This window comes from Arthrobacter sp. GmRoot5-12, from assembly GCF_059739365.1.
Genome location: NZ_AP046056.1, coordinates 1816199 through 1872661 on the forward strand (window position 1 = coordinate 1816199; position 56463 = coordinate 1872661).

53 protein-coding genes and 1 pseudogene (2 of these 54 only partly in view) are annotated in these 56463 nt (G+C 66.2%); 31 read left to right on the forward strand and 23 right to left on the reverse strand.

Annotation, left to right across the window (positions count from 1 at the left end; genetic code table 11):
- The 6 genes from AC6JAM_RS08265 to AC6JAM_RS08290 all read left to right on the forward strand — a co-directional run.
- Positions 1-277, forward strand: the final stretch of a protein-coding gene (locus AC6JAM_RS08265; protein ID WP_497934463.1) for an SDR family NAD(P)-dependent oxidoreductase. 464 nt of this gene lie to the left of the window's left edge; 277 of the gene's 741 nt are visible here — the last part of the coding sequence; its start codon lies off the left edge, out of view; the stop codon is at positions 275-277.
- A 1110-nt stretch (positions 278-1387) separates the two neighbouring features.
- Positions 1388-2440: a D-2-hydroxyacid dehydrogenase gene (locus tag AC6JAM_RS08270; protein ID WP_144601411.1), complete on the forward strand. Its 1053-nt coding sequence runs from the start codon at positions 1388-1390 to the stop codon at positions 2438-2440.
- 17 nt (positions 2441-2457) lie between these two features.
- Positions 2458-3195, forward strand: a complete 738-nt coding sequence (locus AC6JAM_RS08275) for a fumarylacetoacetate hydrolase family protein (protein WP_144601410.1) — start codon at positions 2458-2460, stop codon at positions 3193-3195.
- 99 nt (positions 3196-3294) lie between these two features.
- The gene (locus AC6JAM_RS08280; protein ID WP_018770351.1) at positions 3295-4092 is read left to right on the forward strand and encodes an IclR family transcriptional regulator; all 798 of its coding nucleotides are present in this window, start codon (positions 3295-3297) and stop codon (positions 4090-4092) included.
- Positions 4093-4248: 156 nt separating this feature from the next.
- Complete coding sequence (locus AC6JAM_RS08285) at positions 4249-5598, forward strand: MFS transporter (protein WP_497934464.1); 1350 nt, start codon at positions 4249-4251, stop codon at positions 5596-5598.
- A gap of 143 nt (positions 5599-5741) precedes the next feature.
- Entirely contained in the window at positions 5742-6377 is a 636-nt protein-coding gene (locus AC6JAM_RS08290) for a PAS and ANTAR domain-containing protein (protein ID WP_134164814.1), read from the forward strand.
- A gap of 33 nt (positions 6378-6410) precedes the next feature.
- Here the strand turns inward: AC6JAM_RS08290 and AC6JAM_RS08295 are convergent, their stop codons facing one another.
- Positions 6411-6815: a CBU_0592 family membrane protein gene (locus tag AC6JAM_RS08295; RefSeq protein ID WP_134164815.1), complete on the reverse strand. Its 405-nt coding sequence runs from the start codon at positions 6813-6815 to the stop codon at positions 6411-6413.
- A gap of 225 nt (positions 6816-7040) precedes the next feature.
- Here AC6JAM_RS08295 and AC6JAM_RS08300 point away from each other — a divergent pair, with 225 nt between their 5' ends.
- The 4 genes from AC6JAM_RS08300 (at position 7041) to AC6JAM_RS08315 (ending at position 10992) form a co-directional block, all read left to right on the forward strand.
- Positions 7041-7490, forward strand: a complete 450-nt coding sequence (locus AC6JAM_RS08300; protein ID WP_018770355.1) for a helix-turn-helix transcriptional regulator — start codon at positions 7041-7043, stop codon at positions 7488-7490.
- A complete protein-coding gene (locus AC6JAM_RS08305) occupies positions 7487-7906 on the forward strand; it encodes a VOC family protein (protein WP_018770356.1) in 420 nt (139 codons plus the stop codon). Before AC6JAM_RS08300 ends, AC6JAM_RS08305 begins: the two co-directional genes overlap by 4 nt.
- 92 nt (positions 7907-7998) lie before the next feature.
- Positions 7999-10398 carry an ATP-binding cassette domain-containing protein gene (locus AC6JAM_RS08310; RefSeq protein ID WP_497934467.1) on the forward strand — a complete coding sequence of 800 codons (2400 nt, stop codon included), beginning with the start codon at positions 7999-8001 and terminating at the stop codon, positions 10396-10398.
- Between the two features lie 21 nt (positions 10399-10419).
- Positions 10420-10992 carry an MOSC domain-containing protein gene (locus AC6JAM_RS08315; protein WP_478222605.1) on the forward strand — a complete coding sequence of 191 codons (573 nt, stop codon included), beginning with the start codon at positions 10420-10422 and terminating at the stop codon, positions 10990-10992.
- A 30-nt stretch (positions 10993-11022) separates the two neighbouring features.
- On the opposite strand, the gene AC6JAM_RS08320 is transcribed toward AC6JAM_RS08315, so the two are convergent.
- From AC6JAM_RS08320 to AC6JAM_RS08355, 8 genes are all read right to left on the reverse strand, one after another.
- Positions 11023-12006, reverse strand: a complete 984-nt coding sequence (locus AC6JAM_RS08320; protein WP_268002268.1) for a cyclase family protein — start codon at positions 12004-12006, stop codon at positions 11023-11025.
- On the reverse strand, positions 12003-12257 hold the full coding sequence (locus tag AC6JAM_RS08325) for a hypothetical protein (RefSeq protein ID WP_224084184.1): 255 nt from the start codon (positions 12255-12257) through the stop codon (positions 12003-12005). The genes AC6JAM_RS08320 and AC6JAM_RS08325 overlap by 4 nt, the downstream gene beginning before the upstream one ends.
- A gap of 10 nt (positions 12258-12267) precedes the next feature.
- Positions 12268-13605, reverse strand: a complete 1338-nt coding sequence (locus AC6JAM_RS08330) for a TRAP transporter large permease subunit (RefSeq protein WP_223993224.1) — start codon at positions 13603-13605, stop codon at positions 12268-12270.
- Positions 13606-13683: 78 nt separating this feature from the next.
- Entirely contained in the window at positions 13684-14463 is a 780-nt protein-coding gene (locus AC6JAM_RS08335) for an NAD(P)-dependent oxidoreductase (protein ID WP_268002267.1), read from the reverse strand.
- Between the two features lie 35 nt (positions 14464-14498).
- A complete protein-coding gene (locus AC6JAM_RS08340; RefSeq protein WP_497934468.1) occupies positions 14499-15128 on the reverse strand; it encodes an RraA family protein in 630 nt (209 codons plus the stop codon).
- A gap of 30 nt (positions 15129-15158) precedes the next feature.
- Positions 15159-16166 (reverse strand): tripartite tricarboxylate transporter substrate binding protein, encoded by a 1008-nt coding sequence (locus AC6JAM_RS08345; protein ID WP_018770364.1) that lies wholly within the window; start codon positions 16164-16166, stop codon positions 15159-15161.
- Between the two features lie 75 nt (positions 16167-16241).
- The gene (locus AC6JAM_RS08350; RefSeq protein WP_018770365.1) at positions 16242-17744 is read right to left on the reverse strand and encodes a tripartite tricarboxylate transporter permease; all 1503 of its coding nucleotides are present in this window, start codon (positions 17742-17744) and stop codon (positions 16242-16244) included.
- Between the two features lie 2 nt (positions 17745-17746).
- Positions 17747-18250, reverse strand: coding sequence for a tripartite tricarboxylate transporter TctB family protein (locus AC6JAM_RS08355; protein ID WP_018770366.1), 504 nt, complete (start codon positions 18248-18250; stop codon positions 17747-17749).
- A gap of 120 nt (positions 18251-18370) precedes the next feature.
- On the opposite strand from AC6JAM_RS08355, the gene AC6JAM_RS08360 reads away from it, so the two are divergent.
- Positions 18371-19168 carry an IclR family transcriptional regulator gene (locus tag AC6JAM_RS08360; protein WP_488316008.1) on the forward strand — a complete coding sequence of 266 codons (798 nt, stop codon included), beginning with the start codon at positions 18371-18373 and terminating at the stop codon, positions 19166-19168.
- 157 nt (positions 19169-19325) lie between these two features.
- On the opposite strand, the gene AC6JAM_RS08365 is transcribed toward AC6JAM_RS08360, so the two are convergent.
- The 4 genes from AC6JAM_RS08365 to AC6JAM_RS08380 form a co-directional block, all read right to left on the reverse strand.
- The gene (locus AC6JAM_RS08365) at positions 19326-20498 is read right to left on the reverse strand and encodes an MFS transporter (protein WP_497934469.1); all 1173 of its coding nucleotides are present in this window, start codon (positions 20496-20498) and stop codon (positions 19326-19328) included.
- A complete protein-coding gene (locus AC6JAM_RS08370; protein WP_056389564.1) occupies positions 20495-21160 on the reverse strand; it encodes a GntR family transcriptional regulator in 666 nt (221 codons plus the stop codon). Before AC6JAM_RS08370 ends, AC6JAM_RS08365 begins: the two co-directional genes overlap by 4 nt.
- A gap of 139 nt (positions 21161-21299) precedes the next feature.
- Positions 21300-22676 (reverse strand): MFS transporter, encoded by a 1377-nt coding sequence (locus AC6JAM_RS08375; protein WP_056389566.1) that lies wholly within the window; start codon positions 22674-22676, stop codon positions 21300-21302.
- Between the two features lie 207 nt (positions 22677-22883).
- The gene (locus AC6JAM_RS08380) at positions 22884-23756 is read right to left on the reverse strand and encodes an NAD(P)-dependent oxidoreductase (protein ID WP_497934470.1); all 873 of its coding nucleotides are present in this window, start codon (positions 23754-23756) and stop codon (positions 22884-22886) included.
- A gap of 204 nt (positions 23757-23960) precedes the next feature.
- On the opposite strand from AC6JAM_RS08380, the gene AC6JAM_RS08385 reads away from it, so the two are divergent.
- A complete protein-coding gene (locus AC6JAM_RS08385; protein ID WP_497934471.1) occupies positions 23961-25019 on the forward strand; it encodes a TerC family protein in 1059 nt (352 codons plus the stop codon).
- Between the two features lie 87 nt (positions 25020-25106).
- Here the strand turns inward: AC6JAM_RS08385 and AC6JAM_RS08390 are convergent, their stop codons facing one another.
- Positions 25107-25310, reverse strand: a complete 204-nt coding sequence (locus AC6JAM_RS08390) for a hypothetical protein (protein WP_018770374.1) — start codon at positions 25308-25310, stop codon at positions 25107-25109.
- A gap of 384 nt (positions 25311-25694) precedes the next feature.
- Between AC6JAM_RS08390 and AC6JAM_RS08395 the strand changes: the two genes are divergently transcribed.
- Complete coding sequence (locus tag AC6JAM_RS08395) at positions 25695-26963, forward strand: glycosyltransferase 87 family protein (protein ID WP_495635666.1); 1269 nt, start codon at positions 25695-25697, stop codon at positions 26961-26963.
- A gap of 28 nt (positions 26964-26991) precedes the next feature.
- Positions 26992-28248: a glycosyltransferase 87 family protein gene (locus tag AC6JAM_RS08400; RefSeq protein ID WP_497934473.1), complete on the forward strand. Its 1257-nt coding sequence runs from the start codon at positions 26992-26994 to the stop codon at positions 28246-28248.
- Here the strand turns inward: AC6JAM_RS08400 and mptB are convergent.
- Positions 28245-29864 carry a polyprenol phosphomannose-dependent alpha 1,6 mannosyltransferase MptB gene (gene mptB / locus AC6JAM_RS08405; protein WP_144601407.1) on the reverse strand — a complete coding sequence of 540 codons (1620 nt, stop codon included), beginning with the start codon at positions 29862-29864 and terminating at the stop codon, positions 28245-28247. The genes AC6JAM_RS08400 and mptB overlap by 4 nt on opposite strands.
- Positions 29865-30201: 337 nt before the next feature.
- Here mptB and AC6JAM_RS08410 point away from each other — a divergent pair, with 337 nt between their 5' ends.
- Positions 30202-31701 carry a SulP family inorganic anion transporter gene (locus AC6JAM_RS08410; RefSeq protein ID WP_056389664.1) on the forward strand — a complete coding sequence of 500 codons (1500 nt, stop codon included), beginning with the start codon at positions 30202-30204 and terminating at the stop codon, positions 31699-31701.
- An 84-nt stretch (positions 31702-31785) separates the two neighbouring features.
- On the opposite strand, the gene AC6JAM_RS08415 is transcribed toward AC6JAM_RS08410, so the two are convergent.
- The 5 genes from AC6JAM_RS08415 to AC6JAM_RS08435 form a co-directional block, all read right to left on the reverse strand.
- Positions 31786-32907, reverse strand: a complete 1122-nt coding sequence (locus AC6JAM_RS08415; RefSeq protein ID WP_018770379.1) for an NAD(P)/FAD-dependent oxidoreductase — start codon at positions 32905-32907, stop codon at positions 31786-31788.
- 80 nt (positions 32908-32987) lie between these two features.
- A complete protein-coding gene (locus AC6JAM_RS08420; protein WP_497934474.1) occupies positions 32988-34031 on the reverse strand; it encodes a Gfo/Idh/MocA family protein in 1044 nt (347 codons plus the stop codon).
- The gene (locus AC6JAM_RS08425; RefSeq protein WP_018770381.1) at positions 34031-34813 is read right to left on the reverse strand and encodes an amino acid ABC transporter ATP-binding protein; all 783 of its coding nucleotides are present in this window, start codon (positions 34811-34813) and stop codon (positions 34031-34033) included. The genes AC6JAM_RS08420 and AC6JAM_RS08425 overlap by 1 nt, the downstream gene beginning before the upstream one ends.
- Positions 34810-35598, reverse strand: coding sequence for an amino acid ABC transporter permease (locus AC6JAM_RS08430; protein WP_018770382.1), 789 nt, complete (start codon positions 35596-35598; stop codon positions 34810-34812). The genes AC6JAM_RS08425 and AC6JAM_RS08430 overlap by 4 nt, the downstream gene beginning before the upstream one ends.
- 109 nt (positions 35599-35707) lie before the next feature.
- A complete protein-coding gene (locus AC6JAM_RS08435; protein WP_018770383.1) occupies positions 35708-36565 on the reverse strand; it encodes an ABC transporter substrate-binding protein in 858 nt (285 codons plus the stop codon).
- A gap of 173 nt (positions 36566-36738) precedes the next feature.
- Here AC6JAM_RS08435 and AC6JAM_RS08440 point away from each other — a divergent pair, with 173 nt between their 5' ends.
- Entirely contained in the window at positions 36739-37845 is a 1107-nt protein-coding gene (locus AC6JAM_RS08440; protein ID WP_497934475.1) for a LacI family DNA-binding transcriptional regulator, read from the forward strand.
- 136 nt (positions 37846-37981) lie between these two features.
- A pseudogene (locus AC6JAM_RS08445) lies at positions 37982-38195 on the forward strand (phosphogluconate dehydrogenase C-terminal domain-containing protein); the annotation flags it as partial.
- Positions 38196-38271: 76 nt separating this feature from the next.
- Here AC6JAM_RS08445 and AC6JAM_RS08450 read toward each other — a convergent pair.
- Both AC6JAM_RS08450 and AC6JAM_RS08455 read right to left on the reverse strand, forming a co-directional pair.
- Positions 38272-39459 carry a mandelate racemase/muconate lactonizing enzyme family protein gene (locus tag AC6JAM_RS08450; RefSeq protein ID WP_497934476.1) on the reverse strand — a complete coding sequence of 396 codons (1188 nt, stop codon included), beginning with the start codon at positions 39457-39459 and terminating at the stop codon, positions 38272-38274.
- Between the two features lie 9 nt (positions 39460-39468).
- Positions 39469-40512: a LacI family DNA-binding transcriptional regulator gene (locus tag AC6JAM_RS08455; RefSeq protein WP_018770388.1), complete on the reverse strand. Its 1044-nt coding sequence runs from the start codon at positions 40510-40512 to the stop codon at positions 39469-39471.
- A 235-nt stretch (positions 40513-40747) separates the two neighbouring features.
- Here AC6JAM_RS08455 and AC6JAM_RS08460 point away from each other — a divergent pair, with 235 nt between their 5' ends.
- The 7 genes from AC6JAM_RS08460 to AC6JAM_RS08490 are packed head-to-tail and all read left to right on the forward strand — an operon-like array spanning position 40748 to position 48009.
- Complete coding sequence (locus AC6JAM_RS08460) at positions 40748-42076, forward strand: extracellular solute-binding protein (RefSeq protein WP_497934478.1); 1329 nt, start codon at positions 40748-40750, stop codon at positions 42074-42076.
- Entirely contained in the window at positions 42073-43008 is a 936-nt protein-coding gene (locus tag AC6JAM_RS08465) for a carbohydrate ABC transporter permease (RefSeq protein ID WP_018770390.1), read from the forward strand. Before AC6JAM_RS08460 ends, AC6JAM_RS08465 begins: the two co-directional genes overlap by 4 nt.
- 1 nt (position 43009) lies before the next feature.
- Entirely contained in the window at positions 43010-43915 is a 906-nt protein-coding gene (locus AC6JAM_RS08470; protein ID WP_018770391.1) for a carbohydrate ABC transporter permease, read from the forward strand.
- A 13-nt stretch (positions 43916-43928) separates the two neighbouring features.
- Complete coding sequence (locus AC6JAM_RS08475) at positions 43929-45119, forward strand: Gfo/Idh/MocA family protein (protein WP_497934479.1); 1191 nt, start codon at positions 43929-43931, stop codon at positions 45117-45119.
- Positions 45120-45154: 35 nt separating this feature from the next.
- Positions 45155-46159, forward strand: a complete 1005-nt coding sequence (locus AC6JAM_RS08480; protein ID WP_134164834.1) for a sugar phosphate isomerase/epimerase family protein — start codon at positions 45155-45157, stop codon at positions 46157-46159.
- Positions 46160-46210: 51 nt separating this feature from the next.
- Complete coding sequence (locus AC6JAM_RS08485) at positions 46211-46909, forward strand: ThuA domain-containing protein (protein WP_268002254.1); 699 nt, start codon at positions 46211-46213, stop codon at positions 46907-46909.
- Positions 46894-48009 carry a Gfo/Idh/MocA family protein gene (locus AC6JAM_RS08490; protein ID WP_497934481.1) on the forward strand — a complete coding sequence of 372 codons (1116 nt, stop codon included), beginning with the start codon at positions 46894-46896 and terminating at the stop codon, positions 48007-48009. Before AC6JAM_RS08485 ends, AC6JAM_RS08490 begins: the two co-directional genes overlap by 16 nt.
- Positions 48010-48046: 37 nt before the next feature.
- Here the strand turns inward: AC6JAM_RS08490 and AC6JAM_RS08495 are convergent, their stop codons facing one another.
- A complete protein-coding gene (locus AC6JAM_RS08495) occupies positions 48047-49198 on the reverse strand; it encodes a GGDEF domain-containing protein (RefSeq protein WP_478222612.1) in 1152 nt (383 codons plus the stop codon).
- 111 nt (positions 49199-49309) lie between these two features.
- Here AC6JAM_RS08495 and AC6JAM_RS08500 point away from each other — a divergent pair, with 111 nt between their 5' ends.
- From AC6JAM_RS08500 to AC6JAM_RS08530, 7 genes are all read left to right on the forward strand, one after another.
- The gene (locus AC6JAM_RS08500) at positions 49310-49582 is read left to right on the forward strand and encodes a zinc-ribbon domain-containing protein (protein WP_497934482.1); all 273 of its coding nucleotides are present in this window, start codon (positions 49310-49312) and stop codon (positions 49580-49582) included.
- 263 nt (positions 49583-49845) lie between these two features.
- Positions 49846-51027, forward strand: a complete 1182-nt coding sequence (rsgA, locus tag AC6JAM_RS08505) for a ribosome small subunit-dependent GTPase A (protein WP_056389614.1) — start codon at positions 49846-49848, stop codon at positions 51025-51027.
- A gap of 44 nt (positions 51028-51071) precedes the next feature.
- Entirely contained in the window at positions 51072-51782 is a 711-nt protein-coding gene (locus tag AC6JAM_RS08510; protein ID WP_134164838.1) for an alpha/beta fold hydrolase, read from the forward strand.
- 47 nt (positions 51783-51829) lie between these two features.
- On the forward strand, positions 51830-52933 hold the full coding sequence (locus tag AC6JAM_RS08515; protein WP_056389620.1) for an agmatine deiminase family protein: 1104 nt from the start codon (positions 51830-51832) through the stop codon (positions 52931-52933).
- Positions 52930-54726: an amidase gene (locus AC6JAM_RS08520; RefSeq protein WP_497934483.1), complete on the forward strand. Its 1797-nt coding sequence runs from the start codon at positions 52930-52932 to the stop codon at positions 54724-54726. Before AC6JAM_RS08515 ends, AC6JAM_RS08520 begins: the two co-directional genes overlap by 4 nt.
- Before the next feature lie 183 nt (positions 54727-54909).
- Positions 54910-55818, forward strand: a complete 909-nt coding sequence (locus AC6JAM_RS08525; protein WP_497934484.1) for a pentapeptide repeat-containing protein — start codon at positions 54910-54912, stop codon at positions 55816-55818.
- A gap of 59 nt (positions 55819-55877) precedes the next feature.
- Positions 55878-56463, forward strand: partial view of a D-arabinono-1,4-lactone oxidase gene (locus AC6JAM_RS08530; protein ID WP_026265944.1) — the start only. 665 nt of this gene lie beyond the right edge of the window; 586 of the gene's 1251 nt are visible here — the first part of the coding sequence; its start codon is at positions 55878-55880; the stop codon falls past the right edge of the window.

Sequence of the window (56463 nt, forward strand, 5' to 3'; positions counted from 1 at the left end):
GAAAGGTGCCGACGTGATGCTCACCCGCACAGCCGCACTGGAGTACGCCCAGAAGGGAATCCGCGTTAACGCGGTCGGACCGGGTACCATCGCCACTCCGATCCTTGCGAATTCACCTAAATCGTTTGTCGACATGCTGGAGTCGCAGATACCGCAGGGCAGGCTCGGCCGAGCGGAAGAAGTCGCCAACGTGGTTGCATTCCTCGCCGATGACGACCAGGCCTCGCACGTTACCGGACAAGTCTGGCTCGTCGACGGCGGCCGTTCAGCGGGTTAGCACAGCACACGGGCAATCGCCCCGAGGCCGGAAGACTGTAAGAGGTACCAGAAGCTCTTGGGGCGGCCCGCTGCATCCTAGGCGTTGTTGGCCTCCGCGCTACCCTGCCATAAGTTCGCCTGCCCTCACCTCCTGTCCATGGGTGGCGATCGTGCCTCGAGCCGAAGAGGCGGGTTCGTCTACACCCAGGCTTTCGCCCTCGATCGCACCCTGAAGTCCTTGCAGTCTAAGACTGAGGACTCAACCTCATATGTATTCGGGTGAAGACCTCCGTTCTACCAGCCGAGGGGACGATAGGCAGATCGTGTTCCCCGCACAAACGTCCGGTAACCCTGACGGCACCTCCCGTCGACCCAATCAAGGAGGACTTGTGTCCTACAAGTTGCAAGAACCGGAAGTCAGTGATGCCTTCTCACTGACGGGCGCCGGCATGGCTCCAAGCCCTCGGCTTCCACTTTCTCTTGAAGTCATCACTTTGGACGGGCCCCAAAGCAGAGACGACAAACTTAATCGTGCCATCAGCAGACTCATTCCCGCCGCTCTTGAACGCCCGGCAGGGTATTTTGGTCATACAACGCGATTTCGGGAAGTACACCGTTCGCGTCGACCCCGAAGTGCCATGCGGCACAACCAGGGAGTTTCGCGAATTGATCGTGGTGACTACAAGCCGCCACAGCTTGGTTACGCCGTCCATATAGGCTCTATTGGCAGGCCTCAATCGACGAAAGTATTCCGCTTCTATCCGCAGCTCTACAACCGCCTCGGATTCTCACTCCGCGAACGCCCTTTCGGCCGCGACTAACTCCTGCTCAAACGCGCCACTAATCTGTCCGGCGCGAGTCCCAAGACAGCCACTTCGCCTATTTACACCACACCCCAACCTGACGTCAGCCAGGCGTATGAGCTACGTCAGGTTGAAGTCGGAAACCCGTTTTCCTGACGTGCTAATCCAACCTCTATAGATCCCAACCTGACACGCAGCCAAGGTTTGTCCCAGCCGGGAACCAGTTAGTTCGGTGCCCAACTACCAGGGCGCCTGTCAGGGCTCGCAAGCTTCACAGAAGTCCTACGAAGTCCAACCTACCGAACGTTATCCATTATAGTGAACATATGACTTCCCGTACGACCGTAGCCATCGCCGTCCCGCTCGAAGCAGAGCTTGTGGACCAGATTCGCGCCATTGATCCTTCGATTACCGTCCTTTACGAGCCCGACCTCCTGCCCCCGGAACGCTATCCAGCCGACCACGCCGGCGATCCCGCCTTCAAACGCACCGACGAGCAGGAGGAGCGCTACTGGGCAATGCTCAACCGCGCCGAAGTGCTCTACGGCTTCCCCAACGAAAGCCCAGCTGGGCTCGCCCGCATCGCCCGCGACAATCCCGGACTGCAATGGATCCATGCCATGGCGGCGGGAGCGGGCGGAGCGGTGAAGGCGTCCGGCCTCAGCCAGGACGTCCTGCAGAAATTCAGGATCACCACCTCCGCCGGAGTGCACGCCCTGCCCCTCGCGGAATTCGCTGCGATGGGAATCCTGAACGGCTTCAAGCGGAGTTCCGGACTTGCCCAGGACCAGGCGGCGAAGGCCTGGCCCACCCTTCGCGTCCCCACCCGGCTCGTCAACGGCTCCAACCTCGTGGTCAGCGGCCTGGGGGAAATCGGATTGGAAACGGCCCGGATCGCCCGGGCGCTGGGCATGAAGGTCAGCGGTACCAAACGGTCCGTAGAGCCCATCGACGGGATCGATCAGGTTGTGGACAACGCCGGCCTTCCTGCCCTCCTGGCCACGGCAGACGCCGTCGTCAACACCCTGCCCGGCACTGCCTACACGGAGAAGCTGTTCAACCGCCAACTGTTCGCCGCCATGAAGCCCGGCACGACGTTCGTTAACGTAGGCCGCGGCACCGTGGTGGACGAGGACGCCCTGCTGGAGGCACTGGACAACGGCCAGGTGGGCTACGCCTGCCTGGATGTTTTCGCCGTGGAGCCGCTGCCGCAGGACAGCCCGCTATGGAACCATCCCCGGGTCATGGTTTCGCCCCACACCTCGGCCCTCAGCGCAGCCGAGAACCGACTCATCACCGAGCGCTTCTGCAGCAACCTGCGCACCTTCCTCGACGGCGGGGATCTCCCCCACCTCGTGGACACGGTCCACTTCTACTAGGACGGGGCGGAGAACCGGTGCGCATCGCAAGACTAAATACAGCAGCTGGTCCGCAGTACGCCGTTGAGAGCGACAGCGGCTGGGACCACATCGTCGACCCGTTTGAGGAAAGCCTCCGCTACACCGGCGGTGCCACCACCCACAACGAGGCAATATTCCTCGCCCCGGTGAGGCCCGCCGTCGTCCTGGGCATTGGCCATAACCGCACTTTGAATGACCATCCCCTGCCCATCCAGGCGTGGCACAAGTCCGTCCACACCATCGCCGGGCCGGGCGATGCCATCACCGCGGTCCGTGGACAAGGCACGGTCAATGCCGAGGGTGAACTCGCCGTCGTGATGGGCAGGACCGCCGCCAACCTGACCGCGGAAAACGCCCTGGAGCACGTCTTCGGCTACACCTGCGTCAACGACGTCACCAACGTGGATCAGAACGCGGTGGACGAGCGGAACTTCCAGGGCAAGGCCGGCGTCAACTACACACCCCTGGGCCCTTGGATAGAAACCGGACTCCCGGATCCCGAAAGGGTGGCCATCGACGTCTACGTCAATGGGGCCGCAAAGGCCACTTCCGGGACCTTCAACCTCCCCTCCTCGGTGGTGGACTGCCTCATCTATGTCACTTCATGGCTGACCTTGGAACCCGGCGACGTGGTGATGACCGGAGCGCCCGCCACAGTGGTTCCCGTCGAGCCCGGGGACCGTGTGGACATCACGGTGGAGGGCATTGGAACCCTGAGCAACCGCGTGGCCTGAGCCGGGCCGGCGTCAGCGGGCGTCGCAGGACGTTAAGATGGATAACGTTCAGAGGACTGAACAACAGCGAAGCCCGCCCCGGCAAACCCAAGGAGAATCATGGCCGATTCCCCCATTCCTGCGTCATCCGAAAAATCGGGAACCGCCTCTCCGGCGCCCGCAGTCACCCGCGCCGCGGCCGTCCTGGATGCCCTGGCCGCCTCGGCAACCGGGCGGCTGACGCTCAGCGATCTCTCGCGCGAAGTGGGAATTCCCAAGTCATCCACCTCCAATCTCCTGCTGGCCCTGGAGGAGGCGCGCCTGATCAGCAGGCAGGGCTCGGAGTTCACCCTTGGCCGCAAGCTGGTGGAACTGGGTGCCGCCTACCTGGGCCGCATGGACGAAGTCCAGGAGTTTTACCGTTACTGCGAACAGGCCTCCGTCCTTTCCCGCGAGACGGTCCGGATCGCCATGTTGGACGGAACAAACGTCATTTACCTTGCCCGGTACGAGGGCCACCCGGCCGTGCGGCTCACCTCCAATATCGGCGACAAGATGCCCGTATCCCTCTGCGCAGTGGGGAAGGCGCTGATCGCCCGGCTGAATGTGCACGACATCGAGGAGATGTTCCCCGATGACGCAGAACTGCCCGTCCTCACGCCAAAGTCCTTACGGACAGGGGCGGAGCTGAAGGCGCAGCTGCGGGAAATCCGCGAGCAGGGCTTTGCCTTCGAGGACGAAGAATCCACCACCGGCGTGGTCTGCCTGGCCGTTGCCGTTCCCACGCGGGGCGCGCACGGCCCCAGCCTGGGCCTGTCCGTCACGGCCCTCAAAGCCACCTACACGCCGGAACAGGGTTCCCAGATAGTCAAGGAGCTGCAGGAACTGGCCCACTCGCTGGGCAACCCGATGGGCTGAACGCCAAGCGGCGGCCTTCTGCGACATATAACAGCCAGAGACTATTGCCAGTTGTTCAACTTGCTGTATCGTGTTCAGCATAGTGATCGACGCAATGGGCGTTGTCGCTATCCCACCAGGCCAACGGGGGCCTGGAGTGCGTTAGAGGGAGTTCTCGTGACAACTCGTACTAAATCACCGCAGGCCACCGCGGACGGCGCCGTCGTCGATCCGGACCAGCTGCGAAGGGCAACTCTTGCCAGCTCCGTGGGCTCCGCCCTGGAGTACTACGACTTCTACATCTACGGCCTTGCCTCGGCCCTGATCTTCGGCCCGCTCTTCTTCGCACCACTGGGTGAGAGTGGAGCAGTCATCGCCTCCTTCGCCACCTACGGCGTCGGCTTCGCCGCCCGGCCCTTCGGCGGCGTGGTGTTCGGCTACATTGGTGACCGCTTTGGCCGGAAGATGGTGCTGATCCTGACCATCGGCCTGATGGGCCTGTCCAGCTGCGCCATCGGCCTCCTGCCCACCTTTGAACAGGCGGGAATGCTCGGTGCGGTACTCCTGGTGGCCCTGCGTATCCTGCAGGGCCTTGGCGCCGGCGCCGAGCAGGCAGGCGCCACGACCCTTATTTCGGAGGTGGCTCCGCGCCGCCGTCGTGGTTTCTTCGCGTCCCTGCCGTTCGTCGGCATCCAGCTGGGCACCCTCCTGGGCGCCGGGACATTCGCCCTGATGGCGCTGGCGGACAAGGCAGTCCTGCAGGCCTGGCTGTGGCGCGTACCGTTCCTGGCAAGCGTCGTCCTGATTGCGATTGCCGTCTTCATCAGGCTTCGGCTCAAAGAGACGCCGGTCTTCCAGGAACTCGAGAAGCACAAGGCCGTGGCCAAAAACCCTGTGGGCCAGATCTGGAAGCATTCCAAGAAAAACGTGCTGATAGGTATCGGCCTGCGGATGGGGGAAAACGGCAACTCGTCCATCTATTCCGCGCTCCTGGTGTCCTTCATCAGCATGCCCGCAGGTGTCTTCGCCGGCGACAAGTTCATCGGCCCCACAGGCCTGTTGATTGCCGCGGGCTTCGCCGCGGTAATGGTTGTTGCCTTCGGCGCCCTGTCCGACCGTTTCGGCCGGGTTCCCGTCTACCGCTACGGCGCACTCTTCCAGGCCGTTATCGCCTTGCCGGCCTTTTACCTGGTCACACTGGGCAATGTCACCCTGGTGTGGGTGGTCATGGTGATGGGCATCGCCCTCGGCGTGCAGGCCATGCTGGGCCCGCAGTGCGCCCTGCTGCCGGAACTCTTCGGCTCCCAGCACCGCTTCACCGGCGTGGCCCTCAGCCGCGAACTGTCCGCCGTACTTGCCGGCGGCTTCGCCCCGATGATCGGCGTGGCACTGCTGGCAGTGACCAACCACTCCTGGCTGGTCCCGGCGGTCTACTCGCTGGTCCTGGCGGCGATCTCGTTCGCCACCACGTTCGTCACCCCGGAAACGAATGGCCGCGACCTGGTGCTCGTAGAGGACGCCAGGTAACAACCGGCGCCGTCCCGCCCACGCCCCCACGGATCCCGCACTCATGCGTGCGGGATCCGCGGGGTGGGGGCCGCTGCTATATTCTGTTGCTTTCACGTCCAGGCCGGGGGTAGCCGGGACACAGCACGTCGAATGGCCCTTCAGTGACTTCCAGCAGCAGTTTTCCAGGACTTGGATCCGTCGATATCCCGAATGATGTCTTTCTCGACTGTCCCACCGGACTGGTCGAGTACTACTTCGCGGACGGCATCTTCCGCTGGTCGGACGGGTTGTACCGGATCTACGGGTATGAGCGCGGCGAGGTTGTCCCCTCCATGGACATGGCCATGGCCCACATCGAGCCGGCAGACCGGCCCAGGGTCCAGGCGTATTGGGACCACGTCTCAGCCGCTGGGGGCCCATCATCGATCTACGTTTCCATCCGGGACCGCAAGGACCGTCAACACAAACTGCTCTACTCGGCGGACTACATCCTGGACGGGGACACCCCTGTTGGCGTCTGGGGCGTGGTGGTGGACCTCACCACATCGATCCATACCGACCGGCACCAACTGGCCACCGAGGCGGTCGCCGCCTCAGCCCGCAGCCGGGCAGTCATTGAGCAGGCCAAAGGCATCCTCATGGGGCGCACCGGTGTCACCGCCGACGAGGCCTACGACCTCCTGAGCCAGTTAAGCCAGGATACGAACCGCAAGGTACACGCGATCGCCCAGGAAATCGTGGAACGGGCAACCGGGCGGGCCGGAAATCTGACAAACCAGCCACACCCTTTGCTGTAACCGCCGCCCCCACGCGCGGGCCGCCGTCGAACCCTACAACGCCAGGCGCGGCCCGTCCGCTCCAACCGGGGCGGAACCCCCAATAGGCCTGGAAGCCACAACGGGCATGGAACCGGTCAAGGCCTCAACAACCGCCATCTGGCCGGTGGTGTCGGGGACACCGGGATACTGAACCTGCGCCGGCTCGACGGCAGCAGCTGGGTTTTCGGAACGCATGCGGACCAGCGCAACGGCAGAGATCAGGAACCACGCCACATTGGTAACCACGGACGGCCATGCCCCGTGCAGCGTCCCGTTGATGATGAAGGCAACGGATCCGAACAGGTTGGCCGTCTGGAAACCCTTGCCTGCCTTCAGCCAGCCCATGGAAACCGCAAGGTAAGCACTGAGAATCGCAACAGCGCCTGCCCAGCCGGCAATTTCCCACAGCAGTTCCATGGTGTCCTTCCAAAGTGGTGCCTGCGCAGTATCCGGGCAGGGCTGAAGATGGTGATTCAGGGTTTGGTTTCGCCAGCTCTGCGTTGCCTCGAGCCCTGTTCGGGCGAGGACCTCATGCGCTGGCAGCGGCACAATCATACCCCGCTGCCGAGGGTCACTTTGACGCCGAATCCCCCACCGCCCGAAGGGTGGACAAGACCCCTGCCGCGTAGCACGATCAGAGCTGTGACCACCAGTCCCGCTTCCGATCCCTACCTCCGCGAGCTCACCCAGTTGAGGCGCGTCAAGGACCGCATGGACCGGGAGTACGCCCAGCCGCTCGACGTCGAATCCCTCGCCAGGGACGTCCATATGTCCGCGGGCCATTTCAGCCGGCGGTTCAAGCTCGCCTACGGCGAATCCCCCTACAGCTACCTCATGACCCGCCGCATCGAACGGGCCATGGCGTTGCTCCGGATGGGTGACCTCAGCGTCACCGACGTGTGTTTCGCCGTCGGCTGTTCATCGCTGGGAACCTTCAGCACCCGCTTCAGCGAACTGGTGGGGATGCCGCCCAGCATCTACAAGCAGGAAGCGCAAAGCGCGACGGCGGGCATCCCCGCCTGCGTGGCGAAGCAGGTCACCAGACCGGTCAGGAATCGAGAAGCGTCCGCCCCCGAGCCGTTACTAGCATGACTGCCATGGACATCAACATTTCCTCAACCTTCCTTCCCGCTACCGATCCGGACGCCTCGCTGGCGTTCTACCGCGACGCCCTGGGCTTCGAAATCCGCAACGACGTGGGCAAGGGCACCATGCGCTGGATCACCGTTGGCCCCGCAGGCCAAAAGGACGTCTCCATCGTCCTGCACCCGCCGGCCGTGGACCCCGGCATCACCGACGACGAGCGCCGCACCATCACGGAGATGATGGCCAAAGGCACCTACGCCACCATCGTCCTGTCCTCCCCGGACGTGGATGCCGCGTTCGCCAAGGTGGAGGCGACCGGGGCGGACGTCGTCCAGGAGCCCATCGACCAGCCGTACGGCATCCGCGACTGCGCATTCCGCGACCCCGCCGGAAATACGGTCCGGATCAACCAGCAGGCCTAGGCATATAACCAGTCACGTATATAACGGACGACGCCGACGGGAGGCTGCCAGCGCAGCCTCCCTCCGCGCCGCTCCAGGAGAAGGGGGACATTTTGAGCACGGACATCACCACCGATGAGGGCATGGCCACGAAAGCCGGGACCCATATCGCCGACACCCACGACCTGATCCGCGTCCAGGGGGCGCGGGAGAACAACCTCAAGGACATCAGCCTTGAGCTGCCCAAGCGGCGGCTCACGGCATTCACCGGTGTGTCCGGCTCAGGCAAAAGCTCCCTGGTTTTCGCCACCATCGCCGCCGAATCGCAGCGCATGATCAACGAGACCTATAGCGCGTTCGTACAGGGCTTCATGCCCAACCTGGCCCGCCCCGACGTGGACCGGCTGGAGGGACTGACCACCGCCATCATCGTGGACCAGGAACGGATGGGCGCCAACCCGCGCTCCACCGTGGGCACCGCCACCGACGCCAACGCCATGCTGCGCATCCTGTTCAGCCGTCTGGGCAAACCCTACGTCGGCCCGCCCACCGCGTTCTCCTTCAACGTTCCCACCCGCAAGGCCAGCGGCATCATGAGCACCGAAAAGGGCGGCCGGGTGGAAAAGAACGTGGTCCGCCAGGTCACCTACCTGGGCGGCATGTGCCCCCGCTGTGAGGGCATGGGCAACATCAGCGACATTGACCGGACCGCCCTCTACGACGAGTCGAAGTCCCTCGCCGAAGGCGCGCTCACCGTCCCCGGCTACTCCATGGACGGCTGGTACGGGCGCCTGTTCGAGGGCATGGGCCTGCCCATGGACAAGCCCATCGCCACGTTCACCAAGAAGCAGCTGGAGACGATGCTGTACGCCGAGCCCACCAAGATCAAGGTGGAGGGCGTCAACCTCACGTTCGAGGGCATCATCCCCAAAATCCAAAAGTCTATGCTCTCCAAGGACGTGGAGGCCATGCAGCCGCACGTGAAGAGGTTCGTGGAACGCGCGGTCACGTTCGCCACCTGCCCCGACTGCGGGGGGACGCGGCTCACGCCGGAGGTGCTCAACGCACGGATCAACGGCAAGAACATCGCGGACCTCTGCACCATGCAGATCAGCGACCTGGCGCAGTGGATCCGCGACCTGGACGAGCCCTCCGTCCGTCCCCTGCTCATCGGGCTGCGGGACCTCCTCGATTCCTTTGCCGAAATCGGCCTGGGCTACCTCTCCTTGGACCGCCCGGCCGGCACCCTCTCCGGCGGCGAGGCACAGCGGACCAAGATGATCCGCCACCTGGGTTCCTCCCTCACCGATGTCACCTACGTCTTCGACGAGCCCAGCATCGGCCTGCACCCGCACGACATCGAGCGGATGAACACCCTCCTGCTGCAGCTTCGGGACAAAGGCAACACCGTCCTGGTGGTGGAGCACAAGCCGGAGATGATCGCCATCGCCGACCACGTCGTCGACCTCGGCCCCAAGGCCGGCACTGGCGGCGGCGAGATTGTCTACGAGGGCGACGTCGACGGGCTGCGTTCCAGCGGCACCATCACCGGGCGCCACCTGGACGACCGGGCCCGGCTGAAGGATTCGTTCCGCGAACGCAGCGGGGCACTCGAAGTCCGCGGGGCCTCGACGAACAACCTGCGCAGCGTGGACGTGGATGTCCCGCTGGGAGTGCTGTGCGTGGTGACGGGCGTGGCCGGGTCCGGGAAGAGCTCGCTGATCCACGGCTCACTGGCCAGGCGCGAGGGCGTGATCGTGATCGACCAGGGCGCCATCAAGGGATCCCGGCGCAGCAACCCGGCCACCTACACCGGGCTGCTGGAGCCCATCCGCAAGGCGTTCGCCAAGGCCAACGGCGTGAAGCCGGCGCTGTTCAGCTCCAACTCCGAGGGCGCCTGCCCCACCTGCAACGGCGCGGGCGTGATCTTCACCGAGCTGGGTGTCATGGCCACGGTCGAGTCCACCTGCGAGGACTGCGAGGGGCGCCGCTTCCAGCCCGCCGTCCTCGAATACACGCTGGGCGGGCAGAACATTGCCGACGTGCTGGACATGTCCGTGGACGCGGCCCTTGCCTATTTTGCCGGGGGCGAGGCCAAGACCCCGGCCGCCCACAAAGTCCTCGAACGCCTGGCGGACGTCGGCCTGGGCTACATCACCCTCGGCCAGCCGCTGACCACCCTGTCCGGCGGCGAGCGCCAGCGGCTCAAGCTGGCCACGCAGATGGCGGAGACGGGTGACACCTACATCCTGGACGAGCCAACGGTGGGCCTGCACCTGGCCGACGTCGAACAGCTCCTGGGCCTGCTGGACCGGCTGGTGGATTCCGGCAAGTCGGTTATCGTCATCGAGCACCACCAGGCCGTGATGGCGCATGCTGACTGGATCATCGACATCGGTCCGGGCGCAGGGCACGACGGCGGCAGGATCGTCTTCGAGGGCACGCCGGCCGAGCTGGTGGCCGGGCGGGCGACGCTCACCGGGCAGCACCTGGCCACGTACGTGGGTGGCTGAACGCTGGCCTACGCTGGGCCTATGCCCGAAACCTACTGCTATGACGTCGAGATCCTGCACCTGCTGGTCTCGCCCGCGCACGCCTATTTCGGACGCGCCCGGGACGGCGCGGCGGACGTTCCCACCACTGATGCGCAGACGGCAGAGGTGGTGGCCGGCAAGGGCATCGTGGGCGACAGGTTCTTCGGGAAGGCCGCCCACATGGACGCCGCGGTGACCCTGTTCGCCGTCGAATCCCTTGAGGCCATCGCCGCGGAGCTTGGCGCCGGGCCGTTCAATCCCCTTCTGACCCGGCGGAACGTGGTGCTCCGCGGCGCTCAGCTGGCCCCCCTGCTGGGGCAGGACTTTGCGCTGGAGTCCGGCGGCTCGGCTGTTTCGTTCCATGGCGGCCGGCACGCCCAACCGTGCGCGTGGATGAACGGGATGCTGGCACCGGGGGCGCACCCGGCCATGCGGGGCCGCGGCGGCATCCGCTGCCGTGCCCTGTCCAGCGGATTGCTGCACCGGGGCCCGGCCGTGCTGGTCAGCCCGGTGCCGCTGGACCCGGCCCAGGCGGGCCGGGCGAGCCTGCTGCGGCCGTCACGGCTTCCCTAGGAGGGCGTCCGACGGCTCCCCTTCCTCACGTCACGTGATGGCGGTGGCGTTGGCTGGGGAGCCCGTGCCCCCGGTGATGTTCAGCGGCTTAATGGTGATGAAGGCGTCCCATCTGCCGGTGCTGCGCATATGCCGGGCGAGCGGTCCCAGCTTCCATAGTTCCCCGAGTGGCAGGCCGAGTTTGGCCAGGAGCTGCTGGTGCATCATGCCGTTGTCGTTGGCGGCCGAATGCCGGTAGGGGCTGTCCGGGACCGCGGGCAGGCACTCGAGGGCGAAGTTGTCGGCGGCGAGGACGGCAAAGCGGTTATCCCACGCCCAGGCGGCAAACTCCCGGGACTGCGCCATGCCTGAGGCCTTCCGGCTTTGGCGGATGCGCTGCTTGTCCTCCGCGGACAGACCCAGAAACCATTCGCACCAGCCTGTATGGAGCATGAGGATATCCCCGGGCTGGGTGCTGAGGGACCGGGCCTTCAAGGCGGACTCCACCAGGTCCAGGGTGAGTGGTTCCCCGCCCGCGTGGTCGATGGGCTCCCCTGCTTCGTCCCGGTGACCCTCGAGGTCCACCAGCACGCCCCTGCCGGTAATCGGGTTTTCCGCCCATTCCTGGATGCCGAGGTCCGGGGTGCCCTCGGTGATCCGGTCATCCGGGGTGCCGTTGTAGAAACCGACATCATCGGCCCGGCGGTGCCTGAGCCCGTCAATCTGGGTTGACCCCTGAAGGTAGTACCCGTCCAGGTAGTCGTCCCGGTGCGCCGGGTGCGAGGAGTAGATGGTGTGCCGCGGGGCGCCGCGCTTGAGGGACATCCCGGGATCGAAGGCGTCAGCCGGGTAGTCCAGGCCGAACACCGTTCCGGTGCGGATGCACTGCCGGGCATCCAGCACACCTTGGGGTGTAATGAACGACGGCGTCCCGCGGCTCTGGTGCGGAAAGAGGCCCCAGGAGGTGCCGGCCAGGCGGCCCTCCCTTTGCAGCAGACCTTCAAAATCCGGATATATTCCTTCAGCGGCATTCACCGTGCACCGGCCTTCTGGTGCTGCTCCTGGGGCTGGCGGCGCTTGTAGCTGAGCAGGAACCCGGCAACGGCGCAGACGGATGCAGCAATGCAGATGGGTGTCTTGATGGCGTCATTGAGCAGGGTGAGCCACTGGGCCTGCCCCGCAACCAGGCCAATGGCCTGGCCGAGGACGAACAGGATGCCCCCGCCCAGGAGTGCGGCGAGCGTCAGGACGAAGAGGACTTCGATGGCCCTTCGGATGGTGTTCATGGAATGTTTCCTAGATTGGCAGGATGCCGAGGATGATCAGGACGCCGATGCCCAGCAGCGGCAGGGCGTAATGGGTCAGCAGGCGGGCAAAGGTCTTGAGCGGGTCCACGTCAGCGATGCCGCAGGCCACGTACAGCGGGGCGCCGCCGGGCGGGACCGCCGCTTCGCAGGACGAGAACACCAGCACGGCCACGGCCGCGGTGGTGGCCGGAACCCCGGCGGCCACCAGGGTGGCCACTCCCACCGTCCCCACGGCGGCCATGGTGGCGGTGGCGGACAGCGGGGCCGCCACCGCGATGACGATCAGGCCGATGAGGATGGCCAGCAGCCACAGCGGCAGGTTCATCCCGTTCAGGAGCGAGGTCATCTGCTTGGGCAGGCCGGTGGCAGCCAGGGCGTTGGCGCCGGCGAAGGCGAACACCACGGTGACGCCCACGATTCCAAAGCGCGGAGCGGATTCCCGGAGCAGCGCCCACCAGCCGCGCCCGTCGCGGGGCAGCGTTTTCCTGCCCAGCAGGAGACCGGTGATGATGAGGACCACCGGAATCCAGACGATGACGCTGACCGACTTGGTAACGTCCCCGCCCGTCCACTCCGACAGGCTCTTGGCGATGGCGCCGGTGGTGATGACCAGCGGGACGGCCACCACGACGAACAGCAGCAGGGTGGCCCAGCCGCGGCCGAACGCCGAGCGGACGGACAGGCGGTGCGCGGCGTCCAGCGGGGTCATCCCGCTCTTGCGGACCAGCAGCCAAGTGACCACCAGCCGGTGCAGGAAGCACCACAGTCCGCCGAACAGCAGGGGCAGGACCAGTGCGTTGATGTCCAGCAGCGGTCCCACGGTGGCGGAACCGACCAGGACGAACATCGAGGCGCTGAACGGGAATGTGATGCCCATGCCGGCGTTCCCCGCCACCAGCGTGGCTGCTGACGGTTTGTCCAGCCTGGACTTCTCCATCCAGGGAATGGTCACCGAGCCCACCGTGGCGGCGATGGCCGCCTGGTTGTGGACCACGCCGCCGAGGCCTGCGGAGGCCACCGTGGAGACCCAGGCCGGCCCGCCCTTGACCCCGCCGATCAGGGAGTTCAGCAGGTCGATCAGCCGGTCCAGCACGCCGGCCTTGTCCAGCAGGTAGCCCATGAAGACGAACGCCATGGTGGCGTACACGATCTCGTCGGTGATGGCAGAGTACAGGGCGTCCCAGCCGATTGCCGCTGCTGCGGCACCGGTGAAGGGAAGGACGGCCAGGAAGCCAAGGATCATGGCTTCGCCCACGCTCCGCTTGAAGGCCGTGGTCCAGAGCAGGATGACGGCAAGGTAGGCGCCGAGTGCCCAAATGCCGATCATGATGCTGCTCCTGACGGCAAGATGCCGGTTGTTATGGTCACGTGTATTACCCGTTCCTGATTGTGCCTGACTGCGCGGTCAGCGCAAGGCCGGCTCCGAGGTCTGCGCCATACGGGCCAGCGCGGCGGCGGAGGCGTTGGTCATCTCGGCGGGGACACCCAGGTCCGAGAGGTAGCTTGCGGTGTCCTGCATCTCCTTGGAGCGGCGCACGGCGTGCTTGGCGGTGCCCGTCAGGAACCGGTCGATCACGGCCTGCCCGTCGCCGGCCAGCTGACCGGCGATCTGGGCGCGGATCCACTCCTCGAGGCCGGCCGCCCGGCCGGCCGTCACGGCTTCCACCACCACAGATGCCAGGCCCTTCATCAGGACGCTGCGCAGCAGTTTGTGCGCCATCGCCGCCCCCGGGCCGCCGTCGGTGATTTCAACATCAACTCCCAGCGGCCGCAGCAGGTCGGCCACGGCCTGGGCGCCGGGGCCACTCACCATCAGGGGTGTCTTCTCGCCCAACGCCGCGACCGGTCCCAGGATGGCGACATCGGCAAAGGCGGCCTTGCCGGGAAGCTGCCCCAGTTCCTGCATGGTAGCCGGTGAGGACGACGTGAAGTCGGCGTAGACGCTGCCGCTGGCAAGGACCGGAAGGCACTCCTGTGCCACGCTGCGGGCCGCGGCAGCGCCGGTCATCACCAGGACGATGCCTGCACCGGTGCATGCTTCGGCGGCTGTTGCTGCCCGGGTTACTCCCTGCGGCGTACTGGGGGCCACCGGATCGAAGCCGGTAACCGTGTGGCCGGCGGCGGTCAGGGCCGCGGCGTAGGTGGCTCCGGCTTCGCCGAGGCCGATGACGGTGCACGCTGTCATGGTTTGCTCTGTTCTTTCTTGGCTTTGGTGAAGGTTCAGTTGCGGGCGGCGACGATGGCCTGGCGGCGGCTGGTTTCGTCCGCGAAGACCGCTTCGGCGGCGTCGGCGACGGCGGCAGCCTGTTCCCGGGGGATGACCACCACGCCGTCCGAGTCGCCGACGATGACGTCGCCGGGCAGGACGGGGACGCCGCCGAACGCGAGGGCGGTTCCCAGCCGGAAGGGACCGTCCTTGTAGGGGCCGGCCGGCGAAGTAGCCCTCGCAAAGACGGGCATGCCAATCTCTGCCAGCGCCCCGGCGTCGCGGGCTGCTCCGTCCAGCGCGAATCCCGCGACACCAAGGTTGATGGCGCGCTCCCCGATCAGTTCGCCCAGCAGGGCGCGGGATTCATCGCCGCCCCCTGCCACCACAATGACGTCTCCGGGACGGGCCTGCTGCAGGGCGGCGTGGATGCCCTTGTTGTCTCCGGGGCGGGTCCACACCGTAAACGCCGGGCCGGCGAGCTTTGCGCCCGGCCAGACCGCCTGGATGGCGGAGTCCGCCACCCCAAGCCGGTCCATGGCGTCGCCGATATTGGCCGCGGGAAGCTTGCCGAGCCTTTCCACGATGTCGCTGCTGGGACGTGCGAAGTCAGCGCCAATGGCGTCAATGGCAGGAGTTGTCATGATGGATCTTTCCGTTCCGGGCAGTGGGGGTCAGTCTTTTTTCTGGACCAGCGGGAGGACTTCCTTGAAGTCCTCTTCCTGGCCGGCCCAGAACGTCTTGTAGTCGGCGCCGTTGAGGTAGCTGGTCTGCAGGCCCAGGTCCTTCATCTTCTGCACCACGGTGGGGTCCTCGATGGCCTTCTGGATGGCGGCCTCGAGCTTCTTGGCCACATCCGCGGGCAGGCCGGCCGGGGCCGAGTAGCCGCGGGCGGTTCCCGCCGTCAGGTCATAGCCGGATTCCTTGAAGGTGGGGATCTCCGGCAGGGAGGGTGCGCGTTCCGCGGACATGACGCCCAGCACCCGCGCTTTGCCCTGCTTGGTGAGGTCGTTCACGTCGCTGACGTTCGCCACCAGCACGTCCACGTGCTTTCCGAGGAACGCGGTGGTTGCCTGCGACGCGCCTTCGGAGAAGTGGACCGGGGCGAACTCGGAACCCGTGGCCTGCTGGATCTGGGCCAGGGCAAAGTGCTCGCCGGTCTGAAGCCCGGTGGTGCTGGCGGTCATGGACTTGGGCTTGGCCTTGACCGCTTCCAGGAGGTCCTTCAGCGTCTGGTACGGGCTGTCCGGCTGGACGGCGATGACTGTGGGATCGATGACCTGGCGGCCCAGGGGCTGGAAGCTGTCCCGGGTGTACTTGGCGCCGCGGGACGGGTCCAGGGGCGAGACGACCACGGAAGGCGAGCCGGTGGCGCCGATGGTGTAGCCGTCCGGCTTGGCGCTGGTGAGCTGGGTGTAGCCGATCTGGCCGCCGGCGCCGGGCTTGTTGATGACCTCGACGTTGGTTCCGAGTTCCTTCTCGAGAACGGGCTGGATGAGCCGCGCGGCTGTGTCCACGGCACCGCCGGAACCGAACGCGACCACGAGGTCGATGGACTTGCCCTTTTTCGGGAAGTCGCTGGCGGCATTGTTGTTGGTGGCGCCGGTATTGGCGCCGCAGCCGGTGAGGCCGATCAGGGAGGCCGCGGCAAGGGCGGCGGTGAGGCGGAGGCGGGTTTTCATAGGTCTTCTCCTTTGAAGGGGTGCGGGTTCAGGTGTGCGGGTTCAGGTGTGCGGGTTCAGGTGTGCGGGTGGGGTTTAGGTTTCGGGGTCTTCGGTAAGAGCCTTGGGCTTGCGGAGCTTGAGCAGCGGGCTGATGACAATCAGCAGGCCGATGCCGATCAGGACCGCGGAAATGGGACGGCTGGTGAAGATGCCGAAGTCGCCCTGGGAGATCTCCAGCGACTCACGGAGGGACCGCTCCATCAGGGGACCGAGGACCAGGGTCAGCACCATGGGCGCCAGCGGGATGTCCAGGTGGCGGAGGGCGAGGCCCAGGAGCCCGAAGCCGATCATCACGAAGACATCGAAGACGCTGAAGTTGATGGTGTAGGCGCCGATGACCATGAAGAGCAGGATCAGGGCCGTCAGGATTGTTGACGGGACACGGAGGATGGAGGTCCAGAGCCCCACGAGCGGGACGTTGAGCAGGAGCAGGATCAGGTTGCCGATGAAGAGGCTGGCGATGATGGCCCAGGCGATCTCGGAGTTCTCGGTGAAGAGGGTGGGTCCCGGTGTGAGGCCCTGCTGCAGGAAGGCGCCCATCAGCACGGCGATGGTGGGCGAGGCCGGGATGCCGAGCGTGAACAGCGGAATCAGGGCCGCGTTGGCGTGGGCATTGTTGGCCGTTTCGGGTCCGGCCACGCCTTCGATGGCACCCCTGCCCAGTTCGTGGCGGTGCCGGGAGAACTTCTTTTCCGCCCCGTAGGACAGCAGCGAGGACACAGACCCGGTCATGCCGGGGATGAGCCCCAGGCCGAAGCCGATGCCGGTGCCGCGGGCCATCGCCGGGGCGCTGCGCCGCCACTCCGTGGCGGTGGGCAGCAGCGAGCGCAGGTTGGGGGCGTGCACCGCCGCGGGCTGGTCGCCCTTGCGGTAGGACAGGAGTTCCGAGAGGCCGAAGACTCCGACGATGACGGCCACGAAGCTGACGCCGTCCAGGAGCCGGTCCATGCCGAAGGTGAAGCGTGGAGCACCGGCCACGGGGTCGATGCCCACCATGGAGATCAGCAGGCCCAGGGCGCCGGAGATGACGGCCTTGACCATGGATTTCCCGGCCAGGGCCACCAGGAGCGAGATGCCCACCACCATCAGGGCGAAGAATTCCGGCGGGCCGACCAGCAGGCCCAGTTCTCCCAGCGGCTTGGCTGCCGCCACCAGGCCGAGGGTGGCGATGGTTCCGCCAACGAAGGATCCGACGGCGGCGATGGTCAGCGCGGCGCCGGCCTTGCCCATCTTGGTCATGGCGTAGCCGTCGATGGTGGTGATGGCTGATGCTGCTTCGCCGGGGGTGTTGAGCAGCACGCTGGTGATGGTTCCCCCGTAGGCGGTGCCGTAGAAGATGGCACACAGCATGATGATCGCCCCGGTGGCGTCCATGTTCAGCGTGAGCGGGATCAGCAGGGCGACGCCTGCCACGGGCCCGATGCCGGGCAGCACGCCGATGATGGTGCCCAGGAGGCAGCCTAGGAAGGCGAACAGCAGGTTCTGCCAGGTCATGGCGGCCGCGAAGCCGTTGACCAGTTCGTTGAGGGTATCCACGTCTAGAGTCCGATCGCGTTAAGGAAGGGAAGGGCGGACACCGGCAGCGCGACGTTCAGGCCGTAGTTGAAGGCATAGAACGCTCCGAAGCTTCCGGCCACCGCGATGATCAGCGAGGACTTCCAGGTCCTGCGCCCGCGAAGTTTCAGGTGGTACAGCAGGAACAGGAACATGCTCAGCTGGAAGCCAAGCAGGTCCATGACGGCCGCAAGGATTACCAGGCTGGCAACGACGGCGATCACCAGGCCCCGGTCAACGCCGGCTGCGGTTTCGCTGGGGTTGCGGAGTTCCTGGAACAGCCAGAGGACGGCCATGGCGGCGAGGACTGCGCCCATGGCGAAGGGGAACAGGCCCGGGCCTGGGCCCAGGGAGGTCCAGAGTCCCAGGCCGATCGAGCTGGCCAGGACATAGACGCCGACGGCGGCGAACGCACCGATTCCTACCAGCACGCTGCGGGCCACCCGTACGGGACTTCCGGGTTTCGTCGTGACTGACTCCGTTGTCATGGATTTCCTTTTCACTGCGCGTCATTGCGTTTCACAGAATGAAACTATATTGCGTACTGAGAAATAGTGACAGCAGACACCTTGGCTGTCAAGCGCAAGAAACTTACATAGAATGAAATGATGGCGATGACTTCCACTTCAGGCAGCCCGACGGAGGACAGCCCCAAGTCCTCGAACATGCGCTCCCTTTCCCGGGCCTTGGAGGTCTTCGCGGAACTGCAGCGGGCGGAACGCCCGCAGCGGCTCAGCGATCTTGCGCGGAACTGCGGCATGAGCCTGCCCACCACACTGAGGATCCTTCGGGTCCTGCAGGATTTCGGGATGGTGAGCCAGACTGACAAGTCCTACCGGATCGGCCCTGCCGTCCTCCCGGCCGCCAGGAGCTACCTGGAGAACGATCCCCTGGTGGTCTCTTCCCGGCCCGTCCTCCAGCAGCTGGCGACGCAGACCGGCCTCACCGCCTCCCTCTACACGCGCCTGGGTTATGAACGGATCCTGGTGGCCCGGGTGGATGGAGAGGCCCCGCTTCGCTATGACCTCCCGCTGGGCAAGCGGCTGCCCCTGACATCCGGTGCGGCCGGAAAGATCCTGCTGGCAACGGCCTCTGCGGAGGAACTGCAGGAGGCCGTGGAGGCCGCCATCGGAGCGGGCCATGAAGGCAAGGCCTTCACGCTCGGGGAGCTGCAGTCGCGGCTGCCCGCGGCGGATGCCGACTACGCCTATTCAGCCGACGAGCGCGCTTCAGGAGTGTTGTCGGTGGCTGTAGCCCTGCCCAGGAGGTCAGGACAGCCGACGGAATCAATTTCGCTGACCAGCCCCGTGGAGGCCGCCTCCGAGGACACGCTGAAGGTGGGCGTTCCGGAGCTGAAGCGGGCGGCAGCCAGGTTGGCGGAACTGCTTGAGGGCTCCGTCTACTGACGGCACCCGGGGAAACGGCCGGCAGGGAAAGCACACGACGGCGTCACGCACGGCGCGCTTTCGGCCCACCTGAGGTGGCCGTGGCCCCGGAAACACGTGGTCCCGCCGTCGTCCATTCCTCCGAAGCATGCCCGGCGTGACGCGAGGGCATCCGCAGTCAGTCGAGCTGCACGCCCCGGAGCAGCAGGAGCGTCCCGCCCACCACAACCGCCGAGGCAAGGAAGACTCCACCCGCCCCCAGCCCGGCCGCCACGCCGCCGATGGCGCTCGGAAGGACCACCTGCCCCACCCGGTTGCCGGCGAGCCTCCGCGCCAGCGCCCTGCCCCGCTGCCCGGCCGGCGCCTGGGCCGACAGCCAGGACATGGTCAGCGGCTGGCCGATGCCGAGCCCCAGCCCGAGCAATGCCATGACGGCAAACAGCAGCCACAGGGGCATGGGGATTGCCAGCGCAGCCAGCGCAAACGTGGACAGGGCCAGGCTCACCACCAGCAACCTCATGCGGCCGATCCGCCGGGACACCCGGCCCAGCATGAGACGGGAGACCATGGAGAACACGGCGCGCACCGTCAGCATGGCACCCACTGTTGCCACTGTGAGTCCGCGGTCGGCGCCGAGCGCGGGCAGGTAAACCACGGTCAGGTCCACCACGGCGAGGACGGTGGCGCTGGTGGCCAGCGCCCGGGCCACGCCGGGAGCCCTCAGCAGTGAGACGCCACTGGCGCTGCTGCCAGCGGACGCTCCCTTCTTCCTGCCGCCGCTGACGTGCGCCGATACGGCGAACGTGGCAGCGAACAGCACCAGGCTCAAGACCACCGAGAGCAGGAAGATCGCCTGGGTGTCGGGCCGGACCGAGGCGCCGCCCACCAGCGCAATCGCCAGCGGTCCGAGGGCCTGCCCCAGGGAGGCGGCGAACGTCAGGTAGCCGAACGCGGAGTCCATCCGGGACGAGGCAGCATTATTGGCCACCACGGCCTGCTGCCCCACCACGCAGGCCAGTTGACCGGCACCAAGCAGCGCGGTTCCCGCCACCAGCGCCACGATCGACGAGCCCCACAGCAGCAGGAAGGCAGAGCAGGAAAGGACGACGGCGGCCCCGATCGCCATGAGCCGCCGCTCACCCAGGCGGTCCACCAGGGTGCCCGTGGGGACGGCAAGCAGCAGCGGAAACACCGCATAACTGGCAGCCAGCATGCCCAGGGCTAAGTCCGGAACGTCCAGCTCCAATGCGCGGTAGGTGGCCGCCGGCCGGACCAGGAAGGTGACGGCCTGGATCAGCGCCGAGTGGACCAGGAGGGCAGTGGCCGAGCGGCGGCCCAGCTCGCCGATCATGAGCCGGGGACGCTGGTGCCGGACATGGCCTGGACGGCGGCGTCGCGGGCGCCCATGACATGGTCGAACGCCACCTTGGCTGCCTTCTCCGGGTCGCCGCCGGCCAGGGCAGCCACCAGGGTGCGGTGCTGGGCCAGGGCCTGGTCGCGCCGTTCCTGGGTGCTGTTGGTGAAGTGGCGGTACCGTTCCATGTGGCTTGAAATCTGGTTGTGGAAGCGGCGGGCCCAGGAGTTCCCGGCAATGCCCGCGATCTTTGCGTGCAGTGCCATGCCCTGCTGCATCGCGTCGTCGGCGAACGCCACCATGGCCGCGTTGCGTTCAAGAATGCCTTCGAGGGCCTCGATGTCAGCCGGCGTTGCCTTCATGCAGGCATTGCGCGCCATGAGGGACTCCATGGCTGCGCGGACCTCGTAGAGTTCCGAAATGGCTGCCTCGTCCAGCGCGGGCACCAGCACGCCTCCGGTGGGCTGCTGTTCCAGCAGGCTCTCCGAAATGAGCCGCCGGATGGCCTCCCGGAGCGGCGTGCGGCTCACCTGCAGGGCCGAGGCCATTGCCGGCTCGTAGATGCGCTCCCCCGGCTTGAGCTCAAGGCTCAGGATCCGCCGTTTCAGCTCGGCGTAGACAACGTGTGCCCCGGTGTTCCGGGCAGGTGATTCGGCCATGGTGTACCTCCCCGGCCATCATACTTGTATACATCTATACAAGTAGCCCCAAGTCCCGAAAACACAAGGGGGGGCAGCATCCGCTGCCCCCTCCCCCTGTCCCGGTGGCGCGCCCCTGGCCGGATGCACTGCGGCTGGACTACTTGCCGGCGGTACCGGCAGGTGCCACCTTCTGCACCTCGAGGTCCTCGAGTGACTTGCCCTTGGTGTCCGGGGACATCAGGGTGGCCACTGCGGAGATGAGGCAGATGCCCAGCGTGGCCAGTCCGATGGTGAACGGAACGTTGGTGGAGCCCGGAGGGGCAATCGCCGTGAAGATGCTGGGGAAGAACGATGCAATCATGAGCCCGATGTTCTGCGAAACGGCGAACCCGGTCACGCGGATCCGCATGGGGAACTGCTCCTGGAAGAACGTGGCGAAGGTGGCATTCCACATCTGGAAGAAGATGCCCTGCACGATCACAACGCAGACGAAGACCAGCGGCAGGCTCCCCTGTTCAATGGCCCACAGGTATCCGCCCACCAGGAGGCCGCCCGCCACCCCGCCGGCAGCCATGAGCGTCCGCCGGCCAATCCTGTCGGACAGCGCACCGAACAGCGGGATGGTCATGACGGCGGCAATGTTGGCCACGAGTGTCACCCACAGGAACTCACTGCTGGAGAAGCCGTTGCCGTAGCCCTTTTGGGTGGCAAAGGATACGCCGAAGATCAGGGTGGCCATGCCGATCACGTTGGTGAAGGTCATCGCGATGCAGCGGACCAGGACGCCCGGCCGCGTTCGCAGGAGTTCGACGAGCGGGAAGCGCTTGGTTTCGGGCTTGCCGGACTGTGCTGCGTAGGCGGGCGGTTCCTGGACCCGGCGGCGGATGAAGTAGCCGGCCAGGATCACGACGGCGCTGAGCAGGAAGGGGATGCGCCAGCCCCAGGTGCCGAACTGGTCGGCGGGGAGGACTGCCGCGAGCGGGAGCAGGACGGCGGTGGCCAGGATCGAGCCCACCTGGGTGCCCTGGAGGCTGAAGCTGGCAAAGAATCCTCGCCGGGCATCGGGAGAGTGTTCAACGATCATCGCGCTGGCGCCGCCGAGCTCGCCGGCCACCGCAAAGCCCTGGATCAGGCGAAGGAGCACCAGGAGGGCGGGCGCCAGGAGGCCCACCTGCCCATAGGTGGGCAGGAGCCCGACGGCGAAGGTGGCAAAGCCCATGAGCAGCATCGCGAAGACGAGTACCTTCTTGCGGCCGTGCCGGTCACCGTAGGCCCCCAGGACAACCGCGCCTACCGGACGGGAGACATAGCCCACGGCATACGTTGCCAGGGAGGCGATAATGCCGACTGTGGGGTTTTCCGAGGGAAAGAAGATGGTGGGGAAGATCAGGGTCGCGGCCAGCGAGTACAGCGCGAAGTCGTAGTACTCCAGGGCGCTTCCGATCCAGCCGCTCATCGCCGCTTTTCTGGGGTCCCGCGAACCGGTGCCGGCACCCTGGCTGGGGAGGGCCACGCGGGTTGGGGTGGTGCTCATGTGCTTATGTCCTTCGTCTTCATTGGCAAGGAACCGGAACCGCTGGAATTCAGCCGATGTTCGTGGTGGTGTCTGCGCCGCCGCAGTCCGTCATGGACTGGAGTGGCAGCTCTTTGAATCGATTCATCCAATATAGGAGGTGATGCCGGTTACGTCAATGGGCAAGCGCTATCCCGGACGGTCCGCGCCAGGATGAGCGGGGTCCTGCTACCGGCTGGCGTAGTAGGCCGCTGCCATATCCTGCCTGCGGCGGCCCTGGCCGGCCACCCGGTCCAGCCGGGCTGTGGAGGCAACGGCGCCGTCAAGGGTCAGGCCATGCTCGACGGCGGCATCCACAATGAGGTGGGCATCCTTGCGCGCGGTGTCCACGGCGAAGGAGGCAGGCTCCAGCTGGTCGTTGAGGATGAGGTCCATCTTCAGGCGGAGATAGGGCAGGTCAAGCGGGCCGCCGTCGAGCACGTCGAGGAACTGCTGCGGATCGACGCCCAGCGCCTGGGCAAGGGCAACCACTTCGCCGGCGGCGTTGGACGCCGCGATGACCCAGCTGTTGACCACCAGCTTGAGGCGGGCCGCGGAACCCTTGGACGGGTCGTCGCCTGTCCAGATGGTGCGGGCGCCAATGGCATCGAGGACCGGCCCCACGCGTTGGCGCATTGCTTCGGGAGCGGCGGCGAGGACCAGAAGCTGGCCGGCTTCTGCGGGGGCGCGCGTTCCGGAAACGGGCGCCTCCACCAGGTCCAGGCCAAGTTCGCCGGCCAGTGCGGCCAAAGCGGCCGCGTCCTGCACCCCAACCGTTGTGGACTGGACCCACGTTGTGCCCGGCCGGACGCCGGGTGCGGCACTCCGGATGACCTGCTCCACCGCGGCAACGTCGTGGAGCATGGTCAGGACCACGTCGGCTGCCTCGACAGCTTCGGCGGGGGCAGCGGCATGCCGGGCACCGTCCGCGGCCAGCGGTTCCGCTTTGGCCGCGTCCCGGTTCCACACCGAGACCTCATGGCCGGCGCGCAGGAGGTTGCGCGCCATGGCCGCTCCCATGATTCCCGTCCCCAGCACAGCCACCTTGGGTTTCGTATCCATCGAATCCGCCTTCCGGTCCAGGTTTGGTGTTCTCCATACCTACCCAACGTCTCCAGGATTCTGTAAATTATTCATACGGAGGGGAGTATCCCCACTTCACAGTCCATCGTCAGTACGGAGGCCCCTGAGCCTTCCGGTGGGCGGGCCGCATGACGGCCGGGAGAGACCTCCAGTTGGTTGTCACTGACTGGAAGCAGGTGCCCCATGAACGTTCCCCTCTGGATGTGGTTCGCCGTCATCGGATTCATCCTCCTCATGCTTGTCGTCGACCTCGTGGCCCACCGCCACGCCCATGTCATCAGCGTCCGCGAGGCCGCAGCCTGGTCCGGGATCTGGGTGCTGTTCGGCGTTGCATTCGGCGCACTGGTGTGGTTCCTGTACGGCGCGGAGTTCGGCCAGCAGTACTTCGCCGGATACCTCATCGAGAAGTCGCTCGCCGTGGACAACGTCTTTGTCTGGGCGATCATCTTTACGTTCTTCGCCGTTCCCCGCGAGTACCAGCACCGCGTGCTCTTCTTCGGTGTCCTGGGGGCGCTGGTGTTTCGCGGCCTGTTCATCGCCGCGGGCTCGGCGATCATCGCCAGCGCCGGGTGGGTCCTCTACCTGTTCGCGGCATTCCTGCTCTTCACCGGCTACCGGATGCTCAGGCAGCGTGACGAGCACATCGACCCCGGGAAGTCGCGGGCATTGAAGCTGTTCCGCCGGCACGTGCCCATGACGGACGCCTTCCATGGCCAGCGCTTCCTCATCCGGAAGGGCGGTGCACTGCTTGCCAGTCCCCTGCTGGCGGTCCTGGTGCTGGTTGAAGTCACGGACATCATCTTCGCCGTCGACTCCATCCCGGCCATCTTCGCGGTCACGGACGAGGTCTTCCTGGTGTTCACGGCCAACGCGTTCGCGATCCTCGGCCTGCGCGCCATGTACTTCCTGCTGGCGGACCTCATCCACCGCTTCGTATACCTGAAGACGGGCCTGGCCCTGGTGCTGATCTGGGTGGGCATCAAGATGGCGCTCAAGATCGACGTCTACTACATTCCGACGCCGGTCTCCCTCGCCGTCATCACCGCCATTTTGGGCATTTCCGTCGGCGCGAGCCTCATCGCCACCCGGCGCACGGGCCGGCAGGAACCGCACCTTCCCGCGGACCCGCCCTTCCGGAACGCCACCCCGGAGGAGCTCGACGCCCTGGAACCGCTGTGGCACAGCCGGCGGGCACGCTCCCGCGGGAAGGTGCCGCCGGCGGCCGAAGAGTCCGTCAGGTAAAAAATCCGAGCGTCAGCAGAAAAGGACAGCCCGGCCGGCACCAGGCGTTGGCGTCAAGATCCTGTGGCGCCAACGCCAGGCCAGGACCTACCAGGCCTGGTGTTCGCGGGTAAGGCCGAAGGGAACCGCGTCGCTGAGGGCAACGGTGAACTTGTTCGCGCCGTGCCGGGTAACGAGGATGCCGTGGCTCTTGCCGTCCAGGGCGTGGGCCTTGGCGGCAGCGACGGCGGCGTCGAGCTCGCGGTCCATGCTCTGGCGGTCGGACACGGTGAGGGTCAGCGGGAAGTTCATGGGTCTAGCCTTTGTGTGTTGGGGGTAGGGGGTGATATCCAACACCTGCGCTCCCCAAGGCTGCAGGCGAAGTTTGGGAACCTTTGTGCCCAGCTCATAATGCCCGAGGGATGGATCACCAGCAACTTGAAAAATCAAGTAATAAGTCGCCGCAGGTCAAGGCGTGACGGCTCGAGCCTGCCTCAGCAATTACGGGCGCTAAAGCACCGTGAATTAGAGTTGGACAGGAGTGGAAGCTGTTTCCGAACGGCTCCGCTGCCCCTGACCCAGCCCTGCGGCAGAACCAAGCCACCAGCACGACACCACACGTGTGCCACGACCTGACAAGGATCCGCCATTTCCACCGACGCTCTCTTCGGCCATCTCACCAGGATCCGCAACGTCATGCTCCCCACCCCGGTGCGGAGCCGGTTGAACACCGGGGGCGGCCTGCTGGCGGGATTCATCGTGGTGCACCTTGTCTTCCTGGTCTTCGCCGCTTCCCTCTCCCTTCGCGGCGAGGCGTTCAGCGACACCTTCATCTACCGTGACTGGGCCATGGCGGGATTCAACGACGCGAACCTCCGGGGCGGCCCCAGCCCGTGGGTGTACCCCATCCTGGCGCTCATCCCCATGGCCATCGCAGGCCTGGCGGGACCGGGACCGTTCTTCTTCATCTGGGTCCTCATGACCACGCTCCTGAACGCCTGGGCCCTGCTCAAGCTCACCGGGCGGGGCCGCAACGCCAGCGCCATCCCCGCCGGCTGGTGGTGGCTGGCCTTCACCTTCCTGATGGGCTGGCTGGGCTTCGCCCGTGTGGACGGCCTCACCGCCCCGCTGGTCCTTGTGGCCCTGGCCTACGGCGTCCAGCGCCCGTTCGTCGCCTCGGTCCTGCTGGCCGTCGGCACCTGGGTGAAGGTCTGGCCGGCGGCCATCATGCTGGCCCTTTTCGCCGTCGTAAAGAACCGCCTGCTGGTGGTGCTGGCAGGAATCGCGACGACGGCGGGCGTCGTGGCGCTGGCAGCAGCCCTGGGCAGCGTCCCCAAGCTCCTGAACTTCCTCACCCAGCAGGGCGACCGCGGCATGCAGCTCGAGGCCACCTTCACCACCCCCTGGCTTTGGCTCTCCGTCCTGAACGTCGGCGGCTCGCGCATGTACATGAACACGGACATCAACTCCATGCAGGTGGACGGCCCGGGCACCGCCACCATGTCCGTGCTGATGCAGCCCCTCCTGGTGCTGGCGGCACTCCTGGTGGCCGGGCTGACCTTCTGGGCGCTCCACAACGGAAAGCAGCACAAGGTGGCCGGCGGCGTGGACCGCACCGAGCTGCTCCTGGCCGGGGCCCTGACCCTGGCCACCGCGTTCGTGGTTTTCAACAAGGTGGGTTCGCCGCAGTTCATGGTGTGGCTCGGCCCCGCCGTCGCGGTGGGCCTGGCGCACAGCTGGCGTGAATGGCGGGTTCCGGCGGCAATGCTGATCGCCATCGCCGTGGCAACCTACTTCATCTACCCGCTCTTCTACGACGCCCTGAGCCACAACAACCCCTGGATGGCCCTGGTACTGACAATCCGCAACGTCCTGCTGGTGGTCCTGTTCCTGTGGAGCGTCCGGCGCCTCTACACGCTGGGCAAGAAGACCGCAGCCCCCGCCCCCGCGCTCAAGGAGACCTGACATTTCCACGAGGTTCTTTGACCGCCTGGTGACCGTCCGCACCAGACTGCTCCCGGCAAAAGTGGTGGACTGGTTCGCCCGCCCATCCAGCGTCTGGTGGGGCTTCGCCGTCGTCCATCTGTACTTCCTGGGCTGGATGGCATCCTTTTTCCTGAACGGCGATACGTTCAGCGACACCGAGCAGTACCGGCAGTGGGCCCTGGACGGCTACAACCCGGCGGACCTCACCGGGAAGATCAGCCCCTGGGTCTACCCGGTGCTGGCTCAGATCCCCATCTTCCTGGCCAACATCGCCGGCCCAGGCCTCTACCTGCTGGTGTGGTTCCTGATCATCACGGCGCTCAACGCCGTCGGCCTGGTCTACCTCACCCGTGGCCCGCGGAAGGTCACGGGCATTGCCCCCGCCTGGTGGTGGTTGTTCTTCACGGTGTTCATGGGCTACCTGAGCTTCGCCAGGGTGGAGGGCATCACGGCGCCGATCGTGCTGATCGCCCTGCTCTATGCCGCTGAACGGCCCATCGTGGCCGGCGTCCTGCTCAGCATCGCCACCTGGATCAAGGTCTGGCCCGCAGCCGTGCTGGTCCCGATCGTCATCGCCAGCCACAAGCGGATCCAGGTGGTCCTCGCCGGCGCCGCCGTCACCGCGGTGGTGGGCCTGGGCACGTGGCTGACCGGCGGGCTGCCGCACATCATGGACTTCCTCCTGAACCAGGGCGAGCGCGGAATGCAGCTTGAGGCCACCTTCTCCACGCCCTGGGTGTGGCTGAGCGTTTTCCACATCGCCGGTTCACGGATGGCCGACAACACCGCCATCAATTCCACCGAGGTCTACGGCCCCGGTGCCGGCACCGCCGCATTCCTGATGCAGCCGCTGCTGGTCCTTGCGGCCGTCACCGCGGCCATTCTTCTGGTCCGCGCCCTGCGGCGCGGCGCCGAACGCGAGGAACTGTTCCTCGAAGGCGCGCTCATGATGGTTACCGCCTTCATCGTGTTCAACAAGGTGGGCTCGCCGCAGTTCATCATCTGGCTGGCACCGGTGATCATCGCCGGCCTGGCGCATGACTGGGAGCGCTGGAAGGTCCCGGCCGCCCTGCTGATGGGCATTGCCATGACAACGTTCGTGATCTACCCGCTGTTCTACACCCCGCTCATCCATGCGCACCCCGTCATGGCAGCCATCCTGACCACCCGCAACGTGCTCCTGGTGGTCCTGCTGTGGTGGTCGGTGAAGCGCACCGCGGAGTTGGGCCGGAAACTGTCAGCCCAGGTGCCGGCCGGAGCCTAGCTGCCCCCGGACGACCGGTCGACGGCGGCACGGGCCTCAGCCTGGCGCGCGGCCCGGCGCTCCGCCACCCACCGCCAGGCCCGCCGGGCAACGTCCAGCGGCTTGCCCTCGATGAGCAGCTTGCGGGTATGGACGTCCAGGACCAGCAGGTAGAAGGTGAAGGCCAGGGCCGTAAAGAAGGCCAGGGACGAGGCGTCGATGGGCAGTTCCACGAAGGACCAGACCGAAAGCTGGTCCTGGGCGCCGAACACCACAAAGAACGTCACGCCCACGTACAGCGAGCGGATCTGCCAGTCGTCCCGGATTCCCGTGACCGCCAGGAACGGCAGGAACCAGAGGATGTACCAGGGCTGGATGATGGGTGAGAGCATCACGACGGCGGTGAACGCCAGCGCCATCCGCCGCACCGCCCGCGAGTAGTCGCCGCGGAACATCAGCAGCAGGACCAGTGCGATCGCCGCCCACTTCATGGCGGTCCGCAGCCAGGTGGCCAGCGTTCCGCCGGGCAGTCCCAGGGCGTTGGCCAGCATCTCCACCTGCTGGCCCAGGAAGCCCGACGGCGAGTAGCCCGTGTAGCCGGGGGTGGGGTCCATGATGGCCCACGTCCAGCCAATGCCGAGGTTGTAGGGGATGCCGCTCAGGGCCAGCACGCCGAAGCTGATGCCCGCCGTGGCACCCCACATCAGGAATTTGCGCGGCCAGGAGGCAGCGGGCCCCGCCCACATCACACCGATGAACGGCAGCAGCAGGACGGTGATGGGCTTGATGCCGATGGAGGCGGTGACCAGGAGGACGCCCAGGAGGTAGCGGCGGGTGGCGGCCAGGTAGACGCCGGCGACGGCGAGCCCCACCATCAGGGCGTCATTGTGGGCACTGGCGACGAAGCTGATGAGGAACAACGGGTTGGCCACGGAGATCCAGAGCGCGCGGGCACCGTTGATCCCGTGCAGTTCGGCGAGCCTGGGCACGTAGATGACGCAGAGCAGCACGCCGACGCCGGCCAGGAGGCGGAACAGCAGGACGGACGCGTCAGGCTGGGCTCCTGTCAGTCCCACCACCGCGCGCGCCAGCCACAGGAAGTACGGCCCGTACGGGGTCCGGTTTTCCGCCCAGGCGGGGTCGGCCCCCAGGGAGAACCAGTTGTTGAGGGTGGAAATGCCCACCTCATACGGGTTCTGGCCTTCCTGGACCAGGCGGCCCTGCCCCGTATAGGCGTAGACGTCCCTGGAGAAGACCGGAACGCAGAACAAGAGCGGCAGGGACCAGGCGGATATGGCCACCACCACGGACCGCAGGGAGGATTGTCCCCAGTCCCCCAGCCTCTGGCCCAGGCGAAGCCAGGAGCGCATCAGGAGCATGGCACCGGCCGTCAGCAGCACGGTGGATACCGCCACGCCCCAGCCTTCGGTACGGAGTGCGATCACCACCGGTTGCCGGATCATGGGCGACCCGTTGGCGATCCAGCCCGTTCCGATGGAACCGACGAACATCATGAGGGCGCCGACAAAGCCTTCGAGGGTTGCCAGGTAGGCACGGCCTTTGGCGGGCACGGAAACCCCGGCCGGTGTGCCCGGCCGGCTCTCCGACATCCTGAGGTGTGACCCGCCTGCCGTCATGTTTGTGTGGTCCCCTGACTTGTTACGGCACTGCTCGCCCCAGCTTCAAATGGCCGCCCTGCAACCCGGCCATTTTATCAGCCGAGCTTACTTCCGCCCGGGGCCGGGCCGGGCGGAAGCGCCACAGTTTGGCAACGGCTGCGGAACTGCGTATCGCGGTTGGCTGCCCCTCCATAAACCCTGGCGGGTAGTGTTGCCTATGCAGCCGAAAGCCACCGGCGCATTCCCTTCCCACCCCATTGTCTTCCATGGCCGGGCTGGACCCGTGCGCACCGTGGCGCGCAGAAACGTTGCACACCCGCTCTCCCAGGAGAGCCATGTCCCCTGGAGCCGCTCCTTGGCCGTCACCGCCCGCCCCCGCCCCGTCCGGCAACCGACCACTGTCCTGACCGCCGTGCGCTCCCCGCGGCAGCTCTCCCGCGAGGTCCTGGCCGGCATGGTCACCACCCTGGCCCTGGTCCCCGAGGTCATATCCTTCTCGATCGTGGCCGGGGTGGATCCCATGGTGAGCCTGGTCGCCTCCATCGTGCTGGCCCTGGCGATGTCGGTCCTTGGCGGCCGGCCCGGCGTCGTTACCGCCGCAGCCGGTTCCGTCGCCCTGGTGATCGCCCCGCTGGTGCACCAGCACGGTGTCCAGTACGTCCTGCCCGCCGTGCTGCTCGCCGGCGTGATCCAGGTGGTCTTTGGCCTGGCCGGCCTTGCCCGGCTGATGCGGTTCATCCCCAGATCGGTGATGATCGGATTCGTCAACGCCCTGGGCGTGCTGATCTTCATGGCGCAGGTGCCCCATGTCCTCAATGTCCCCTGGCCCGCCTACGTCCTGTTCGCCCTGACGTTCGCGATCATTTTCGTCCTTCCGCGCTTCACCAAGGTGGTTCCGTCGCCGCTGGTTGCCATCGTGGCCGTCACGGCAATCGTCATCATCGCCGGCGTGGCCGTTCCGAGCGTCGCGGACGAAGGTCCCCTTACGGGCAAGCTGCCGGGGATCACCCCGTTCCTTTTCCCGCTTGACCTTGCCACCTTCCAGCTGGTCCTGCCCACGGCACTGAGCGTGGCGTTCGTCGGCCTCATGGAAACCCTCCTCACAGCGAAACTCGTCGATGACATCACCGGCACCCCGTCCCATAAGGGACGCGAGTCCTGGGGGCTGGGCGTATCGAACATCCTCGCCGGTTTCTACGGCGGCATTGCCGGCTGCGCCATGATCGGGCAGACCGTCCTCAATGTGAAGACCGGCCAGGCCCGCACCCGCATTTCGACGTTCGTGGCCGGACTGTTCCTGCTGGCCCTGGTGACCGGGCTCAGCTCGATCATGGGGCAGATTCCCATGGTGGCCCTCGCGGCGGTCATGATGGTGGTTGCCGTCACCACGGTGGACTGGCACAGCGTCAAACCGTCCACCCTGAAGCGGATGCCCATACCGGAGACACTGGTCATGGCTGTTACTGTCGCCGTCGTGGTGCTGACGGGGAACCTGGCCTACGGCGTCCTCGTCGGCGTCATCCTGGCCATGGTCCTGTTCGCCCGCCGGGTGGCGCATGTGATCACTGTTGAGAGGACCCTGGCCGGCGACGGGGAGAGTGTCCGCTACCAGGTGGTGGGCCCGCTGTTTTTCGGGAGCAGCAACGACCTGGTGGAACACTTCGCCTACGCGGACGATCCGGGCCTGGTGTCCATCGACCTCAGCCGTGCACAGATCTGGGACGCCTCGACGGTGGCCGCCCTCGACTCCATTGAAACGAAATACGCGGACCACGGGGCCACGGTGAGGATCGAAGGCCTCGATGAGCGCAGCACCGGATTCCACCGCCGGCTCACCGGTCATTTGGGCGCCTGACACGCCGGACGGCATCCAGCCCGGACGGCACAGGCAAAAGGGCGGAGCCGCAATCCGCCCGGCCCCGCCCCTTTGCAGCCCGGCTTAGGAGAAGCGTCCCGGCCGGAAGGTGGCCAGCATGGGGTGCTTCCTGCCGGTCAGGATTTCCCCGGCCAGGAGCTCACCGGCAATGAGTCCCAGCGTGGCGCCGGAATGCGTGAAGGCAACGAAGCAGCCGGGCACCTGGCCCAGTTCGCCCAGGACGGGTTCGCCGTCCCCGGGAATGGGCTTATAGCCCATCTTCCAGGAGGCGGGCTTGAGTTCCGGATTGCCGGCAACAAGCTTCGATGCCTCATCGGCCAGTTCCTGGACCACCTCATCGGGGATGCTGAAGGAGCCGTCCGCGTGCTCGGTAATGTGTTCCTCGTACCAGTCGTGGTCCAGGGCAAACGTCCCGCCCGGGTTGGGCCGCAAGGCTGCGCGCGGGGTGTTCATCACCGCGGCCACGTCGTGCTGCACCTGCTTGGTCACCACCAGCATGGACACGGGAGAGCCGTTGGGGATGTGCACTCCCAGGGGTTGGACGACGGCGGGCGTCGCCGCGCCGCAGGCCACCAGCACGGCGTCGGCCGGGTATGTCCCGCCCGACGCTGTCTCCACGCCGGAGGTGCGGCCGCCTTCCACCATGACGGAGGCTTTTCCCGCGTTCAGGACCAGTTCGCCGCCGCGGGCGTGGAACTCCTCCATGAGGAAGTCGATCAGGTCCGGCAGGCTCACCCAGCCCTCGCCGGGATTGAAGATGGCATTCTCCGGCACGGCGTCCGCATCGATGCCGGGGGTGGTGGCTGCGATACCGCTGGGGGCGAGAAGCCGGGAGTCGTAGCCGATGGACTTTTCGTAGGCGTGCCGGGCCGCGGTGGCCTCGCCCTGCCCCGCGGCGTTCCACATCAGGCCGCCGCCAAACTGCAGCCAGTCGCGGCTGGGGTCCGAGGCGAAGAGGGTGCGGTAGCGGTCCACGCCGGCCACCCGCAGCTGGTGGTACGGGGTGGACCGTTCGCCGGCGGAGTTGAGCCAGGACAGCGAGCGGCCGCTGGCTTCGCTGGCGAGGCCGCGTTCGGTCAGCAGGATCACGGAGGCTCCTTCGCGGAGCAGGTGGACCGCGGTGGAGACGCCGAGGATGCCGCCGCCGATGACGGCAACGCGCTTGGTGGCTGGAAGAGAGGACATGGTGTCCCTTTCTGTGGAATTCGTGGTTGCGGAAGACGCTGACGACGCGTCAGGGAAAGCAGGGGAAATTGGGTGTGGCGTCAGGCCAGGGCGTGGATGCCCTCGATCACCTTCAGCACCTCAAGCGGTTCGGCGGGATCCACCGGCAGCGGCCCGTTCCCGTGCAGGGCGGCGGCCAGCTGGACGTAGAACTGCGGGTAGGCGCCGCGTTCGGCGGGGACGGCCGCCGTTGCCCCGTCCACCCCCAGGAGCCCCCAACGCTCCTGGGGTTCCACACCATAGGCGGGGTCCGACGGCGGCGTCCCGGCAGCGAGGGCAGGTTCCTGTCCGTCCAGGCCCCACTTGGTGTAGCCGGCGCGGGAACCGAGGATGTGGAACCGCGGCCCGGCCTGGGCGGCCATGCCGTTCATCCAGAGCCGCGTGCGGACGCCGGAGGCGTGCAGCAACGACACGAACGCTTCCGTATCCGCTGCGTCCGGATGCGGACCGCGGTTGGCCGTCTCGCCGTAGCTCCGTTCCACCGGGCCGAAAAGGTGGATGGCCTGGTCGATCAGGTGCGCGCCGAGGTCGTGCAGGATGCCGCCGCCCTCGGACAGGGACACGGTGTCCCGCCAGTTTCCGAAGCCTTCGGGCCGCCACCATTCGAACCGCGATTCGAAGCTGGTGACCCCGCCAAGGTCTCCGGACGCCAGCACCTTCTGCAGGGTGAGGAAGTCTGCATCCCACCGGCGGTTCTGGAACACCGTTAGCTGCACCCCGCCGTCGGCCGCCCTGCTGATCAGCTCCCCGCCCAAGGCGGACGTGGGGACGAAAGGCTTGTCCACCACCACATGCAGGCCGTGGGCGATGGCTGTCGCGGCCAGCCCGTAGTGCGTGTGCGGCGGGGTGCCCAGGATGACCAGGTCCAGGTCCGCGGCCAGGGTGAACAGCTCCTCCGGGGTGCCGGCAATCCGTGCCTGCGGATACAGGCGTGCCGCCTCCGCCGCACGTTCCGGCTGGGCAGTGACGATGACGTCCAGCGAGAAGTCCGGGTTGGCCGCCACCAGGGGCGCGTGGAAGACCTTGCCGGAGATTCCAAAACCGACGACGGCGGTCCGGATGGGTGCCGCTGCAACCGCACCCATCAGAGCACCTCGGAAAGGAAGCGCTGGAGGCGTTCGCTGCGGGGATTGTCGAAGAGTTGGGCGGGTGTCCCGGCCTCCACTACTTCGCCTTCATCCATGAAGACCACCTGGTCTGCCACTTTCCGGGCGAAGCCCATTTCGTGGGTGACGACGAGCATGGTCATGCCCCGGCGGCCCAGGCCGGCCATGAGGTTCAGGACGCCCTTGACCAGTTCGGGGTCCAGGGCGCTGGTGGCCTCGTCGAAGAGCATCACTTCGGGTTCCATGGCCAGGGCGCGTGCGATGGCGACGCGTTGCTGCTGGCCGCCGGAGAGGTCACGGGGGCGGTGGTCGGCGCGTTCGGCGAGGCCAACCTCGGCGAGCCGTTGGCGGGCGCGTTCCATGGCCTGGGCCTTGGGCATGCCTTTGACGCTCCAGAGGGCCAGGGCCACGTTTTCCTCGGCGGTGTGGTCCGGGAAGAGGTTGAAATGCTGGAACACCATGCCGATGCGGGTGCGGAGTGTGTCCGGGTTGACGGTCAGGGTGCTGTCGCCAGCGAGCAGGACGTTCCCGCTCTTGGGTTCGTGCAGCCGGTTGACGCCGCGCAGCAGGGTGGATTTTCCGGATCCTGAGGGGCCAATGATGCAGGTGGTGGTGCCCGGCGCCACGGTGAGGCTGACGTTGCGCAGTACCTCGATGTCGCCGTAGGCCATGGTGAGGTTGCGCAGTTCCAGGCTTGAGCCGCGGAACGACTGTTCCTCCGAGGTGGCCGCATTCATGGTGGTGGGGGTGGGGGTGTTCATGTGTTGCTCCCGGCTGTGAGCGGCGAGGCCGCGTCGAGTTCCTTGACTTCCTTCAGGCCGCTGGTGGGTGGTGCGGCGCGGCGGCGGCCGGTGCGGAACTTGTTGTCGAAGTGGTTCACCAGGTGCGTCAGCGGGACGGTAATCACCAGGTAGAGGAGTCCGGCGGCCACCAGGGGTGAAAGGTTCCCGGACAGCACGGCGGCGTCCTGGCCCACGCGGAAGAGTTCGCGTTCGGTGACCAGCAGGCCCAGGAAGTACACCAGGGAGGAGTCCTTGACGATGGCGATGAACTGGTTCACCAGGGCCGGGAGGACCCGGCGGACGCCCTGGGGTACCACCACCAGGGCCATGGATTTGGCGTAGCTCATGCCCAGGGCACGGCAGGCCTCGCCCTGGCCCTTGTCCACGCTGAGGATCCCGGCGCGGAAGATCTCCCCGATGTAGGCGCTGGCGATCAGGCTCAGCGCGATGATGCCCAGCGGGTAGGGTGACGGGCCGAAGATCGACTGGCTCAGGCGGGCAAAGCCCTGGCCGATCAGCAGGATGGTGAGGATGGCGGGCAGGCCACGGAAAAGGTCCGTGTAGATCCTGGCCGGGACCCGCAGCCACTTGGATGGTGAGATGCCCATGACGGCCACCACCATTCCCAGCACCGTGCCAAGGACGGTGGCGGCAATGGAAATGATCAGCGTGTTCAGCAGGCCGACCGCCAGGAGTTGGGGCAGGACCTCGGCCATAGCGCCGAAGTCGAAGAAGGTACGGATGATGGTGTTGAGCCAGTCCATGATTGCTCTCAGACGTAGATGAAGGGGAGGTGCCGGGCAGGCCGCGTACGGCGGCCCGCCCGGCCAGGTGGCCCTAAGGCCTGACAGCCCGGCAAATAATGCTTGGGGGCTACTTGCTTGGCGAGGGTGATGCGGTCTGCTCGGCCTTGGGCAGGTACTGCTCGGGCATCGGTGAGCCCGGGAACCACTTCTGGTAGAGCTTCTTCCAGGTGCCGTCCTCCATGGCTGCGGCCAGGCCCTTGTTCAGGGCTTCCTTGAAGGCCGTCTTGCCCTTGGCCACTGCGAACCCGGCCGGGGCGTCGAAGGACGGGATGTCCGCGGCGCTGACCAGGCCGTGCTGCTCCTCGTAGGCCTTGGCGGCCTCGTAATCCAGGAAATGCGCGTCCACCGTTCCGCTGTTCACGGCGGCGATCGCGGTGTTGTTGTCAGGGAAGCGGACCAGGCTGGCCGAGGTGAAGTTCTTCACCGCATAGGCTTCCTGCAGGGTTCCCTGGACCACGCCCAGGCGTTTGCCGGCCAGCCCGTCCGCGCTGGTGATGCCGGAGGTCTTGGTGGTGATGACCGTGAGGTAGCCGGCCAGGTAACCGTCCGAGAAGTCCACGGTTTCCTTGCGCTTGTCGGTGATGCCGATGGCTGCGACGCCGGCGTCGAACTGTCCGTTTGCCACTGCGGCAAGGAGCCCCGAGAAGTCCTGCCCGGTGAAGACCACGTTGTCCACACCGGCCCGGTGGGCCACGTCCTTGAAGAGTTCCACGTCGAAGCCGGTGAAGTTTCCGGAGGCATCGGCGAAGGTGTACGGCTTTGAGTCACCCAGGCTTGCCACCCGGATGGTGCCTGGCTGGATCAATCCGTAGGGGTTGTTCTCTGTGGTGGAGGCGGCGGAGGTGGAGCTGCAGCCGGAGAGCGCCAGGACCGCGGCCAGGGCTGCCGCGGCAAATCCGGCAGGTCGGAGATTCTTTTTCTTCACAGCGTTGTCCAATCGTTGGTGGGAAGGCGGTGCTGTCAGGGCCGCCGAAGAAAGTCGTCGATGCTCTTGTTGAGTCCGGTCTCACAGCTTAGGATTGAGACCGGACTCACATCGATTGATAGAAATGTAGCCGATGTCACATGGGGCGTCAACAACCCCGTCGAAAGGTGAAGATGAACGGTGATGGAGCACGACGGCGGGACGTAACCGTTGCCGACGTCGCAAAAGCTGCGCAGGTCTCCAAGGCACAGGCCGCCCGTGCACTGGGCAATTACGGCGCGGTCAGCGACGACGTCCGCGAGCGCGTCCTCGCCGCTGCCGAGGCGCTTTCCTACCGTCCCAACGAGCTGGCCCGCAGCATGAACACCGGAAAATCGCACACCATCGGCGTGGTGGTGGGTGACATCGAAAACCCGCATTTCGGCCTTGCTACCCGGGGCATCACGGACACTGCCAAGAAGGCCGGGTACAACGTCATCCTGGTCAACACCGACGAGGACCGGGCGGCGGAAGTGGACGCGGTGCGGGTGTTGCTGGACAAGCGGGTGGACGGCCTCATCGTCGCCCCGGCATCATCAGTGGACACCGAACACCTGCAGGAGGTGCACCGGTCCGGACGCCCCCTGGTGTTCATCGACCGCACCGCCGGCGACCTCAAGGTGGAGACCATGGCCGTGGACATGGTGCGGATTTCCAGGGAAGCTACGCAGTATTTGCTCGAGGCAGGGCACCGGCGTATCGCCTTCATCTCCACACTGCGGACGGACACCCCCTACACGCCGGGCATGACCCTGGAGTCCTCCCAGATTGCGGACCGCATCGAGGGGATGCGGGACGCTTTCCTTGCGGCGGGGCTGCCCTTCCCGGAAGACCTGGTCAGGTTGAATGCCGGCGATGCCGACTCGATCCGCAGCATCACCCGCGAAGTGCTCCGGGGCCCGGACCAGGCCACGGCAGTGGTCGCTTCGGACGGCCTGATTGCCCTCAGCGTGGTGGAAGCGATCCAGGAATTGGGCCTGTCCATTCCGGCCGATGTGTCGTTCCTGATGTACGACGACTTCGCATGGACCAGGCTCACCACGCCGCCCCTGACGGTCATCGCCCAGCCGGTCTACAACATGGGCGTGGCGGCAGCCAAGGCACTGATCCGCCAGATGGAGGGGCTGCCGCCCGCCGCTCCGGCGCAGTTCACGGCCACCCTGGTGCGCCGCGGTTCAGTGGGCCCGCGCCGGACGGGCGACGATCCACAGCGGGAAAAGCTGGCGGCCTCGCTCAACTGATACGCGGGAACCTACTGCGAGGCGTCGAAACCGGCCAGCAGGCGCCGGGACGCGGTCTGCATATGCGATCGCATGGTGGCCGTGACGGCGGCAGATTCTACGGACACCTCCCAAGCGAAACAATCTGAAGTCCGGCGCCTCCCGTGACTCTGCCGAGGCCGTCATCCGCACCATCTACGCTCCCGTCATCGACGTGCACTGGGTCACCGTCAAGCAGCACGCCATCCTGGAGCCAACCCTGGTACGGCAAGGACAGCATCATCAAGGACGACTGGAAGAAGATCTTCGACGACTCCGAACTCGACGGCGTTATCGCCAAGCTGCTCAAGCTCGAGGCGGTCAAGCGCTAGGCACCCACCCGCAGCGGCGGCCTCCGTCCGGTTATTGGGCCGGGCGGACGCCGCCGTTTTTTCGTTGTCCGACGCGTCAGCGGACGCCTGCGCCTGCGAGGTTGAAGTAGGACCGGGCGTCCGGCGGCCGGATATCGGCCACCACGTCGCTGAAGATCCGCATGGGATGCGGCGTGAAAGGATGCTCCGCGATCGCGTCATAGTCGAGGTCGATGCCCAGCCCAGCGCCTTCGGGGATCATGACATCGCCGTCTGCCGTCAGCTGAAGGCGCTCACTGGAGATGTCGCTGCGCCACGGCACGTCCGTGGCCATGATCTCCAGGTACCGGAAATTCGGCAGTGTGGCCCCGAGCTGCAGGGTTGCCGCAGTGCTGAGTGGCCCGCTGGGGTTGTGCGGTGCGAACGGCACATAATGGGCTGCCGCCAGAGTGGAAATGAACGACAGTTCCAGCAGCCCGCCGGCGTGCGTGACGTCCGGCTGGATGTAATCCACGGCGTTGCGGGCCAGGGCAGGAATGAAGGTGTTCCGGCCCATCCATCTCTCCCCCGCGGCAATGGGAACAGGGGACTTGCTGTGCACCTCCACGAGGGCGTCGATCCCGTCCGGCGGGCACGGTTCCTCGAAAAACACCGGCTGGAACCGTTCAAGTTCGCGGGCCACCCGGATGGCGGTGGGAACATCAAAGCGGCCGTGGCCTTCTATGAACAGTTCAACGTCGTCGCCCACTGCCGCCCGCACTGCCTCAACAGGTTCAAGCATGCGCCCCAGGTCCCGCGGTTCCAGGAAAAGGTCCGCGGCCTCGAAAGGGTCCCACTTTAGGCCGCGGAAGCCTTGGCCGACCGTCCGTACAGCGGCCTCGGCGAAATCCTCCGGAGTGATGGCCCCGGAAAACCAGCCGTTGGCGTAGGCGCGGACCCGGTCGCGGACCTGTCCCCCCAGCATCCGGTGGACCGGGACGCCCAAGGCCCGCGCCGAAACATCCCACATCGCCATCTCAAGGGCGCTCAGGGCTGTCATGGATACCGGACCGCCGCGCCAGTAGGCGTCGCGGTTGAGCTCATAAATGGTCTGGGTAATCCGCGTGGGGTCCTTGCCCCTGACGGCTTCGGCAAGGACAGCCACCGCCCCGAGGACAGCATGTTCCTGCCCTTCGAGGGTCGCCTCGGCGATGCCGGTGAGCCCCTCGTCAGTTGTAAGCCGGACGAAGATGAGGTTCGTCCGGTAGAAGTCCACGACCACGGTGTCGAGATGGGTGATTTTCATGGTTGTCTTTCAGTCCGCGGGAGGGGCGGTGGATTCCCGCACGATTACCTGGGTTGCCAGTTCCACTCGGTGGGAATCGAGGACTTCGCCTTGCACCTGCCGCAGTAGCGACCTTAGGGCCGCCCGCCCCATCTCCTCCAGGGGCTGGGCCACGGAACTCAGCGATGGAACGGACTGCTCACCCTGGTTGGTGCCGTCGAAGCCGATGAGGCTGATGTCCTCGGGAACCCTGATTCCGTGGCGCCGCGCTTCGCTGAGGACGCCCAGGGCAATGGTGTCGCTTCCGGCGAAGATCGCCGTGGGGCGCGGGTCAAGCTTCAGCAGCTCTTTGAATCCATTGACCCCACTCTCCGTCCGGAACCGGCCGCCGGAAACAACGTACTGGGGGTCCACCTTGATCCCTTGTGCCATCAGGGCTGCCATGTATCCGTGCAGCCGCGCCTGGTTGCATTCAGCGCCCTCTATGCCGCCGATGTAGGCAATGCGGCGGTGTCCCAGTCCCAGCAGGTGCTCGGTGGCAGCTTTGCCGCCGGCCCAGTTGGTGGCCCCAACGCTGACGACGTCGGCGGAGGGCGGGTTAAGCGGGTCGATGACGACGACGGGGATGTGGCGGCGCCTGAACGCGTGCAGTTGCGCCTCGCTGAAGGCCGAGGTCACCACGATCATCCCGGCCCTGCCCTCTTCGAGCATCCGCTGCGCCCGGCGCTCGGGGGTGTGGCGGGCGGGGGTGGACTGGCCGGTCACACTGACCAGGATTTCGACGTCGGCGGCGGCAGCGAACTGCAGGATGCCGTTGAGGACCTGGATGGTGTATGCGGAGTCGAGCACGTCGATCACTACTTCCACCACGGTCCCGCTTTCGGCGGCCGCCCGGCGCTGGACAGGCGACTGGTAGCCCGCCTGCTCCAGTGCGGCAAGGATCCGGGCCCTGGTTTCGGGGGCCACGTCCTCACGCCCGTTCACCACTTTGGACACCGTAGGCGCCGAAACCCCTGCCTGCCTGGCCACGGTAGCGAGCGTAGGTTTGGTCCGCTCCTGCAATTTGCTCGTCATCGGTTCGCAATCTTTCGAAAGTGGGGAAACGCTTTCATTGTGCAGAGTGGGGCCTTCTCCGGTCAAGAGCACCGGGACATAGGGAGTAGACAGAAAAGATCCTCTACGATCCCTTGACGCCGCCGATAATTAGGGCTTTAGTTTACAGCGTGACTTATATCACCGTTCGAAATGTTTCGAACGAACGGCGGAGCTGACGCCCCGTACCCCGACGCAAATTCACAATGGAGAAGCAATGAAGCAACCCCAGTCCTCCCGGCGGTCTTTCCTCGCCCTCGCTGCCCTCACTCCCTTTGCCGTTGCCGCGACCACTGCCTGCGGGACGTCCGGCCCCGGTGCCTCCAGCGGCGGCGGGGGCGCCAGCATGTGGTACCTGTCCGGCGAGCCGAACCAGACCACCATGCAGAAAGCCGTGGATGCCTTTAACTCGGCAAACTCCGCCGACAAGATCACGGTCACGTACTTCCAGAACGACGCCTACAAGACCAAGATCAAGACCGCCATCGGCGCCAACCAGGCACCCACGATCATCTACGGCTGGGGCGGCGGTGGCCTGAAGACCTACGCCGAGGCCAACCAGGTTGAGGACCTCACCAGCTGGTTCGACCATAATCCGGACCTGAAGAAGAAGTTCTTCCCGTCCGTGTTCGGTGCAGCCACCGTCAACGGCAAGATCTACGCCCTGCCCAACCAGTACGTCGCCCCGATCGTGCTGTTCTACAACAAGGAACTGTTCCAGAAGGCAGGCGTCCAGCCGCCCAAGACCTGGGACGACATCATGTCCTTGGTCAAGACCTTCAACGGCATGGGCGTAGCCCCGTTCTCCCTGGGCGGCCAGTCGCGCTGGACCTCCATGATGTGGCTTGAATACCTCCTGGACCGCATCGGCGGGCCGGACGTCTTCAAGGCGATCTTCGAGGGCAAGCCCAATTCCTGGATGGACCCGGCCGTGATCGAGACCGGCACCAAGATCCAGGAGCTGGTCTCTGCTGACGGCTTCATCAAGGGCTTCTCCTCCATCACTGCCGACTCGCAGGCAGACCAGGCCCTCCTGTTCTCCGGCAAGGCAGCCATGATGCTGCACGGTTCCTGGACCTATGGCGCCATGAAGAAGGCCGGCCAGAACTTTGTGCAGGACGGAAAGCTGGGCTTCGTCCCCTTCCCCACGGTTGCCGGCGGCAAGGGCGACCCGAAGAACGGCGTCGGAAACCCCGCGGCGTACATGTCAATCTCTTCCAAGGCCAGCGACAAGGAAAAGGAATCCGCCAAGAAGTTCTTCAAGGACGGGATCCTGACCGATACCGTGGTCGACGCCTACATCAACTCCGGCTCCGTGCCGATTGTCAACGGCATCGAAGACAAGCTGAACACCTCCCCGGACAAGGAGTTCCTGAACTTCGTCTACGACATGGCCAAGAACGCACCCAACTTCCAGCAGTCCTGGGACCAGGCGCTGAGCCCCACCGCAGCTGAGGCCCTGCTGAACAACATCGACCAGCTGTTCCTGAAGTCGATCACGCCGCAGCAGTTCGCCGAGAACATGAACGGCACCCTAGGGAAATGAGCAACGCCGTCTCCACTGCCCCGCGGGCCGCCACGAGGGCGAAAGATTCCAAGCAGACCGAACAGCGCAGGGCCGCCCTGGCGTGGCTGACCCTGCCGGCACTGTTCTTCTTCCTGGTGTTCGCAGTCATCCCGCTGGCCGGGGTGCTCATCCTCAGCTTCAGCAGCTGGGACGGAATCGGTGCCATCGGGGCAGCTGGACTGGACAACTGGTTCTCTGTGCTGGCGGATCCGGGACTGTACAACGCCCTGGGCCTGACCTTCCTGATCATGATCGTTTCGTGGCTGGTCCAGACTCCCATCAGCCTGCTCCTGGGGGTGTTCACGGCGGGAAGCCAGCGCTACCGGGCTGCCCTTGCCGTCCTGTACTTCCTGCCCCTCTTGCTGTCCTCAGCCGCCGTCGCCATCGCCTTCAAGGCCCTTTTGGACCCGAATTTCGGCCTGGCAACCGGCCTGGGGCTGCCCTTCCTGGCACAGGACTGGCTGGGGGTACCCCAACTGGCCGTAGGCCTGGTCATCTTCGTCATCGCCTGGCAGTTCGTCCCGTTCCACACCCTCATCTACCAGGGCGGGGTGCGGCAGATCCCGAAGTCCCTTTACGAGGCAGCGCAGATCGACGGTGCCGGAACCATCAAGCAGTTCTTCCACATCACCCTGCCCCAGCTGAAATACACCATCATCACGTCCTCCACGCTGATGGTGGTGGGTTCGCTGACCTACTTCGACCTGATCTTCGTCCTCACGGGCGGCGGACCGGGAAACTCCACGCGGATCCTGGCCCTGGACATGTACCTGCGGGGCTTCCGGGCCAACCTCATGGGCCCGGCCAGCGTCATCGCCGTCATTCTCGTCATCATCGGCCTTGCACTGGCCTTGTTCCTCCAGCGTCTTGGCGGCAAGGACAAACAAGGCAGCCAATTGGAAGGTTTGTAGGGTGAGTACCGTCCTGAAAAGCAATTCGCAGGAGGCCCGGACCGGAACCACGGCCGGTTCCGCCGCACCCAAGCAGGGACTCGGCCAACGGCTGAGGCGGCTCAACATCCCCGGCGGCCTCGGTGGGTGGATCTGGCTGGCCATTATCATCCTCCCGATCTACTACGTGGTGATCACCAGCCTGAAGACGCAGGCGGGATACTTCGGCCAGAATCCCCTGGCCGTTCCCACCTCGCCCACGCTGGAGAACTACCAACTGGTCCTTGAGAAAGACTTCGCCACATATTTCATGAACAGCGTCATCGTCACGCTCGGTTCCGTAATTCCCACGGTGCTGATCTCGTTCATGGCCTCGTTCGCGATCGTCCGGGGCAGCGGAAGGTTCCTCAAGCTGGTCAACGGCATGTTCCTCATGGGGCTGGCCATCCCGCTCCAGGCGACGATCATCCCGATCTACCTGATGATCATCCGGCTCAACCTGTACGACAGCCTGCTGGCACTGATGCTGCCGTCCATTGCCTTTGCCATCCCCCTCACAGTGCTGATCCTGTCCAACTTCATCCGCGACGTCCCGAACGAATTGTTCGAGTCCATGCGGCTGGACGGCTGCAGCGAGTGGCAGACCATGTGGCGGCTCGCCCTGCCCCTGACCCGCCCGGCTATTGTGACCGTTGCCATCTACAACGGCCTGCATGTCTGGAACGGGTTCCTGCTCCCGCTGGTCCTGACCCAGAGCCCCAGCCTGCGCGTCCTGCCCCTGGGCCTGTGGAGCTTCCAGGGTGAATTCAGCGTCAATATCCCGGCCGTTCTCGCCTCGGTGATGCTCAGCACGCTGCCCATCCTGGTGCTTTACGTCATCGGCCGCCGCCAACTGCTGGCAGGCCTGACGGCCGGCTTCAGCAAGTAGAAAGGACACGTCCATGACCACCGCCAAACCCCTGCGGGTCGGCATGGTGGGCTACGCCTTCATGGGTGCCGCCCACTCCCACGCCTGGCGGACCGCGCCACGGTTCTTCGACCTGCCGCTGCAGCCACAGCTCACCGCGGTCGCCGGCAGGAATGCCGACGGCGTCCGCGCGGCAGCTGACAAGCTGGGCTGGGAGTCGGTGGAGACCGACTGGCGGCGCCTGATCGAGCGCGACGACATCGACCTCATCGACATCTGCACGCCCGGCAACACCCACGCAGAGATTGCCATCGCAGCCCTCGAGGCCGGAAAGCACGTGCTGTGCGAAAAGCCGCTGGCCAACTCCGTGGAGGAAGCCGAGCGGATGACACTGGCAGCGGAGACCGCCGCAAAGCATGGAGTCTTCTCCATGTGCGGCTTCAGCTACCGCCGCACCCCGGCACTGGCACTGGCCAAGCGGTTCGTGGAGCAAGGACGGATTGGCGACATCCGGCACGTCCGGGCCCAGTACCTGCAGGACTGGCTCTCCGACGCCAACGCCCCCATGACCTGGCGGCTGGACAAGGACAAGTCCGGTTCCGGCTCCCTGGGCGACATCGGCGCACACAGCATCGACGCCGCCCAGTGGGTCACGGGGCAGAACATCAGCGGGGTGTCGGCAATGCTGGAAACGTTTGTCCGGGAACGTCCGCTGGCAGGCGACCTGGTGGGCCTTGGGGGCCACGGCGACCTCAGCAGTGACAACCCCCGCGGGACCGTCACCGTTGATGATGCGGCCATCTTCAGCGCAAAGTTCGACGGCGGCGCCTCCGCGGGCGCGATCGGCGTCTTTGAGGCAACGCGCTACGCCCTGGGCCGGAAAAATGCCATGCGGCTGGAGGTCAACGGCACCAAGGGTTCCCTCGCCTTTGATTTCGAGGACATGAACGTCCTGTCCTTCTACGATTCGGCCGAATCGCCGGACGCCGGCTTCCGCCGGATTTTCGTCACCGAGCCCGAGCACCCGTACGTGGGGCATTGGTGGCCCACGGGCCACGGCCTGGGGTACGAGCACGGTTTCACCCACCAGGTGGTGGACCTGGTCACGGCCATCGGCGAGGGCCGCCAACCGGAACCGTCGTTCGGCGACGCCTTGCAGGTACAGCGGGTCCTCGCCGCAGTGGAGTCCAGCGCCGCGAATTCCAGCCAGTGGCAAAAAGTCTGAGCGACCTACAGCTTCAAGAAACCAAGGAACACCCAATGACACGACCAATCACGCTGTTCACCGGCCAGTGGGCCGACCTGCCCTTCGAGGAAGTGGCCCGGCTTGCCGGCGAGTGGGGCTTTGACGGGCTGGAAATCGCCTGCTGGGGCGACCACCTGGACCCCCGCCGGGCTGCGGAGGACGACAACTACCTCCAGGGCCGGCTGGACATCCTCGAGAAGAACAACCTCAAGGTCTTCGCCATCGCCAACCACCTCACGGGCCAGGCCGTCTGCGATGACCCTATCGATGAGCGCCACCAGGGCATCCTGTCCGCGGAAGTCTGGGGCAATGGCGAGCCTGAAGGGGTGCGCCGGCGGGCGGCGGAGGCCATGAAGGACACCGCGCGGGCGGCCGCACGGCTTGGCGTCAAGACCGTGACGGGGTTCACCGGTTCGTCCATCTGGAAGGCCGTCGCCATGTTCCCGCCGGCCTCGCAGGCAATGATCGACGCCGGTTACCAGGACTTCGCGGACCGGTGGAACCCCATCCTGGACGTCTTCGACGAGGCAGGTGTCCGGTTCGCACTCGAGGTCCACCCGTCTGAAATCGCCTACGACTACTGGACGGCGAAACGGACCCTTGAGGCTATTGGCCACAGGGCGAACTTTGGCCTGAACTTCGACCCCTCCCACTTCATCTGGCAGGACCTGGATCCCGTGATGTTCCTGCAGGACTTCGCGGACAAGATCTTCCATGTGCATGTAAAGGAATCCGTCCGGCAGCTGGATGGCCGCAACGGCCGCCTGGGTTCGCACCTCGCCTGGGCGGATCCCCGGCGGGGCTGGGACTTCGTCACGGCAGGACACGGTGACGTGCAGTGGAACCGGATCTTCCGGACCCTGAATGCCATTGGCTACGACGGCCCCACCAGCATCGAATGGGAGGATGCCGGAATGGACCGCCTCATCGGCGCCCCGCAGGCCCTTGCCATGGTCCAGGAACTGGCCCGCATCGCCCCGCCCGCAGCGGCGTTCGACGCCGCCTTCGCCAGCCGCTGACCCCCTGCTCTTTCCGGCCCGCAAGGCCGGTAGCCAAACAAAGGAAATTCAATGACAGAACGAAAGAATGCACTGGTGGTCCGCGGCGGCTGGGACGGCCACCAGCCCTACGAGGCCACCGAGCTCTTCATTCCCCATCTCAAAGACAACGGCTATGACGTCCGGGTGGAGGAATCCCCCAAGGTCTACACCGACGCCGCCTACATGGCCGGTGTGGACCTCATCATGCAGTGCATGACCATGTCCACCATCGAAAAGGACGAGTTCGCCGGACTGCGGGCCGCCGTGGAGAACGGCACCGGCCTGGCCGGCTGGCACGGTGGAATCGCCGATTCCTACCGGAACACCTCCGACTACCTGCACCTGATCGGCGGCCAGTTCGCCTGCCACCCTGGCAAGCACCCGGATGAGTGCATCGGCGAGCAGTCGGACAACTACGTGCCCTATACCGTCAACATGCTGCCCGCGGCCGCCGAACACCCCATCACCCGGGGCATCCAGGACTTCGACCTGGTCACCGAGCAGTACTGGGTCCTCTCCGACGACTACATCGATGTCCTGGCCACCACCACCCAGAAGGTCCGTGAATGGGACCCATGGAACCGTGAAGTGACCTCCCCCGCCATCTGGACCCGCCAGTGGGGCAAGGGCCGCATCTTCGTCGCCACCCCCGGCCATCGGGTCGAAATCCTCCAGGACACCAATGTCCGCACCATCATCGAAAGGGGCCTGCTGTGGGCAAGCCGTTGAAAGTCGGAATCATTGGCTGCGGAGCCATCATCGCGCAGTACCTGGCGAACTTCCGCAAACTCAGCCAGATCGACCTGGTGGCCGTGGCGGACCTGGACCCCGCACGTGCCCAGGCCGTGGCGGATGGCTACGAAGGTGTCCGCGCCATCTCCGTGGAGGAACTCCTCGCCGCGGACGACGTCGAACTTGTCCTGAACCTGACCATCCCCGCCGCCCACGCCGAGGTGGCACTGAAGGCCATCGCCGCCGGAAAGAGCGTCTACGGCGAGAAGCCCCTTGCTGCCACGACTGAGGAGGCGCGCCAGGTGCTGGACGCGGCACGCGAGGCCGGCGTCGCCGTCGGCTGCGCTCCTGACACCGTACTGGGCACCGGCATCCAGACCGCCCGCAAGGCGATCGACGACGGGCTGGTCGGCGCCCCCATCTCGGCGTCGGCAACCATGGTGACCCCAGGCCACGAGCGCTGGCACCCGAACCCGGACTTCTACTACCAGCCCGGCGGCGGCCCGCTGCTGGACATGGGCCCCTACTACGTGACCGCCCTGGTGACCCTGCTGGGTCCCGTCGTCTCCGTGATGGGCGCGGCCAGCCACACCCGGAATGAGCGCACCATCGGCTCGGGGCCGCGCCAGGGCGAGAAAGTGCCGGTCACCATCGACTCCCACGTGACCGGCGTCCTGGTCCACGCCTCCGGTGCGCTGTCCACCCTCTTCATGAGCTTCGATGCCGTGAAGTCGAAGTCGCCCAACATCGAGATCCATGGCGAGCGCGGTTCCCTGGTGGTGCCGGATCCGAACCACTTTGACGGCGACGTCCAGCTGTTCTCCCTCGGCGCCGAGGACTGGGAGACCCTTCCCGCCTCCGCAGGGTACGTCGACGCCGGACGCGGGTTCGGCATCGCGGACCTTGCCGCCACCCCGCAAGGCAAGGAGCCCAGGGCGGGTGGCGCACTTGCCTTCCACGTCCTGGAAGTCATGGAATCCGTCCTCAAAGCCGCACGCAGCGGCATGACGTTCGGCATCCGGAGCACGGTGGAGCGGCCGGAAAGCGTGGCCCTCACCGTCCTGGCCGAACAGGCGGACGCGCTCCAGTCCCAGTAGCCGGCTGTCCGGAACCGTGCCGCTTTGGGCAGTAAAGCTACCGCAGCCCGTCGCTGCGGGCGGCGCGGTTCCGGCCCAGCGATTTGGCCCGGTACAGGGCGGCATCCGCTGCGGCGATAAGTTGGTCAACATCGGAGGTCACGCCGTCGTAGGTGGAAATGCCGTAACTCGCGGTGGGCATCTCCATGCCGCCCGGCGTGTCCGCGCCGGCCATGCGCCTGCTGATCTCCTCGGCAATCGTCTCGGCCCGTTCGGCGCTTGCTCCGGGAACCAGGATGACGAACTCTTCCCCGCCGTACCTCCCCGTCAGATCTGTGGAGCGCACGGTGGCAGCGCACGCGTCGGCGAAGGCCTGCAGCGCCAGGTCGCCGGCGGCATGCCCATAGGTGTCGTTGACAGTCTTGAAGTGGTCAAGGTCGGCAAGGATCAGGGCTCCCGAGCCGCCGGTGATGGTGCGGTCGGCCAACTGCTCGGTGGCCAGGTCCAGGAAGGCCTTGCGGTTCAGGAGCCCGGTGAGGTCGTCGCGGCTGGCCACCACGCGCAGGGCACGCGTCTGCTGTTCGGTGCTCAAGGCCGCCATGCTGAAGGACACCACCACCAGCAGGACCATGGTCACCAGGGTGGTGATGGCGGACCCAAAAACGGTGACGAAGACAGGCCCGTTCTGGCCCTCCACCAGGAACGCCAGCCACCGGAAGAAGTAGAAGACACTGAGCCCTCCGGCCGCCACAGCCATGGGGATCCGGACCCGCGAATACCCGGGCTCAAGGCGCCAGAGCTCACGGGACGCCAATCCGACGGTCAGGCTCATGGCGGCGAGGAACACCGTGCCGCCGGACCAGGTGTTGGTGGCGGGTTGGTCCAGCAGGGAGGCCACCAGGGTGACCAAGGGAATGCCGGTAAAGGCCCACCTGGGAGGCCGTACGGTCCGCAGGGAGCGCGCCCCGGCCCACACTGCAACGCCGCCGTGCACCAGCAGGGTGTTTCCCAGGGGGTTGGCCCACACCTGATGCACTGTGCCGTCAAACAGGAAGCAGCCTGATCCGGCCAGGAAGAACAGCAGGGCACCGCACCACCAGGCGCTGTATGGCGAACGCGTCAGCCGGTAGGCGGAAAAGTAGAAGAGAACCACCAGGACCAGGGCCATGAGGCCGAAAGCGATGCGCAGGGTCGCCGTGTCCAGAACCATGTGCCAGAAGTCCCCCCAGAAGGCCTGATGTTGCCCAGCACAGTATGGCATCCACGCACACCGTACAGAAGCGTCCGTACCCCTGAAGGACAGCCGTCAAACTCACCTAGGGTGGCAGGTACCACCCAGGCAATGAAAGGCCCGCCCATGCTCCTCCTTTTCGGCTTCAAGACCGTCCACAAGGCCCTGCCGGGCCGAACGGCAACCTGCCAGCACTGCGGCGCCTTCGTCCACCATGCCCTGGACGAACAGGCCACCAAGTTCACGCTGTTCTTCATCCCTGTCCTCACTGTGTCCCGGAAATACCTGATCACCTGCACCAACTGCGGCCACGCTTCGTCCATCAGCGGACGGCAGAAGCGGGCGCAGGAACTTCGGCGGTAGCACGCGGCAATCCCCTGCGGAAGATGCCAACCTCTAGCCTCCGGCGTTGGGGGCCGCTAAAGTGGGAGACGGTCCCGCCCCGCCGCTTCCGGCAGGAGGACGGGAAACCGCACAAGGGAATGGAGGTGGTTTTGATGACTGCAGTTGCCGCGCGCCCTGGGCGCCCCGCATCCATCACACCCACCATCCCTCCCGGCTGCCTTCGCGGTTCCTGACGCTGCGCGTCCACCCGCACTGCACCGGGGACAGCCCAAGGAACCACCGTGCATACTTCTTCAGGCAACCCCCTGGACACCACCAACACCACAGAAACAGACAGCGCTGCTGGCACTCGTCCGCTGCCCGGCCCCTCCGCATACGGCTACACGCCCGCCGTTGCCGGCTATTTCGATCAGCATCCCTGTCCGCCGGCAACTGAACGGGGCCGGGTGGTCCGCGTGGACCGCACCCTGCTGCTCGTCGCGGTCCATGACGGTCTCCTCCACCTGCCCTACCCGCTCTCGGGCGAGCCGGCCGTCACCGGAGACTGGGTCTGGATCGGCCCCAACCGGGGCGGCGACCGGCAAATCCTGGCCGTCCTCCCCCGCCGCTCGGAACTCAGCCGCAAACGTGCCTTCGAGGATTCGTCCGCCGCGCAGGTCCTGGCCGCGAACATGGACACCGTGGGCGTGGTGGTGCCCGTGGACCGGCCCCTCACACACAACCGGTTGGAACGCACCCTCGTCGCCGCATGGGATTCCGGCGCCACCCCCCTGGTGATCATCACCAAGGCGGACCTGGCCGAGGTGGCGGACGACGTCGTCGGAAAAGTTATCCTTCAGGCGGCGGGCGTGGAGGTGGTCACCACATCCGCCGAAAACGGCGACGGCATCGACGAACTGATGGCACGGATTCCGCCGGGCGGAACCATCGTGCTGCTGGGACCGTCCGGTGCCGGCAAATCCACCTTGATCAATGCCCTGGTGGGCCGCGACGTCCAGCAGACCGCCGAAGTGCGGTCCGGAGACTTCAAGGGCAAGCACACCACCACCGTCCGCGAGCTGGTCCCGCTGTCCAACGGGACGGTGCTGATGGACACTCCCGGCGTGCGCGGATTTGGCCTGTTCGATGCCGGGGACGGCCTGGACGGGATGTTCGGCGACGTCGAGGAACTGGCTGCCGGCTGCCGGTTCGCTGACTGCTCACACGGGAGCGAGCCTGGCTGCGCCGTCCGCGAAGCAATCGACACCGGCGTCCTGGCCGCGCGCCGCTGGAACTCGTATCTGAAGATGCAGCGGGAACTGGCGGCGCTGGCGCGCCGCTCCGATGTCGCCGCCCAGCGCGCCTACCACCGGGAGTGGCACCAGAAGGTGGTTTCGGCGGGGAAGTCGCAACGCTGGGCTGAGCGCGAGGCCTCCGAACGCGGAAGCCGGAACGGAGACAAGGACCGGAAGCGCAAGCGGTAGGAGAACGCCTATTCCGTGTCATGGGTGGGGAGTAGGGTTCGGTCATGGACATCATCCTGGTACCCGGTTTCTGGTTGGACGCCTCGTCATGGGAGGGGGTAACACCTGCCCTGGAAGCAGCCGGGCACCGCCCCCATCCCCTCACGCTTCCCGGCAAGGACTCGGTGGATGCCAGCCGCGCAGGCATCAGCCTGCAGGACCATATCAATGCGGTGGTGGAGGTCCTGGACGGGCTGCCGGGCAGGGTGGTCCTGGTGGGCCACTCCGGCGGCGGGGCAATCATTCACGGGGTAGTGGATGCGCGGCCGGACAGGGTGGAACGCGCCATCTACGTGGACAGCGGGCCGCTGGCTGACGGCAGCGTCATCAACGACCAGTTGCCTGCCCACGGGGACGATGTCCCGCTGCCGCCCTGGCAGAGTTTTGACGACGCCGAACTGGTGGACCTCAACGACCGGCTGCGCCGGTCATTCCGCGCCCGCGCCGTTCCCGAACCCCGCGGCGTGGCGTACGGCAGGCAGCGCCTGCATGACGGGCGCCGCTACGACGTTCCCGCCACCGTCATCTCGTGCGGGTTCCCCTCGGCCATGCTCCGGGAGTGGATCGCGGCAAACCATCCCTTCGTGGCGGAGCTGGCCAAGGTGCGGGACGTGGAATTCATCGACCTGCCCACCGGGCACTGGCCGCAGTTCACCAAACCGGACCAACTGGCCCAGGCCATCCTGTCGGCGGTGGACCGGACAGGCAGGGACTGAAACGAAATACTCTTGCGCGCTGCCAGTACGGTCCCCATAATAAATGAATGGCATTCATTTATTCGACCGCAGTCCGGGACAGCGCCGCCCCTGACCACGTATCCACCGGCGCCGCAGGCCACATGCCCGCAGAGTGGGAGGCCCACCAGCGCACATGGATGGCGTTTCCACCACCCAACGACACCTTCGGCCCCATCGGCAGCCCCACCCTTGACCGGGCCCGGGCCGCCTGGACCACGGTGGCCCAGACAATCGCCCGGCACGAGCCCGTGACGGTGGTGGCTGACCCCAGGGACGCCACGGCCGCACGGGAATGGCTCGGCAGCGGCATCGACGTCGTGGAGGTCCCGCTCGATGACGCCTGGCTGCGGGACAGCGGCCCCACGTTCGTGCACCAGCCCAACGGCGCACTGGCAGCCGTCGACTGGATCTTCAATGGATGGGGGGCCCAGGAGTGGGCGGCGTGGGCCAAGGACCAGGACGTTGCCCGGACTGTTGCAATAGGCACCGGAGTTCCCGTCTGGCCGAGCCCCTTGGTGAATGAGGGCGGCGGGTTCCATGTGGACGGCGAAGGGACCGTCCTGCTCACCGAAACGGTCCAATTGGATCCCCGCCGCAATCCCGGCGCCACCAAGGAATCGGTTGAAGCAGAAGTCCACGCCGCCCTGGGCACCACCAAAGCAATCTGGCTTCCACGCGGACTGACCCGGGATTACGACGAATTCGGCACCCGGGGACACGTGGACATCGTGGCAGCCTTCGCCGGCGCCGGCACCATCCTGCTGCACCGCCAGGACGATCCCGCCCACCCCGACCATGCCGTCTACCTGCAGCTGAAGGCCGTCCTCGCGGGCCAGCTGGATGCCAAGGGCCGGCCGCTGCGCATTATCGACGTCCCGGCACCCACGGTGTTGCGCGATGCTGATGGCTGGGTGGATTGGTCCTACATCAACCACTACGTCGGCAACGACGTGGTGGTGCTGTGCAGCTTTGACGATCCCAACGACACCATCGCCGCGGGGATCCTGGAACGCGCGTATCCGGGCAGGACCGTGGAACTGGTGGATGCCAGGGACATCTTCGCTTTCGGCGGCGGCATCCACTGCATCACGCAGCAGCAGCCGGCTGCCAAGGATGGAGGCACACTGTGAAGCTCGCCGAAACGCAGGTTCCGCTGCCGGTGGGGCAGACGTTCGACGTCGTGGAGGCCGGCATCGCACAGCTGCGCGCCGCCCTCGACTCCGGCCAGGTCACCAGCGAGGAACTGGTCCGTCTCTACCTTGACCGCATCGAGAAGTATGATTCGCACGGCATACGCCTCAACGCGCTCGTCGTGATGAACCCGGATGCAGTTGCCGAAGCACAGGCGTCAGACCGGCGCCGCGCTGCCGGCTTCACCCTGGGACCCCTCGACGGTATCCCCTACACGGCTAAGGACAGCTACCAGGTAAAGGGGCTTACCGTAGCCGCGGGCTCACCGGCCTTCAAGGACCTGGTGGCACAGCGGGATGCCTTCACCATCGAACGGCTGCGGGCAGGCGGGGCGGTCCTGATCGGGCTCACCAACATGCCGCCCATGGCCAACGGAGGTATGCAGCGCGGCGTATATGGCCGGGCAGAGAGCCCCTACAACGCGGAATACCTCACCGCCGCCTTCGCCTCCGGATCATCCAACGGCTCCGGTACCGCCACGGCCGCCAGCTTCGCGGCATTCGGCCTCGCCGAGGAAACCTGGTCCTCGGGGCGGGCACCGGCGTCGAACAATGCCCTGTGCGCCTACACACCCTCGCGCGGCATCATCTCCGTACGTGGCAACTGGCCCCTGGTACCCACCATGGACGTGGTGGTGCCGCACACCCGCACCATGGCGGACCTGCTGGAGGTCCTGGATGTGGTGGTGGCGGATGACGCCGAGGCCCGCGGGGATTTCTGGCGCGTCCAGCCGTGGATCCCGCTGCCCAAGGCATCCGCCGTCCGCCCGCCGTCGTACGTTGGCCTCGCGGTCCGGGACGCTTCGGCGGCCGCGGGCGTGCTTGCAGGACAAAGGCTTGGCATCCCCCGGATGTACATCAATGCCGATCCCGCCGCCGGTATGGCCGAAGCACCTGGCATCGGCGGTCCCACGGGGCAACGGATCGAGACGCGCGGGTCCATCCTGGACCTCTGGAACGCGGCGCGGCGTGCTCTGGAAGCCGCGGGCGCGGAAGTAGTGGAAGTGGACTTCCCCGTGGTGTCCAACTATGAGGGCGACCGGCCCGGTTCGCCCACCATCGCCACCCGCGGACTGGTGTCGCCGGAGTATCTGCGGCGGGAGATCGTGGACCTGTCGGCCTGGGCGTGGCATGACTTCCTCGACGCCAACGGCGACCCGCGGCTGAACCGCCTTGCCGACGTCGACGGTTCCGCGATCTTCCCCGCCCCCCAGGGCGCGCTGCCGGACCGCTACGACGGGTTCGACGACGACATCGCCGACTATCCTTCCTGGATCCGCGACAACGGGGTTCCCGTCCTGGCCGACATTCCGCACCTGCCCGAAGGCCTGGCGGGACTTGAGGAAACCCGCCGGGTGGACCTGGAGGAGTGGATGGACCGGCTGGAACTGGATGCCGTGGTGTTCCCGGCGGCGGCCGACGTGGCACCTGCCGACGCGGATACCAATGAACGCTCGGCGGACATCGCCTGGCGCAATGGCGTCTGGGTGGCCAATGGAAACCTGGTACCCCGCCACCTCGGCATCCCCACTGTCACGGTTCCGATGGGCATCGCTGCGGATATCGTGATGCCCGTTGGCCTCACCATCGCCGGCCGCGCCTACAGTGACACCCACGTGCTGCGGCTGGCCGCGGCCTTCGAAGCCACCGGGAGCCGCCGCGTTCCACCGCCGCGCACCACGCCCACAGGAAAAGCCTCAGGAAAGGGCACGGCAAACACGAACAGCGACTGACCATTCCCGCCCGATGCGGATATTCTGGACGCAGTGATTCTCCTTCATTGCCTTTGATGTCCAGCCGTCCGCAGTTCCCGTCCTCCCCGGCAGGAACGGTGATTCCGCGTGCCACGGAGGGGAACCCCACCATGGGTTCCCCTCCGTCCCGCGCCCCTACCGGAACCACCCTCGGGAGCAATCATGAAACCCACCAACCCTCCTTCCGCCGCCACCCCCACCGGCCCGGCCGCCCTCCGGCCTGACTGTTCGCAGTGCTTTGCCCTGTGCTGCACGGCTTTCGGGTTCACCCGCTCGGCCGACTTCGCCATCGACAAACCGCCCGCCACGCCATGCCCCAACCTGGCGCCGGACTTCTCCTGCACCATCCATGACCGGCTCCGGCCCCGCGGGTTTGCGGGCTGCACGGTTTTCGACTGCTTCGGCGCAGGCCAGGCAGTCAGCCAGCGGCTGTTCAGGGGCATCAGCTGGCGGGAAGACCCGGGATCGGCGCCGGACATGTTCGCCGCCTTTAAAGTCCTGCGCCAATTGCACGAAATGCTGTGGCTCCTGGCCCAGGCTGGGGCGAAAGCCTACGGCCCGGATACCGCGGAGGATGTCCGCCGCTTGCAGGCGAAGGTCAGGGCAGTTGCATCGGGCGCCCTTGAGGAGGTCCTCGCAGCCGACATCGCATCCCTGCACCTCCAGGTGGGCAGCGCACTCCGTGAGGTCAGTGAGGAGGTCCGCGCGGGCTACTTCGGCGCCGGCCCCTTCGGCGACGATCCGCGCCTGGTCCGCCTGGCGCCGGGCGCCGACCTCGCGGGAGCAAACCTGCGCGGCCTGCCGCTGTGCGCTGCGGACCTTCGCGGTGCCTGCCTGATCGCCGCGGACCTCCGGGGCGCCGACCTGACGGCAGCGGACCTCCTTGGTGCCGACCTGCGGGATGCAAGGCTCGACGACGCCGACCTCACCGGGGCGCTCTTCCTCACCCAGGCGCAAATCACCGCGGCCCACGGCAGCGCTTCCACCCTCCTCCCCGCCGGGCTTGAGCAGCCCGGGCACTGGCATGCTGCCGCTCCTGCGGCCCCCGCCCGTCCCGTGGAAGCGCCTTGACAGCGAAGATTGTTAGCGCTGACAGTTGGAGGAAACCGATGTCAAACGAAAGCCACCCGATGAAGAACTGGGCAGGAAACCTCGAATACTCCTCCGCGGACGTGCGGCGGCCGGAATCCGTAGCGGAGCTGGCGGACATCGTGGCGGACTCGCCGCGGGTCAAGGCCCTGGGCTCCCGGCACTCCTTTAACCGGGTGGGCGACACTGACGGCGTCCACATCCTCCTCGATGCCCTGCCGCAGCAGGTGGAACTGGATGCCGGGCGGGGAACCGTGCGGGTCAGCGGCGGGGTGAGCTACGGGGCACTGTGCCGGACCTTGGAGGAGTCCGGGGTTGCCATCCACAACCTGGCCTCGCTGCCGCACATTTCGGTAGCCGGTGCGGTCCAGACCGGCACGCACGGCTCCGGGGTGGACAACCCGTCCCTCGCCGGCGCCGTGGAATCCATCGACCTGGTGCGGGCCTCGGGCGAGCAGGTGACACTTACCCGGGCGGACGGCGATGAGTTCCTTGCCAGCGTGGTGGGCATCGGCGCCCTGGGCATCGTCACCGGACTGGAACTGGCGGTACGTCCCAGCTTCACAGTGCGCCAGCGTGTCCTGGAGGACCTTCCCTGGGACAACGCCCTGTCGGATTTCACCGCCA

Bases quoted from the DNA above. Each gene is read 5' to 3' on its own strand.
- AC6JAM_RS08270 (WP_144601411.1), top strand. From the start codon at position 1,388: ATGACTTCCCGTACGACCGTAGCCATCGCCGTCCCGCTCGAAGCAGAG.
- AC6JAM_RS08280 (WP_018770351.1), top strand. From the start codon at position 3,295: ATGGCCGATTCCCCCATTCCTGCGTCATCCGAAAAATCGGGAACCGCC.
- AC6JAM_RS08295 (WP_134164815.1), bottom strand. From the start codon at position 6,815: ATGGAACTGCTGTGGGAAATTGCCGGCTGGGCAGGCGCTGTTGCGATT.
- AC6JAM_RS08305 (WP_018770356.1), top strand. From the start codon at position 7,487: ATGACTGCCATGGACATCAACATTTCCTCAACCTTCCTTCCCGCTACC.
- AC6JAM_RS08315 (WP_478222605.1), top strand. From the start codon at position 10,420: ATGCCCGAAACCTACTGCTATGACGTCGAGATCCTGCACCTGCTGGTC.
- AC6JAM_RS08325 (WP_224084184.1), bottom strand. From the start codon at position 12,257: ATGAACACCATCCGAAGGGCCATCGAAGTCCTCTTCGTCCTGACGCTC.
- AC6JAM_RS08330 (WP_223993224.1), bottom strand. From the start codon at position 13,605: ATGATCGGCATTTGGGCACTCGGCGCCTACCTTGCCGTCATCCTGCTC.
- AC6JAM_RS08335 (WP_268002267.1), bottom strand. From the start codon at position 14,463: ATGACAGCGTGCACCGTCATCGGCCTCGGCGAAGCCGGAGCCACCTAC.
- AC6JAM_RS08340 (WP_497934468.1), bottom strand. From the start codon at position 15,128: ATGACAACTCCTGCCATTGACGCCATTGGCGCTGACTTCGCACGTCCC.
- AC6JAM_RS08345 (WP_018770364.1), bottom strand. From the start codon at position 16,166: ATGAAAACCCGCCTCCGCCTCACCGCCGCCCTTGCCGCGGCCTCCCTG.
- AC6JAM_RS08355 (WP_018770366.1), bottom strand. From the start codon at position 18,250: ATGACAACGGAGTCAGTCACGACGAAACCCGGAAGTCCCGTACGGGTG.
- AC6JAM_RS08360 (WP_488316008.1), top strand. From the start codon at position 18,371: ATGGCGATGACTTCCACTTCAGGCAGCCCGACGGAGGACAGCCCCAAG.
- AC6JAM_RS08365 (WP_497934469.1), bottom strand. From the start codon at position 20,498: ATGATCGGCGAGCTGGGCCGCCGCTCGGCCACTGCCCTCCTGGTCCAC.
- AC6JAM_RS08370 (WP_056389564.1), bottom strand. From the start codon at position 21,160: ATGGCCGAATCACCTGCCCGGAACACCGGGGCACACGTTGTCTACGCC.
- AC6JAM_RS08375 (WP_056389566.1), bottom strand. From the start codon at position 22,676: ATGAGCACCACCCCAACCCGCGTGGCCCTCCCCAGCCAGGGTGCCGGC.
- AC6JAM_RS08380 (WP_497934470.1), bottom strand. From the start codon at position 23,756: ATGGATACGAAACCCAAGGTGGCTGTGCTGGGGACGGGAATCATGGGA.
- AC6JAM_RS08385 (WP_497934471.1), top strand. From the start codon at position 23,961: ATGAACGTTCCCCTCTGGATGTGGTTCGCCGTCATCGGATTCATCCTC.
- AC6JAM_RS08390 (WP_018770374.1), bottom strand. From the start codon at position 25,310: ATGAACTTCCCGCTGACCCTCACCGTGTCCGACCGCCAGAGCATGGAC.
- AC6JAM_RS08395 (WP_495635666.1), top strand. From the start codon at position 25,695: ATGCTCCCCACCCCGGTGCGGAGCCGGTTGAACACCGGGGGCGGCCTG.
- mptB (WP_144601407.1), bottom strand. From the start codon at position 29,864: ATGACGGCAGGCGGGTCACACCTCAGGATGTCGGAGAGCCGGCCGGGC.
- AC6JAM_RS08415 (WP_018770379.1), bottom strand. From the start codon at position 32,907: ATGTCCTCTCTTCCAGCCACCAAGCGCGTTGCCGTCATCGGCGGCGGC.
- AC6JAM_RS08420 (WP_497934474.1), bottom strand. From the start codon at position 34,031: ATGGGTGCGGTTGCAGCGGCACCCATCCGGACCGCCGTCGTCGGTTTT.
- AC6JAM_RS08425 (WP_018770381.1), bottom strand. From the start codon at position 34,813: ATGAACACCCCCACCCCCACCACCATGAATGCGGCCACCTCGGAGGAA.
- AC6JAM_RS08430 (WP_018770382.1), bottom strand. From the start codon at position 35,598: ATGGACTGGCTCAACACCATCATCCGTACCTTCTTCGACTTCGGCGCT.
- AC6JAM_RS08440 (WP_497934475.1), top strand. From the start codon at position 36,739: ATGAACGGTGATGGAGCACGACGGCGGGACGTAACCGTTGCCGACGTC.
- AC6JAM_RS08450 (WP_497934476.1), bottom strand. From the start codon at position 39,459: ATGAAAATCACCCATCTCGACACCGTGGTCGTGGACTTCTACCGGACG.
- AC6JAM_RS08455 (WP_018770388.1), bottom strand. From the start codon at position 40,512: ATGACGAGCAAATTGCAGGAGCGGACCAAACCTACGCTCGCTACCGTG.
- AC6JAM_RS08460 (WP_497934478.1), top strand. From the start codon at position 40,748: ATGAAGCAACCCCAGTCCTCCCGGCGGTCTTTCCTCGCCCTCGCTGCC.
- AC6JAM_RS08465 (WP_018770390.1), top strand. From the start codon at position 42,073: ATGAGCAACGCCGTCTCCACTGCCCCGCGGGCCGCCACGAGGGCGAAA.
- AC6JAM_RS08475 (WP_497934479.1), top strand. From the start codon at position 43,929: ATGACCACCGCCAAACCCCTGCGGGTCGGCATGGTGGGCTACGCCTTC.
- AC6JAM_RS08480 (WP_134164834.1), top strand. From the start codon at position 45,155: ATGACACGACCAATCACGCTGTTCACCGGCCAGTGGGCCGACCTGCCC.
- AC6JAM_RS08485 (WP_268002254.1), top strand. From the start codon at position 46,211: ATGACAGAACGAAAGAATGCACTGGTGGTCCGCGGCGGCTGGGACGGC.
- AC6JAM_RS08495 (WP_478222612.1), bottom strand. From the start codon at position 49,198: ATGGTTCTGGACACGGCGACCCTGCGCATCGCTTTCGGCCTCATGGCC.
- AC6JAM_RS08510 (WP_134164838.1), top strand. From the start codon at position 51,072: ATGGACATCATCCTGGTACCCGGTTTCTGGTTGGACGCCTCGTCATGG.
- AC6JAM_RS08515 (WP_056389620.1), top strand. From the start codon at position 51,830: ATGGCATTCATTTATTCGACCGCAGTCCGGGACAGCGCCGCCCCTGAC.
- AC6JAM_RS08525 (WP_497934484.1), top strand. From the start codon at position 54,910: ATGAAACCCACCAACCCTCCTTCCGCCGCCACCCCCACCGGCCCGGCC.